Origin of the sequence: Enterobacter asburiae (assembly GCF_001521715.1) — a bacterium.
GTDB lineage: Bacteria > Pseudomonadota > Gammaproteobacteria > Enterobacterales > Enterobacteriaceae > Enterobacter > Enterobacter asburiae.
Genome location: NZ_CP011863.1, coordinates 4175563 through 4229991 on the forward strand (window position 1 = coordinate 4175563; position 54429 = coordinate 4229991).

Consider the following 54429-nt stretch of genomic DNA (forward strand, 5'->3'; position numbering starts at 1 on the left):
AGAGGGCAACGTTCGGGTGAACATTACTCTCGATAAAGATCAGCAGATTGGCCATGCCGTCGTTGAGGCCTTTCAGTGCGAACTGACCCGCAGAATACGATCCCTGTTTCCGTCATCGCGGGTGAATGTGAAAATCGGATCGGTGACGGGGGTCGAGCTCCAGGGGCTTGAAAAAGAAGCCGATCGCGAGGCGCTGGACGCTATCCTCCGGGAAGTCTGGGAAGACGAGAGCTGGCGCTAGCCCCGGCGTCATCGCCCGTACCAACACCCTCATTCCTGTTTTGCGCTTCCGTTGAATCACGCTTCGCCTCTCGCGGACGATCTGTTGTGCCCGCGATTGTCCATCCGTCAGCGATAGCGAAAAGCCTTCTGGCCCGGGAAACTCTAGGGTACCTGGAAACCGGATGTTGGGAGCGTCTGATGAAAATCTATGCAATGCAGGGGGACACGCTTGATGCCGTTTGCGCCCGCTTTTATGGGCGCACGGCTGGCGTCGTTGAAGCCGTTCTGAAGGCCAATCCTGGCCTCGCGGAGTTAGGCGTTATCTTGCCTCACGGCACGCCGGTAGAGATGCCGGAGGTGAATAGCGCCCCCACAAAAGAATCCGTAAACCTATGGGACTGAGCCTGGAGAAAATCACCACGTTTATCGCCTACTGGCTGGCCGTGGCGCTGGCCTGGTTCGGGGCGATGTCTCCTGAAAAAGTCGCGCTGTACGTGGGGAGTCTGTGCGCCATTTTTACCGCGCTGACGAATTACTGGTTTAAGCGAAAAACCTGGCGCTATCTCCAGTCTCTTGGCCTCGATAAGAAGAGCATTCGTGAACTCAATCATTAAGCGTTGCAGCGTCGCCGGCGTGCTGGCCCTGGCGGTGCTGATGCCTGACTTTCGATTACTGAAAACGTCCCCGGAGGGGCTGGCGTTGATTGCCGATCTCGAAGGATGTCGCCTTTCGCCCTACCGGTGTAGCGCCGGCGTATGGACGTCCGGCATTGGGCACACGGCAAACGTTGTGCCGACGCGGGACATTACCGAGCGTGAGGCTGCGGTAAACCTGGTCGCTGATGTGCTCAACGTTGAGCGGCGTCTGGCGGCGTGTGCGCCGGTAGAGATGCCGCCCCGGGTCTACGACGCGCTGGTGAGTTTTACCTTTAATGTCGGCGCAGGCGCCGCCTGCCGTTCGACGCTGGTGTCCTTTATCAAACGTAAACAGTGGCCGCAGGCATGCGGGCAGCTTACCCGCTGGGTGTACGTCAACGGCGTCAAAAATGCCGGTCTGGAAAACCGTCGCGTCCGCGAGAAGGCCTGGTGCATGAAGGGGCTGCCGTGAGAACGCTCATGCTGGCGCTGGCCGGGCTGCTGGCCATCGCGCTGTGGCTTCGTCATGACAACCTGAACCTGTCCCGTTCCTTAGCCACGGCCAACCGGGTCGCCAGCGTGCAAAAAACGGCCCTCGCCACGCTTAACCAGCAGCTGTCCCTGTCGCAGCGGATGGCCAGGGCAAATGAAAATGCCCAGGTCAGGCTCCGTGAGGAGCTTGTCACCGCGGGCGAGGAGAGGGCAAGACGGGAAGCGACTATCGGGAGATTACTCAATGAAAATGAAGCGTTACGCCGCTGGTATACCGCTCAGCTGCCTGATGCTGTCCGCAGGCTGCACACCCGCACCGCCTGCGCCTCCGCAGCCCATTGTTTACAACGCCTGCCCGAAGGTGAGCCGCTGCCCGATGCCGGGAAGCGAACCCGCCACTAACGGCGATCTCAGCGCGGATATTCGCAGGCTGGAATACGCCCTTATCGCCTGCGCGCTGCAGGTTGAAACCATCAAACACTGTCAGGATAAACTCGATGCACAAACTCAAGAGCCTGCGTCAGGCATTAATTGACGCGATCCCCCAACTCAATGCCAACCCGGAGCGCCTGCAGATGTCGGTCGGAGGCGGCAATATTGACGCCCGCCAGGCCTCCTCGCTCTCCTTTGAAAAGCAGTATGCGCTGAACGCGAAGGTTAGCGGCTTCACCGGCGACAGCGAGGGATTTTTCGTCCCGGTGCTGGCCTGGCTTCGGGAAAACCAGCCGGATATTTTTACCCTCGATGAAGGACGCAAAAACGGTTACACCTTCGCGATCGTCTTAAACGATGACGATACGATGGATATCACCATCAGCGTGCAATTAACCGAGCGAATTCTTGTTTCCCAGGATCAGGGCGCTCTGCACGCGACGTATTCCCCCGAGCCGCCGCTGCCGGAGCCCGTCACGCGGCCGAAGGCGCTGTACGTCAACGGCGAGCTGGTCAGCCAGTGGGAGGACTGATTTCCCCGCGCTGAAGGCCGCCTGGCGCCTGCTGTCTGGACCGCTTGTTGTATCATCCCGCAGAAAACCCCGTCTCGTTGCTGCCGTTCCTCCTGAACGGCATTCTCTTCTCATGAATACATTAACTTCCATGAACGGCATCGCTCGCGCGATCCGCAATCTTATTCGTATCGGTGTTGTGACCGATGTTGACCTCAACAGAGGGCTTTGTCGTGTCCAGACCGGCGGGATGAAAACCACCTGGCTGAACTGGCTAACCTGTCGTGCGGGACGTTCGCGCGTCTGGTGGGCTCCTTCCGAGGGAGAGCAGGTGCTGCTGCTGGCCATCGGCGGCGAGCTTGATACCGCCTTTGTGCTGCCCGGCATTTTCTCTGACGACCATCCGGCGCCGTCCGGGTCACCTGACGCGTTCCACGCCTCGTTCCCTGACGGCGCGGTGATCGAGTACGAACCCGGGCGCGGGGCGCTGACGGTTGCAGGCATTAAAACGGCCGATATTACCGCCTCTGAATCGCTGACCGCCACCGTGCCGGAGGTGAGGGTGACGTCAACGTCCCGCATCACGCTGGATACGCCTGAAGTGGTGTGTACCAACAAGTTAATTACTGCCTCTCTTGAAGTGCAGAAGGGCGGCGTGATGGCCGGAAATATTGAGCATTCCGGCGGTAAATTCACCTCAAACGGGGTGCAGGTGGATAACCACACGCACGGCAGTGTGCAAAGCGGCGGAAGCTGGACTAAGGGGACACAATGACTGTGCGTTACAGGGGGATGAACAGGCAGACCGGACTGAGCATTTCAGAGGTTGAACACATCCGGCAAAGCGTGCGCGACATTCTGGTTACGCCGATTGGCTCGCGGGTCATGCGGCGGGATTACGGCTCGCTGCTGGCGACGATGATCGACAGGCCTCAGAGTCCGGCGCTGCGTCTGCAAATCATGGCCGCCTGTTATTCGCGCCATCCAGAAATGGGAGCCGCGGATAAGCCTGACGGCCATCACTTTCGAGCGTTCGGAGAACGACGGGACGTTGTATGTCGATATCACCGGCACGCGCCCGACCTTCCGGGCAATCCTTATCTATCACCCATTTCACTGAGTTAAACGCTATGGCTATTGTTGATCTGAGCCAGCTCGCCGCGCCTGATGTCGTGGAGGAGGTGGATTATGAAACGCTGTTGGCAGAACGAAAGGCCACCTTTGTCTCCCTCTACCCGGAAGAGGAGCGAGGCGATTGCACGGACGCTGACGCTGGAATCCGAGCCGATTGTGAAGCTGCTACAGGAGAATGCCTACCGGGAAGTCATCTGGCGCCAGCGGGTTAATGAGGCTGCGCTGGCCGTGACGCTGGCCTATTCTTCCGGTCACGATCTGGACGTTATTGCGGCAAACAATAATACCGAACGCCTGACCATCACCCCGGGCGATGACACTACCATTCCGCCAACGGCTGCCGTCATGGAGTCTGACGCTGACCTGCGACTGCGCGCGCAGCAGGCATTTGAGGGATTGAGCGTCGCGGGGCCGGTTGGAGCCTATGAATATCATGGTCGAAGTGCCGACGGACGGGTCGCTGACGTTTCGGTTGAAAGCCCTCAGCCCGCACATGTGACGATTTCGGTGTTATCCCGTGAGGGTGATGGTACCGCTCGTCCTGAACTACTGGCGGTTGTTGAAAAAGCGCTTAATGCTGAAACCGTCCGCCCCGTAGGCGATCGTGTAACGGTCCAGTCGGCAGAAATTGTACCTTACCAGATAAACGCGACGCTCTACGTTTATCCCGGACCAGAGTCTGACCATCAGGCAAGCAGCGGAGCAGAAGCTGCAGAATTATTCAGCGCACAGCATCGCCTTGGACGCGATATCCGTCTGTCGGCCATCTATGCAGCACTTCACGTTGAGGCGTGCAGCGCGTTGAGCTGGAATCTCCCACTCTGCATTGTACTGAGTAAGTCGCAGGCCTCGAACTGTACTCGTATCAGATAGCGATCGGGGTTCGGATGAGTGAAAGGCTATTACCCGTTGGGATCACCGCTGGAAGTCGCCGCTGCCGCAGCGCTCTCGAATATTGAACGAGTGCCGGTACCGCTACGCACCTTATGGAACCCCAGCGCGTGCCCGGTGAATTTACTTCCCTACCTGGCATGGGCGCTGTCGGTAGACCGTTGGGATGAGGCGTGGCCGGAGAGCACAAAGCGCAGCGTCATTATGTCCTCGTTTTTCGTCCATCAGCACAAAGGAAACCATCAGCGCATTGCGTCGTGTGGTGGAACCGCTTGGTTTCTTGATTGAGGTGCGCGAGTGGTGCAGCTCGGTGAGGAGCCAGGCACGTTCCGTCTGGTTGTCGGTGTGCTTGATAACGGCATCACTGACGAAATGTATCAGGAGCTTGAACGGCTCATTGAGGATGCCAAACCGGCAAGTAGACACATGACCGGGCTGGCTATCAGCCTGAGCTCAACGGGAGAGTTTTATGTTGGCGCAGGATGCTATCACGGCGATGCGCTGGCTGTTTACCCCTATACCACCGAGGAACTTATTGTCGGTGGTGATTATTACCCGGCCTCGGCCATCCATTTGATTGATAACCTGAGAGTGAACGCATGACCGCAAAATATTTTGCCATACTGACGAATCAGGGCGCGGCGCGGCTAGCTAACGCGACGGCACTTGGTACGCAACTCAACCTGACGCAAATGGCGGTAGGCGACGCCAACGGAACGTTGCCAACCCCCGATCCGGCGCAGACGAAGCTCGTTAACCAAAAACGCATAGCGCCGCTGAACCTGCTCGCTGTTGACCCAAATAATACCAGCCAGATCATCGCTGAACAGATTATTCCCGAGAATGAGGGCGGTTTCTGGATCCGAGAGATCGGTCTCTATGACGACGACGGCATTCTGATCGCCGTGGCTAACTGCCCGGAGACATACAAGCCTCAGCTGCAGGAAGGCAGCGGTCGCACGCAGACCATCCGCATGATTCTGATTGTGTCGAGCACATCGTCAATTTCCCTGAAAATTGATCCCTCAGTTGTGCTGGCAACGCGTCAGTACGTTGACGATAAAGTTATCGAGGTTAAAGGCTACGCTGATGATCAGATGAAAAAGCATATTGCTGCTGATAATCCGCATAAACAGTACCCATTAATCGCCAATGCGTTAAAAGAAATTGCCGATGCGGGGTTGAGCGCTGAGGTTCTCAAAAACCTTGGTTTGGGAGCAGCTAAATACGTAACCAGTAGAGGAAGTAACGCAAATGGAGCCTGGGTAATATGGTCGGATGGAGCCATTGAGGTAATGGGGCATGGTGTAATCCTTGATAACGGCCTGGCAACGGTTAATTACCCAATCGCGCTACCAGGTATAAGCCGCTATATCAGCATTGCCGAACGCCTTTCTGCCGATCCTGGAACCGGGCCCAACTATGCTCATTCATCAATGATCATTGATGCCTTAACAACAAATGTTGGTTTCAAAGCTCGCTGCACAATGTCCGCAACGGGCGCCCCATCAAATAATGGTTTTTCGTGGAGAGTTTATTATGCGCCTGTTTAATCCGAATACTATGACAGAGGTTATACCCGGCTTTCATGATACTGCCGGGGTGATTGAGCTGCCTGCTGATAACTGGTTTTTCAGGACTTCAGAAATACCGAAAGGGATGCGCCTTGATGTAAATGACAAAGGTGAACCCGTTCTTTTAGAAATTAAAAATGAAATGACAGAAAAGGGTGAGGTTGACGCCATCTGATTGATACAAAACGTCGGTTTAGGAGAAGGGTCAGCCTTGCCGGTGGGCGTTCCCATACCCTGGCCGTCAGCAACCCTCCCGGCCGGGTATTTGAAATGTAACGGAGCACAATTTTCATTAGCACAGTATCCGAAGCTGGCTATTGCTTATCCCTCCGGCACGCTTCCTGATTTACGCGGCGTCTTTATTCGTGGCTGGGATGATGGGAGAGGCATTGATAGTGGGCGTACAATTTTGTCATATGCCGCCGATAAGCTGCGGAAACACACCCACGCGTTATTGTTTGGTAATGGTGACGGGTCGCAAACTCCCGCTATACATGAATTTTATCGCAAGAGTTCATCAACAACCTATTTTGCCTATTCGGGAAGTAGTGGCGTGTATTTAACAGAAGAGGGGCAAAATGAAACAGCGCCTTGCAACGTCGCATTCAATTACATCGTGAGGGCTGCATAATGTCTAAGGCGGAATTAAACAGCGATCATATTGCCGTAGTGGCCGGTGATATTACTGTATTTAACTATGACGGAATGACGCGCGAATATATTTCATCATCAGTAGAGTTTTTGCACGTAGGCGTAGGTATTCCGGCTAATTCGTGTGTAGATGCGCCTGGCAAAATAAAAGACGGCTTTACCGTTTGCAGAACCAACGATAACAAAACCTGGGAAGACGTTGCCGATCATCGCGGCGAGACAGTATACAGCACGCGGACCGGGGAGAAAATTACCATCACAGCACCGGGTGATTATCCGCAGGACACCACGGCACAGGCTCCATCTACGCCATATGATCAATGGGATGGCAGCCAGTGGTTAACGGACCCGACAGCGCGGCACGCTGCGGACGTGATGGCAGCAGAACAGACGAAAGCTGTGTTATTGGCGGAGGCGACGGCAATCATTGCACCACTGGCAGATGCTCAGGCTGGAGGCTACATTGAAGATGCTGACGTGCCACGCCTGACCGAATGGCAGCGATACCGATACAAGCTGACTAAAGTCGATACCAGCATCGCGCCTGACGTTACTTTTCCACCGAAGCCGGAGGTGTAGGCCATACGGGTTTTGTTGTATCAACACGCATCAGCAAGACCCGGTATTTTTTCCATTCAGACAGTGCAGTAGTTTCTTTATCTGTTGCCATGCCTAAATCAACAGCATCCTGAAGCGGCGCGATAATCGCCGCTGCCTCCGTCAATAACGCCGCTTTCCGAAACTCCGTAGCGAAAATTTGTTCTTCTTGAGATGGTGGCGGTGCATCTATCCAGCATGGTTTGCCATTAACATCTGGGGCGCGAGTCTTGCCTTCTGGCGGTGTACCGCTATATATCGTGAAAATATCTTCGTCTACATCAGCGCCATTTTCAGGCCATACATTCGCTCGCTTATAATCATCAATTAATGCCCAGGGATAAAAAGAATTCGTATCTCCAGAATATCTGTATTTCATTATCAATACCCCACCGCTATATATGAGAGGTTGAATCCACCGGCACCACTCATCCATGCCTGAAACCCTGTTCTGGTTTGAGTTCCTACGACGACTCCATAAGACATTGACGTCCCCTGAGCCGCACCACCTGACGTGACGTCAGACCACGTAAGATTGACTACGGCCCCTGAGGCAAATGCAACCGGAAATGTAGCGCTTGATAGATTTGAACCAATGCCAAATCCCAGCGATCCTTTTTGAATAATTAGCCCACCTACAGTCTTGACCCAGTTAGAGCCATAACCCTGATAGCTCATATCTGGTATCTGGTTCGCGCCCGTGCCAATGTCCCGTTTTGCCGCTTCTTTTAAACCAAGGTTTTCGAAAATGCGTGTTTATCCATTAAATGGCATGATTTCCGGATTTGACGGAGAGAAATACCATGCTTATTGGATACATACGCGTGTCAACAAATGAACAAAACACCGCCTTACAGCGTGACGCGCTGCAGCGTTCAGGATGTGAGCTGATTTTTGAAGATAAAATCAGCGGTAAATCGACAAACAGACCGGGACTTAATCGTGCCCTCAGACAACTTAATGCGGGAGATACTCTCGTTGTATGGAAACTCGATCGTCTCGGGCGCAGTATGCGCCACCTTGTTTCAATGACCGAGGAACTACGCCAGCGAAGTATTAATTTCCGCAGTTTGACTGATAGCATTGATACCTCAACGCCAATGGGGCGTTTCTTCTTCCATATCATGGGGGCGCTTGCTGAAATGGAGCGTGAACTCATTGTCGAGAGGACGTGCGCCGGGCTAGCCGCAGCGCGGGAACAGGGACGAATTGGTGGCAGACGCCCTAAATTGACGCAGGATGAATGGGCTCAGGCTGGCAGGCTGATTGCTGCCGGGGAATCCCGACAGCGCGTTGCGTTAATTTTTGATGTGGGTATTTCCACGCTTTATAAAAAATTCCCCGCCACGATAGTCGGACAATCGTTGTGCCAGCGGCCGCTGGACAGGGATGGTTAGCTCATAGCAAGCCCAGCCGCGACAATATCACTCACCAACTAACCAAGGAGTTAAACGGATGAGTGATTTTCACCACGGCGTGGAAGTTATCGAAATCAACGATGGCACCCGCACCATTTCCACCGTCTCGACGGCAATCATCGGCATGGTCTGTACGGCCAGCGATGCTGACGACAAGACATTTCCTTTAAACGAGCCCGTGCTCATTACCAACGTGCAAAACGCGATTGCGAAAGCCGGCAAGGCGGGGACGCTGTCCGCTTCTCTGCAGGCGATCGCCGACCAGTGCAAACCGGTTGTCGTGGTCGTTCGCGTAGCCGAAGGTACCGCTGAAACCCCGGAAGAGGCGCGCAAGCAGACCGTTTCCAACATCATCGGTACCACAGATGAAAACGGTAAATATACCGGCCTGAAGGCGCTTCTCACGGCGAAAACGGTAACCGGCGTTAAGCCGCGTATTCTCGGCGTGCCGGGGCTGGACTCTCAGGAAGTGGCGACCGCACTGGCCGCCATGTGCCAGAGCCTGCGCGCGTTCGGCTATGTCAGCGCGTGGGGATGTAAAACCATTTCTGAGGCGATTAACTACCGCAAAAACTTCAGCCAGCGCGAGCTGATGGTTATTCATCCTGATTTTCTGGCATGGGATACCACCACGAACGCAACGACGACGGCCTGGGCTACCGCCCGTGCGCTTGGCCTGCGCGCCAAAATCGACCAGACAATTGGCTGGCATAAAACCCTGTCAAACGTTGGCGTCAGCGGCGTTACCGGCGTAAGCGCCTCTGTCTCCTGGGATCTGCAGGAACAGGCTACCGATGCGAACCTGCTCAACCAGGCTGGCGTCACCACGCTGATTCGCAACGACGGCTTCAAATTCTGGGGTAACCGAACCTGTTCAGACGATCCGTTATTCGTCTTTGAAAACTACACCCGTACCGCACAGGTGCTGGCCGATACCATGGCGGAAGCGCACGCGTGGGCGATGGATAAACCCATCACGCCAACGCTTATCCGCGACATCGTTTCCGGTATTAACGCCAAGTTCCGCGAGCTGAAAACCAACGGCTATATCGTTGACGGCTCCTGCTGGTATGACCCTGAGTCGAACGATGCAACCACCCTGAAAGCGGGGAAACTGTATATCGATTACGACTACACCCCTGTCCCGCCGCTGGAAAATCTGACCCTGCGCCAGCGCATCACCGATACCTATCTGGCAGACCTGTCAGATTCGGTTAACAGCTAAGGAGCTGAAGCATGGCGTTACCACGCAAACTTAAATACCTGAATATGTTCAACGATGGCCTGAGCTATATGGGCGTTGTTGAGTCTGTGACCCTACCGAAGCTTACCCGCAAGCTGGAGAAGTATCGCGGCGGCGGTATGCCGGGCTCGGTCTCTGTCGACCTCGGCCTGGACGATGATGCCCTGGCGCTGGAGTGGACCGTTGGCGGTCTGCCGGACGCCGCGCTGTGGGCGCAGTATGCCTCTCCGGGCGCGGACAGCGTGCCGCTGCGCTTTACCGGCTCTTATCAGCGCGATGATACCGGCGAAATCTCCGCCGTCGAAATCGTCATGCGCGGCCGTCATAAAGAGTTTGATGGCGGTGAAAACAAGCAGGGCGAGAGCGGCACCACCAAGATGTCCACCGAGTGCGCTTACTACCAGCTGACCATTGATGGCAAAGAGATCATCGAAATCGACATCACCAACATGGTGCTCAAAGTCGATGGCGTCGATCGCCTGGCAGAACACCGTAAGGCCATCGGCCTGTAACCCCTTAACCGGCCGGGATTACCGGCCGGTGAATTAACTTTCAGAAGAGTAACGAAATGGAAAATATCAACGAGACCGCCATGAACGAAAGTGAAAACCCACATATCGTCACGCTTGATAGCCCCGTTCAGCGCGGTGAGCAAAAAATTGAAAAGGTGACGGTTTCTAAACCCAATGCGGGGACACTGCGCGGCGTATCGCTGGCGTCGCTGGCACAATCTGACGTTGATGCGCTGATTAAGGTGCTGCCGCGAATGACCTCGCCGGCGCTGACCGAGCATGAGGTTGCGCGCCTGGACGCCTGCGATCTGCTCTCTTTTGCAGGTAAGGTGATCGGTTTTTTGTCACCGGCTTCGGCTCGCTGAAATTTCCCGAAAATGTGTCGGTCGACGATCTGATGGCGGATATCGCGGTGATTTTTCACTGGCCGCCGTCAGAACTGTACTCCCTGAGCGTGACCGAACTCCTCTTATGGCGCGAAAAAGCGCTGCAGCGAAGCGGAAACCACCATGAGTAATAATGTCAGTCTTCAGGAGCTGCTTAAGGCAGTCGACCGGGCAACCCGACCGCTTAACGCTCTCCAGAACGCCAGCCTCACTCTCGCGAGCGATATCCGCGATGCGCAGACGGCGCTGGGGGCGCTCGATGAGCAGGCGGGGCGCATTAACGGCTTCAGAAAAGCAAATGCCCGGCTCGCCACGACGGAGCAGTCGCTTGCTCAGGCGAAACAGCAGGCCGCGGCGCTGGCGGTGCAGTTTAAAAACACGCAAAACCCCAGCCAGGCGCAGGCTGATGCGCTGACTACAGCCCGAAAATCGGCGGCCGACCTTAAGCTTGAGTACAACAGCTTACGCTACTCGTTACAGCGTCAGCGCGCTGAACTCGCTCAGGCGGGAGTCAACACGCGCACGCTCTCGTCTGATGAGCGTCGTTTACGAACTCACATCAGCGAAAAAACGCAGCAGCTTAACCGACAGCGGGATGCGCTGGCCCGCGTCAATCAGCAGCAGGAGCGGCTGAGTACCGTTCAGAATCGCTACGAGTCAGGCAAACGCGTTACCGCGCGGGTGAGTCAGCTTGCGAATGCGGGCGTGGGCATGGCAAAAGCGGGATTTGACCAGACGTCCCGGTTTATGGCGCCTGGCATCAGCTTTGAAAAGCAGATGTCGGCCATTCAGGCAAACCTTGGCCTGGCGAAGGGGGATTCCCGGCTTGAGGCGATTCGCCAGCAGGCGCGGGAGGTCAGCGCCAGGACCGGAGTACCTGCAGATACGGTCCTCCGGGCACAAACCGAACTGACTCGTTCAGGCTATGACGCCGATGGGCTGCTTGCGGCCACCGCGCCAACGGTCAACCTCAGCCTGGCGGGGAGTGTCGACGCGGCTAAAGCGGCCGATATGATCGCCAGCACGCAGGCCGCGTACAGCCTGGCCGATGCGGACGCGGGACGCATCGCAGATGTGCTTACGCGCGGTTTTACCTCTTCGAATACCAGCCTCGCTGAGATGGTGGCGGCCGTCACCGCCGCTGCGCCCGCTGCGGATGCCGCCGGTATGGGGCTTGAAGAGACCACCGCGCTGCTTGGCGTTCTGGCGGAAAAAGGGATGAAAGGCGCCGCCGCGGGGGACGCGCTCAGCGCGATGTTGCGCCATGTTCAGACTCCGGATGCCATAAAAGCCGCGGGGACGCTGGCTTCCGCTGCGGGTGATGGATCGCTTGATGAAAAACGCCAGCAGTTGCAGGGGGCAAAGGGCAGTACCGCGCTCGCGGCTTCCGTGCAGACCGATAATCTTGACGGCGATATCAACCGATTCCAGGCCGCGTGGAGCGGGTTGAAGATTGATGTGTTTGATAAAGCGGATGGCGCTCTGCGCAACCTGATAACAACCGCAACCGGCTGGCTTGGCACGGCCTCCCTTTGGGTAAATGCCAACCCTGAGCTGACGCAGACCCTCGCCAGCATCGTTGTCGGCGCACAGGCGTTTGCTGGCGTACTGGGTGGCGTAGGCACGGTTATCGGCCCGGTTCTGACGGGCGTCAATATGGTTATTACCGCGGCCGGGATGTTGGGAACGGTATTCAGCGTGGTGGGCGGCGCCATCATGACGGTGCTGGGTGCCCTTAGCTGGCCGGTGATCGCCCTTGGCGCGGCGATTGCTGCCGGCGCCTTACTGATTTTTAAATACTGGGAGCCCATCAGCGCCTTCTTTGGTGGGGTGATGGAAGGGCTTTCGACGGCTTTCGCACCGCTGGGTGCGCTGTTCTCACCGGTGATGGCGGTGTTTGACTCTATCTCGGAGAAGCTGGGCGGTATCTGGCAATGGTTCACCGACTTGATTACGCCGATCAAGGCGACGCAGGAAACGCTGGATGGCTGTAAAAACGCTGGCGTGATTTTTGGTCAGGCGCTGGGCGATGCGTTAATGGCACCGCTCGATCTCTTTAATAGCCTGAGCGGCAAGGCCAGCTGGCTGCTGGAGAAGCTCGGTATTATCAAAAACGAGTCGGGCGATCTCGACGCCGCTGCGGCAAAAGCAGAAGCGGCATCCTCACCGGCGGGCAGCGCTTATATTCCGGGCGCGGGGATCTCTGGCGGCAGACTGGGGTATCAGCCGACCATCGCTACTGGAGGACGCTCTTACGTCGATCAGAGTAAAAGCGAATATAACATCACGCTGCAGGGGGGCACGGCCTCCGGAACGGATCTGACGCGTCAAATCCGGGAGACGATAGATAATATTGAACAGGATAAAGCGAGACGGCAGCAATCCAGCTTTATGTATAGTTGAGGAGAGAGAAAATGTTAATGGTGCTGGGTCTGTTTGTCTTTGAACGACGAACCTTACCGTATCAGTCAATGATATTCACAAAAGACTACCGCTGGGCATCCAGCGCTCGCATCGGGAAACCCAAAGCCTGGCAGTACCTTGGCGAAGGTGAGACATCCTTTAGCCTCTCCGGCTTACTTTACCCGGAACTCACGGGAGGGCGGCTTTCCCTCAAGGCGGTTGAGCTGATGGCAAATGAGGGGCGGGCATGGCCGTTGATAGACGGTACCGGCATCATTCACGGCATGTTTATCATTGATAAAGTCACGCACACGCATTCGGATTTTTACAGTGACGGTATCGCTCGAAAAATTGAGTTTACCCTGTCGCTAAAACGCGTGGACGAATCGCTGATGACGACGTTTGGCGACCTGCGAACGCAGGCCTCAGAGCTGGTGGAAAGCGCACGGAATAGCATTGGAGGGCTGGTGGGATGATCACCGAAATGAATATCCGGGCGGGTGGAAAAATCGCCCCTGATTTTATGCTTAAGCTTGACGATCGTGATATCACGCAAAATTTCAGCCATCGTCTTATCAGCCTGACCATGACCGACAAACGGGGGCTGGAAGCCGATCAGCTGGATATTCTGCTGGATGATTCCGACGGGCTGCTGGACTTGCCTGCCCGGGGGGCAAGGCTGTCCTTATGGCTGGGATGGGAGGGAACCCCGCTCGAGGAGAAAGGGGACTTTACGATTGATGCGATTCATTTCCGGGGCGCGCCGGACACGCTGACCATCCAGGGATTCAGCGCAGATTTTCGTGGAAAGCTAAACGTGCGGCGCGAACAGTCGTGGCATGACACGACGATTGGCGCGATAGTCGATACCATCGCTCAGCGTAACCAGTTGACCGCCAGCGTCGCGTCGGGGCTTGCATCCATCGCCATCTCTCATATTGACCAGTCTCAGGAGACAGACGCGGCCTTCCTCTCCCGCCTTGCTGAACGTAATGGAGCATTTGTTTCAATCAAAGCCGGGAAGATTATCTTTATGAAAGCGGGCCAGGCCGTGACGGCCAGCGGCACTCCGCTTTCCTTAATGATGATTGAACGTGGGGATGGCGATAAGCACCTTTTTTCCATAACTGACCGTGAAAATTATTCCGGCGTAACGGCCAAATGGCTGCAAACGCGTGACCCCAAACAACAAAATACTCAATTGAGTATTAATCGTCAGTCCGGAGGGCAGCAGACAGAAGCACTGCAGCACCCGGATGCCGCCGCACCGGTAGCGGGAGCAGCAGGCAAGGAGCAGAAACCGCAAGAGAGGCTGGTGGGATCGGCGGAGAACGTATTTGAGCTCACCACTGTTTATGCCTCTGAAGAGCAGGCGCTCAGGGCTGCAGAGGCGAAGTGGCGCGCGCTTCAGCGGGGAACCGTAGAGTTTTCCATCCAGCTTGCCCTGGGACGCGCCGATCTGTTCCCCGAAACGCCGGTGCTGGTAAACGGTTTTAAACGCGTCATCGACGAGCAGGCGTGGATCATCAGCGAGGTGGTGCATACCCTCAACGATAGCGGATTTACCACGCAGCTTAAGCTTGAGCTGAACGTCAGCGACGAAAAATTTACTGTTGATAGTGAGTAATGTAGTTGCTATTGGTTTTGTTTTGGGTATTATTGATTCACAAAATGTGAATCAAGTGGAGGGGTACATGTTTCATTGTCCTAAGTGCAAGCACTCTGCGCATGCGCGTACCAGTCGCTATCTAAGTGAAAATACCAAAGAGCGCTATCACCAGTGCACCAATGTGGACTGCAGCTGTACGTTCGTGACGATGGAGTCCGTGGAGCGCCTGATCGCGACCCCGGGCGCCTCTGAGCGTGTCCGAACGGCTTCGCTGAACCACGGTTAGCGGCTGCGTCACCGGCTCAAAAAACCAATAAAAAAGCCACTCAATAGAGTGGCTTAATCATATGATTCTAAAACTAAAATTTGGTGGCCCCTGCTGGACTTGAACCAGCGACCAAGCGATTATGAGTCGCCTGCTCTAACCACTGAGCTAAGGGGCCGTGGCGGTGAATTATAAAGTAACTCCCCGCAGCAATCCAGCCATTCACACCTGCCTGCTGTTTTTATAAACAACGCATAATCAATCCTTTATACTTCCCTGACGATGTATCGAGCGGGAGTAAAGATGATCAACGATATTCTGGCCCCTGGCCTGCGGGTGGTGTTCTGCGGAATCAACCCGGGTAAGTCCTCGGCGCACACCGGTTTTCACTTTGCCCATCCGGGTAATCGCTTCTGGAAGGTGATCTACCAGGCCGGGTTTACCGACAGGCTACTCAAGCCCGAAGAGGAACAGCATCTGCTGGACACGCGCTGCGGGATCACCATGCTGGTCGAGCGGCCTACGGTACAGGCGAGCGAGGTCAACCTGCATGAACTGCGCAGCGGCGGACGGGAGCTGATCAAGAAGATAGAGGATTATCAGCCGGCCGCGCTGGCGATCCTCGGCAAGCAGGCCTACGAGCAGGCATTTAGCCAGCGTGGAACGCAGTGGGGCAAGCAGAGCATCATGATTGGCGTTACGCAGGTGTGGGTGCTGCCGAACCCGAGCGGGCTCAACAGGGCGACGCTGGATAAGCTGGTTGAGGCGTATCGGGAGCTGGATGAGGCGCTTATGGTGCGGGGGCTGTAATCCTCTGCGGCCTGATGCCCTTACTCTGACCCTCTCCCACAGGGAGAGGGTATAAATAAAAAAAAGCTCCCGATTGGGAGCTTTTTCACTGTCAGGACCGATTAATCGTCCAGGAAGCTACGCAGCACTTCAGAGCGGCTTGGATGACGCAGCTTGCGCAGCGCCTTCGCTTCGATCTGACGGATACGTTCGCGGGTAACGTCGAACTGTTTACCCACTTCTTCCAGCGTGTGGTCGGTGTTCATATCAATACCGAAACGCATGCGCAGGACTTTTGCTTCACGGGCGGTCAGGCCAGCCAGAACGTCGTGCGTCGCAGCGCGCAGGCTCTCGGTGGTGGCAGAGTCCAGCGGCAGCTCGAGGGTGGTATCCTCGATGAAATCACCCAGATGCGAATCTTCATCATCACCGATTGGTGTTTCCATGGAGATTGGCTCTTTGGCGATCTTCAGCACTTTACGGATCTTGTCTTCTGGCATCAGCATGCGCTCGGCCAGCTCTTCCGGCGTCGGCTCGCGGCCCATCTCCTGCAGCATCTGGCGGGAGATACGGTTGAGCTTGTTGATGGTCTCAATCATATGCACCGGAATACGGATGGTGCGCGCCTGATCCGCGATAGAGCGGGTGATAGCCTGACGGATCCACCAGGTTGCGTAGGTGGAGAACTTGTAACCACGACGGTATTCAAACTTATCTACCGCTTTCATCAGACCAATGTTGCCTTCCTGAATCAGATCCAGGAACTGCAGACCACGGTTGGTGTATTTCTTGGCGATAGAGATAACCAGACGCAAGTTCGCTTCAACCATCTCTTTCTTCGCACGGCGGGCTTTCGCTTCACCGATGGACATACGACGGTTGATGTCTTTAACCTGCTCGATGGTCAGGCCGGTCTCTTCTTCAATCTGATGCAGTTTCTGCAGGCCGCGATGCACATCGTCCTTCACGTCGTGCAGTTTTTCAGACCACGGCTTGTTCATCGCGATAGCCGCGTTGAACCAGGTCTCGCTGGTTTCGTTGCCGGTGAAGAGGGTGATGAAGTTCTTCTTCGGCATTTTGCACTGCTCAACGCACAGCTTCATGATGATGCGTTCCTGGGTACGTACGCGATCCATCATCACGCGCATGCTGTTCACCAGGTAGTCGAACTGTTTTGGCACCAGGCGGAACTGTTTGAATACTTCAGACAGCTTCAGGATCTCTTCCTGTGCGGCTGCATGGCTGCGGCCTTTCGCTTTGATGGTGTCACGCGTCACTTCGTACTGGGTACGCAGCTCGGCAAACTTCTCACGCGCCAGCTCCGGGTCGATGCTGTTGTCATCGTCCGCGGTGTCGTCGTCGCTCTCTTCCTCATCTTCGTCTTCGTCATCATCCATCTCTTCCTGAGACAGTTCAGAACCGACGTGAGTGGCGGTAGGCGCCATATCTTCTTCGGCGTTCGGGTCGACAAAACCGGTGATCAGGTCAGACAGGCGCGCTTCTTCCGCTTCAACGCGATCGTACTGCTCCAGCAGATAGGTGATCGCTTCCGGGTACTCGGCGACAGAGCACTGAACCTGGTTGATCCCGTCTTCGATGCGTTTTGCGATGTCAATTTCGCCTTCGCGGGTCAACAGTTCAACGGTACCCATTTCGCGCATGTACATGCGGACCGGGTCAGTGGTACGCCCGATTTCAGATTCCACGCTGGACAGTACCTGTGCAGCAGCTTCTTCCGCATCTTCGTCAGTGTTGTTGGAGGTTTCAGCCAGCAACAGATCATCGGCATCCGGTGCTTCTTCCATCACCTGAATGCCCATGTCATTGATCATTTGGATGATATCTTCGATTTGATCTGAATCGACGATATCTTCCGGCAGATGGTCATTGACCTCGGCATAGGTCAGATAGCCTTGCTCCTTACCACGTTGGACAAGAAGTTTCAGCTGTGACTGCGGGTTTTGCTCCATAAGACGGTATCCACACTTAATTCGTTTGATTGGTGTCGGCGATGGGGCTGCCAACCTTTAAAGCGAGGGCGTACTTATATTTTTGCCGCTGCCTCTCAGTGCGGCTGCCGGGGGCTTCCCGATCGATATTCGGCACTTAAGCCGTTAAATTTTTTATTTCTTCGCCAGTTCCTGGTTAATCATCCAGAGCTCCCGGCGTTCTTCGCTGCTTAAACCGTGTGTGCGCTCGCGAGCTATCAACTCTTCCTGGCGCAGCTCAAGCATCGAATCAAACATATGGTTGAGTGAGTCGGTGAACGTTTTTTCTGCAATGTCCTTATCTGCTATATCGTCCCACATCGACAATTTTTCAAGGGTAGCGGCCTCTTTTGTGCCGCGATAATGCTCTAAAAGTTGTCCGGTGGTCAGACCTGGCTGAGACAAACACGTGTTGACCAGTTCTGAAAATAAGCCAAGCCCGGGCAATTTTTCGTGGTTTAAACCCGCCAGCGACGGCACCTGCGGTGCGAGCTCGGGGTTTTGGACCAGCAACCCTATCAGTATACGCATGGTTGTGCGTTTTAGCTGAGGCGCGGGGCGAACCGCACCGTTTTCAGCCTGTTTTGGCATTAAACGTTCAAGCTGGCTGTCATCCAGAATGCCGAGCTTGTTGCCTAACTCCTGACGCAGATAGATGCGCAGCGTTTCGCCGGGCACCTGGCTGATTAACGGCAGCGCCAGCGTACTGAGCTGCGCGCGCCCGTCAGGAGTACTCAAATCGACCTGCGGCATCAGGCTGTTAAACAAAAACGTGGAGAGCGGCTGAGCCTGCTCCATCCGCGCTTCAAACGCCGCTTTGCCCTCTTTACGCACCAGCGTATCCGGGTCTTCGCCGTCGGGCAGAAACATAAAGCGTAGCTGACGCCCGTCGGTCATATACGGCAGCGCGGTTTCCAGCGCACGCCAGGCGGCGTCGCGTCCTGCGCGGTCACCGTCGTAACAGCAGATGACGTTGTTGGTCACCCGGAACAGCAGTTGAATATGATCGGCGGTGGTGGACGTCCCTAACGACGCAACCGCGTAGTTGATGTCGTACTGCGCCAGTGCCACGACGTCCATATAGCCTTCGACGACCAGAAGACGCGGAGGTTCCGCATTATTCTGCTGCGCCTCATAAAGGCCGTACAGCTGGCGGCCCTTATGGAAAATATCGGTTTCCGGGGAGTTGAGGTATTTCGGCAGGGCATCACCCAGCACGCGACCACCAAAACCAATTACCCGGCCACGCTTGTCGCGGATCGGGAACATTACCCGTTCGCGGAAGCGGTCGTAGCTTCGTCCCTGGTCGTTGGTGACCAGCATGCCTGCATCGATGAGAGACTTACGATCTTCGCTATTGCCGCCAAAACGCTTTAACACGTTGTCCCAGCCGGGCGGGGCGTAACCAATAGCGAAACGCGCAATGACATCGTCGCTCAGTCCGCGCTTGTTCAGATACTGACGCGCAGGCTCAGCCGCAGATTGCTTAAGAGACTGTTGGTAAAACGAATTCAGGCCATCCATCAGTTGATACAGCGTTTGCCGTTGATGGCGCTCGATCTGACTTGGCCCACTGCCTGCTTCATACGGCACTTCAAGGTTATGCATCGCCGCCAGCTCTTCGACGGTTTCAACGAACTCGAGCTTGTCGTAGTTCATCAAAAAATCGACGGCATTACCGTGTGCGCCACAGCCGAAGCAATGGTAGAACTGCTTTTCACCGTTTACGGTGAAGGAGGGGGTTTTTTCGTTATGGAACGGGCAGCACGCATGGTAGTTCTTGCCCTGCTTTTTTAGCTTTACCCGCGCGTCGATGAGATCGACGATGTCGGTTCTGGCAAGCAGGTCATTGATGAAAACGCGTGGGATTCTTCCGGCCATATGCCCCAAAATTTTAAGCGACTTATAAACGAAAACAAGCCGCGCATTCCTTCCGGAAGCACGGCCTTACGACTATTACTCTGTCTGTCAATTGAGGGCTGAGGCCCTCAACCAATTAGTACAGACGAGTACGGCGTGCGTTTTCGCGAGCCAGTTTCTTCGCGTGACGTTTCACAGCGGAAGCTTTAGCGCGCTTACGTTCGGTCGTTGGTTTTTCATAAAACTCACGACGACGAACTTCAGCCAGAACACCTGCTTTCTCGCATGAACGTTTGAAGCGACGCAGTGCTACGTCGAACGGCTCGTTTTCACGTACTTTAATTACCGGCATGTAACTCTCACCTTTAATAAATTCGGTTTGCCGCTGGCATCAACGCCAGCTTATTTCAAAATGGTGCGGAATTTTACTGCAAATGCTGCTGCTTTGTAAAGCACCGATGCGATTTTGAAAGGGACTTTAATAAGGGTGAGGAGTATACACGAGCCTTCTTCCTGGGGCGAACAAAGTTTTACATCAACCCGCCCAGGCTCTACACTGCGCGGTATTGAAACGAGGTAAAACAAGTCATGCGTGTACTGGGTATTGAAACATCCTGCGATGAAACCGGCATCGCCATTTACGACGACGAAAAAGGGCTTCTGGCCAACCAGCTGTATAGTCAGGTGAAATTGCACGCTGACTACGGCGGCGTCGTACCTGAACTGGCCTCTCGTGACCACGTGCGTAAAACGGTTCCCCTGATTCAGGCGGCGCTGAAAGAAGCGGGGTTAACGGCAAAAGAGATTGATGCAGTGGCGTATACCGCAGGCCCGGGCCTGGTCGGCGCGCTGCTGGTTGGCGCAACGGTTGGCCGTTCGCTGGCGTTTGCGTGGGATGTGCCGGCGATCCCGGTTCACCATATGGAAGGGCACCTTCTGGCACCGATGCTGGAAGAGAATCCGCCTGAATTCCCGTTTGTGGCGCTGCTGGTCTCCGGCGGCCATACGCAGCTGATTAGCGTAACGGGCATTGGCAAGTATGAGCTGCTGGGCGAGTCGATCGACGATGCCGCCGGTGAAGCCTTCGACAAAACCGCCAAGCTGCTGGGTCTGGATTACCCGGGCGGCCCGATGCTGTCTAAAATGGCGTCGCAGGGAACGGAAGGGCGCTTTGTCTTCCCGCGTCCGATGACCGACCGTCCGGGGCTGGATTTCAGCTTCTCCGGGCTGAAAACCTTCGCGGCGAATACGATTCGCAATAACGATGACAGCGAACAGACCCGCGCCGATATCGCCCGTGCGTTCGAAGATGCGGTGGTGGACACCCTGATGATCAAGTGCAAGCGCGCGCTGGATCAGACCGGCTTTAAGCGTCTGGTGATGGCGGGCGGCGTCAGCGCTAACCGCACGCTGCGCGCGAAGCTCGCCGAGATGATGCAAAAGCGTCGCGGGGAAGTGTTCTATGCCCGTCCGGAATTTTGTACCGATAACGGCGCGATGATCGCTTACGCCGGAATGGTGCGCCTGAACGCGGGCGCTACGTCCGACCTGAGCGTGTCCGTGCGTCCGCGCTGGCCGCTGGCGGAACTGCCGGAGGCGTAATCCCTCACCCTAACCCTCTCCCAAAGGGAGAGGGGATCGTTTGATTACACCCTCAACATCCCTTTCTCTTCCAGAAACGCAATAATTGTCGCTAACCCGTCACCCGCCTTCAGGTTGGTAAACGTCCACGGACGCTCGCCGCGCATGCGGTTGGTATCGCGCTCCATCACCTCCAGCGACGCACCGACGTACGGCGCGAGGTCGGTTTTATTGATCACCAGAAAATCGGATTTGGTGATCCCCGGCCCGCCCTTGCGCGGAATTTTTTCCCCTTCGGCCACGTCGATCACGTAGATGGTCAGATCCGCCAGCTCGGGCTGAACGTCGCGCTCAGGTTATCGCCGCCGCTTTCAACGAAGATCAGATCCAGATTGCCGAACTTTTCGCTTAGCGCCTCTACCGCCGCCAGGTTCATCGACGCATCTTCACGAATGGCGGTATGCGGGCAGCCTCCCGTCTCTACGCCCACGATGCGCTCCGGCTCCAGCGCGCCAGCCTCGGTCAGGATGCGCTGATCCTCTTTGGTGTAGATATCGTTGGTCACCACCGCAAGATGGTAGGTATCGCGCATCGCCTTGCAGAGCGCTTCCAGCAGCGCGGTTTTGCCCGACCCTACCGGGCCGCCTACGCCCACGCGCAGGGGATGTTTGTAATCAGCCATGTTGACTCCTCAGGAACGGAATAGTCGTGAATATTGGGTTTCGTGGCGCGCGGAGGCGATGGCGGACAGCGGCGTTGCTGCCCCCAGCGCGTCGTCGCTACGCAAAAATGCCTGTTCAAGCCCGGCGGCGTAGTGGTCGCTCAGGTCGATAATCAGCTGCTGCGCGGCCTGTTGCCCAAACGGCACCAGCTTGACGCCCGCCATCACCGCGCTCTCCATCCAGCTGTAGCCGAGGCTCAGCGCCAGCTCGCGCGCGCTAATGCCCCAGCGCACGCCGAGCCAGGCCATGCCGCAGAGCTGGCTTTGCATAAACAGCGGCAGCCATTCGGGCGGACAGTCAGGTTCCCAGCTCTTAATCAGCCGCGTAAACGCCGCCCCACGGTTGCGCTCCTCTTCGCGCAGCTCGCGCGTTTCCCGGCAGGCGAGAAGGTATGCAGTCCAGCGTTTTGCATTTGTAAGAGAGCTTTGCTCACAGGCCTGATAAAGACGGATAAACAGCGGCAGGTCGACGCAGAAAAAGCTCTGCTCCATCTGGTGGATTTGCCAGCGTTTGAACGCGTCGGCATCGGTGACCCAGCCAGCCTCAACGGCCCACTCCAGCCCCTGCGACCAGGTAAACGACCCGACCGGCAGGCTGCTGCTGGAGAGCTGCATCAGACGCAGCCTCTGGCGGGCGTGCTCCATCAGCTCATCAGCGCCAGCAGGGCAGAGACGATCAGCCCGCCGCCGAAGGTTTTACGCAGGCCGTCGTGACGGCGCAGCAGCAGCCCCGCGGCAAAGCTGGCGCACAGCACCGTGGCGCTGGCGAGCATAAAGCCGCTGGTGAAGAGCCAGAAGCTGTGGCCGGACATCTCCACGCCGTGCGCCCAGCCGTGGAACATCGCCAGGGCAGGTACCGCCAGCAGCAGACGGTTTTCAGTTTTAAACATCATCACGCCGGATACCGCCAGCGAGGCGATAATCAGCATCTCCATACCGCTGAAGCTGCCGAGCAGGCTGCCCGCAATGGCGCCGACAAGCATCATCCCGAGGGTGGCAAACGGCAGCAGGAGTTTGCGGCCGCTCAGCGCCGAGAGCACGCCCGCACCGGTGAGCATCAGCAGGTGATCGAGCCCGGTCAGCGGGTGGAGAAAACCGGCCTGAAAGCTGTCGGTGCCGTGGCCGGGATGCGCGAGCGCGGGAACGGAAAAAGCCAGCAGTAACAGCGGTAAATACTTGCGCATGATGGATCCTTAATGTGAATGAGCGTGAGAATGGCTGTGGCTGTGGGCATCGCTGGTGTAAGCGCCCGCTTCCGGTTCAAACGGCAGGCTGGCGTAGGCCACTTCCAGCCCGAACTGGCGCAGCATGTCGTCGAGAACGTGGTCGTGGTGATAGCGCAGCTCGCCGGGCATGATTTGCAGCGGCACGTGGCGGTTGCCCAGGTGATAGCAGGCGCGGGCGAGCAGGAACGGATCGGCGCAGCGCACCACGGAAACTGACTCCGGGGCGGCGATCACTTCGATGACCTCGCTGCCGTCGTCGGTAGTCAGCAGGTCGCCCCCGCGCAGCAGCAGGCCGCGCGGCAGCATCAGCCCTGCTTCGCGGCCGTCGTTCAGCGATACGCGGGCGCGGCTTTTCACCCGCACGTCAATCGGCAGCGTGACGCTGGCGGTAATCGGATGCGCATGGTCCAGGCGTTGGGTTAAATAGATCATCATCACTCCTCAAAACAGGAAATAGCGTTGCGCCATCGGCAGAACGTCAGCCGGTTCGCTGGTTATCAGTTCACCGTCGACGCGCACCTCGTAGGTTTGCGAATCGACGGTGATATTTGGCTGCAGGCCGTTGTGGATCATGTCCGCCTTTTTCACCGTTCGGCAGCCTTTCACCACCGCGGTGGCGCTCTGCAGGTTGAGCTGCTGCGGGATGCCGTTCGCACTGGCGGCCTGCGAGATAAACGTCAGCCGGGTGGCGTGGCGCGCGGCGCCCAGCGCGCCAAACATCGGGCGATAATGCACCGGCTGCGGCGTGGGGATCGAGGCGTTGATATCGCCCATCGGCGCGCAGGCGATCATTCCGCCCTTGACGATGGTGGCAGGCTTCACGCCGAAGAACGCCGGGGACCAGACCACCAGATCCGCCAGCTTGCCCGCCTCAATCGAACCGACTTCGTGGGCGATGCCGTGCGTGAGCGCCGGGTTGATGGTGTATTTAGCGACGTAGCGCTTTACGCGGAAGTTGTCGTTCTCGCCGGTCTCTTCCGGCAGCGCGCCGCGCTGGACCTTCATGCGGTGCGCGACCTGCCAGGTGCGGATAATCACTTCCCCGACGCGGCCCATGGCCTGCGAATCTGACGAGGTGAGCGAGAACGCGCCGATGTCGTGCAGCACGTCTTCCGCGGCGATGGTCTCCCGGCGAATGCGGGATTCGGCAAACGCCACGTCCTCGGCGATATCCGGATCGAGGTGATGGCACACCATCAGCATGTCGAGATGCTCGTCGATGGTGTTTACCGTGTAGGGCAAGGTCGGATTGGTGGAAGAGGGCAGAATATTCGGGTGCGCGCAGGCGGTGATGATATCCGGCGCGTGGCCGCCGCCCGCGCCTTCGGTGTGGAAGGTGTGGATGGTGCGCCCGGCGATAGCCGCCAGCGTGTCTTCGACAAAACCGGACTCGTTCAGCGTGTCGCTGTGCAGCGCCACCTGAATATCCATCTCGTCTGCCACCTCCAGCGAGCAGTTGATCGCCGCAGGCGTCGCTCCCCAGTCTTCGTGGATCTTCAGCCCGATGGCGCCCGCGGCAATCTGCTCGCGCAGGGCGTCCGGGTTGGAGCCGTTACCCTTGCCGAGCAGGCCGATATTCACCGGCAGCGTATCGGCAGCCTGCAGCATGCGGGCGATATACCACGGCCCCGGCGTACAGGTGGTGGCGTTGGTGCCCGCCGCCGGTCCGGTGCCGCCGCCGATCATGGTGGTGACGCCGGAGACCAGCGCCTCTTCCGCCTGCTGCGGGCAGATCCAGTGGATGTGGGTGTCGATCCCGCCAGCGGTGACGATCTTCCCCTCGGCGGCAATCACCTCCGTTGCCGCGCCAATCGGGATCGTCACGCCGGGCTGAATGTCCGGATTTCCGGCTTTGCCAACGGCGAAGATCCGCCCGTTCTTGACGCCAATATCGGCTTTTACGATCCCCCAGTGATCGACGATCAGCGCGTTGGTGAGAACCAGATCCACGCAGCCGTCAGCGGTCATCTGCCCCTGGCCCATACCGTCGCGGATCACCTTTCCGCCGCCGAATTTGACCTCTTCGCCGTAGACCGTGAGATCGTCTTCCACTTCGATCCACAGCTCGCTGTCGGCTAGCCGCACTTTATCTCCGGTGGTGGGGCCGAACATATCGGCATACGCCTGGCGTGAAATATCAGCCATGTTTCACCTCGCCCATTACCTCACCGCGAAAACCGAAAATGCGCTGCGCCCCCGTGACCTGAACCAGCGTCACTTCCCGCTTCTGGCCGGGCTCGAAGCGCACGGCGGTGCCCGCCGGGATGTTCAGTCGGAAGCCTTTGGTGGCTTCCCGATCGAACTTCAGCGCCGGGTTGACCTCGTAAAAGTGATAGTGCGATCCGACCTGGATCGGCCTGTCGCCGTGATTTTCGACAACCACGCGTTGGGTTTCACGCCCGACGTTGAGGGCAATCGTTCCGGGCTGGATCTGGTATTCACCTGGGATCATCACGCGCTCCTTAGACGATCGGGTTGTGGACGGTGACGAGCTTCGATCCGTCCGGGAAGGTGGCTTCGACCTGAATATCCGGGATCATCTCCGGGACGCCCTCCATGACCTGGTCGCGCCTCAGGACGTGGCGGCCCGCTTCCATCAGCGAGGCGACGGTTTCGCCATCGCGCGCGCCTTCCATAATGAAGGCGCTGATCAGCGCGACCGATTCCGGGTAATTGAGCTTTACCCCGCGCGCAAGGCGGCGTTCGGCAACCAGCGCGGCGGTGAACAGCAACAGCTTGTCTTTTTCTCTGGGGGTCAGTTCCATAACGTTTCTCTTATGTCTGCCAGATACGCGGCGAACAGGCGGGTTTGGTGGTGAGAAGCGGGCGAAGCGACTGCCAGATATCGCGCATCACCCGCTGGCAAATCAGGTTGTCGTCGGAGAGAAAACGCACCGACAGCAGATCGTCAGTGAGCGTTGCACCCGCATAATTTTCCAGCGGCGCGAGCCGTTCGCGAACCGTGTCGAGATGTTCTTCTTTGGCCGGATAGAACAGCAGCGTGCCGAGCCACGGACGTCCGGCGACGGGCGTGAGATCGCCGTCGCTAAGATGCTGACGCTCAATCAGGCGCGGCTCGTCATCTACCCACACCTCCAGGCGGCTCTCCAGCGCGCCGTGGCTGAAGGTCTCACCGATCACCGGGCGCCCCAGGCAGTACAGCTCCCACGCCAGCAGCGTGCTGGAGGCCTTCAGGTGAAAAACGGAGCGCAGCGCGGCATTCGCGCCGGGGAAGATAATGGTGTCCTGCGGCAGCCACTCCAGCGTGGAATTTTCATCAAGATAAAAATGCTGGCTCAGACGAGCCTGCGGGCCGCTGCTGCGATAGAACTTGCTGGCGCCGGGCATGGTGATAAGCACATGGCTTTTGGCGTCCAGCCGAACAGAAATGTCCAGCGTATCGCCGCCCACAATCCCGCCGGGCGGGTGCAGAAGGTAAAGATGGCAGGTTTCGCCTTCGGGGTAAAACGGACGCTGAACGGTAAGCGGCCCGACGTGGTGGGCGGAGTGCAGGAGGGTTTTCTCAGGGGTGTGACAAAACTGCAGGGCAAGCGATGCCTGCCAGCCTTTATACGTATTATCAGTGACCTGAGCTGCTAACATGCTGCATCCATTTCCACACCATCGGGATACGTTTCAGTATGCCCTGGCGGAAATGAAGCCTGTCATATGAGTCGCTTATGGATGGCCAGGCAGGAGAAATAAAAAAGCACGGCCGGGGCCGTGCTCTGTATAAGCAATGACGAGGCTATTTCAGGTGTTCATGCAACGCTGCACCTGCCTGCTCAAGGGCAACTTTAACCGTTGGCTCCTGGCTCAGCGGGTTAAGCAGGCCGTAGTCGTGGATCATGCCGTTATAGCGCGTGACGGTCACCGGGACGCCAGCCGCATCCAGTTTACGCCCGAATGCTTCACCTTCATCCCGCAGAACGTCCAGCTCAGCCGTCTGGATCAGCGTCTCGGGGAAGCCTTTCAACTGCGCGGTGCTGGCGCGAAGCGGAGAGGCAAGGATATTGTTCCGATCGGCAGCGCTGGTGGTGTAGTTATCCCAGAACCATTTCATCATGTTTTTCGACAGGAAATAGCCATTTTCGAACTGGTTATACGAGGCAGTATCAAAGTTCGCATCGGTAACTGGCCAGAGCATGACGTTGTAGCGAATCTTTGGCCCATTGAACTGTTTGGCCTGCAGCGCCACCGAAGCCACCATATTGCCGCCCACGCTGTTACCCACCAGACCCAGACGGCTACCGTCAACGCCAATTTCCTGACCGTGCTCGGCGACCCATTTTGTCGCTTCATAGGCCTGATTAATTGCCACCGGGAAATGGGCCTCAGGTGACGGGGTGTAATCGACGTAAACCGCAGCGGCACCCGAAGCGCGAACGAGGTCGCGGATTAAACGTTCGTGGGTAGGGAAGTCACCCAGCACCCAACCGCCGCCGTGAAAGAACATAAAGGCGGGGAGCGTGCCGCTGGCGTTTTCAGGTTTCACTATTTTCAGTTTTATCGCCTGGCCATTTACCTGGATCGTTTTTTCAGAAACCTGAGCGGGCGGCAGTTTTGCGCCTTGCTGCGCGCCAATCAGTACCTGGCGGGCCTCCTGCGGGGTCATCTGTTCCATTGGCTTACCCTTGCCGGAATTCAAAACATTAAGAAACGCCTGTACGCCTGCGGTCGGGGTAGGGGTATTGGCGGTTTGAGCGGATGCCGCGGCTGACGCGAAGACGGAAGAAATCAGGATGGCGGTTAGTGTTTTCATGGTAGTGCCTCTTTAAGCGTATTTGATCGGATGAGATAACTAGATAGTGCGCTACTTAGTTGTTGGTATAATACTTGCGCGCAAGATACTTTTAGTCAAACATTATTTATAATTTTTTTAGGCAACCGATTCGGAGTTGATAGAAAAATGAAAGAAAACAAAACGCTAGACGATTTACTTTGCTTCTCGCTGTACTCGGTCACCAATGCGTTCGTTCGCCAGTATCGCCCCTTACTGCAAGAGATGGATCTGACCTATCCGCAATTCGTTGTTTTGATGGCGCTTTATGAGAAAGACGACATTCCACTTCGCGATCTCAGCGATAAGACGTTTTTTGATTCGGGCACATTGACCCCGCTTGTACAAAAGCTTGAGGCAAAAGGATTCCTCAACCGTATCGCGGTTGTGGGTGATGAAAGGATGAAAAATGTTGTACTGACCGACAAGGCCAAAGACCTGAAGAAACGGGTGATGGCATTGCCGGATCAGATTCGCTGCAGCATGCGGATGAATGACGATGAGCTTGAGACGCTAAAAAAACTCTCCCGAACGCTGCTCGACGATTTGTAATAACCCTTCGGTGGGTTGAACCCACCGAAGTAATGTGTCGTTACCGATAGTCCTCCGCATCCACATCATACCCCGACGGCTCCCAGCGGATTGCCAGCAGCGACGCCAGGCCGATAAACGGCGCCAGCGCAATCACCCAGAACACGGCGGTATCCAGCGAGGCGACCAGCAGCGGGAACAGAAACAGCGACAGCGTGGAACTGCTGCGCATCAGCGTCTGGTTGAGGCCCACGCCCACGCCGCGCAGGGAGGTCGGGTAGCTCAGAGAGGCGAACGTCATGGTATGCGCGCCCGGGCCAAAGCCCTGGCCGAACAGGAAAAGCGCCAGCATGGCTACGGCAAGCACGCCTTCAGAGGCACCTTCCGGTCGGCCAATCAGCGCCAGGCCAAGCAATGCGACAAGCTGGCAGGCATAACCCGCCAGCGACATCCGCCAGGCGCCGAAGCGCGGCACGTAGCGTACAGCCAGCAGCCCGCCGACGAAGGCAAACAGCAGGTTAAGCGCCAGAGAAATGAGAATGGTGGTGAGCATCGACTGGACAAAGAAGCTGGAGATGATCACCGGCAGACCAAACGCCACGGCGTTATAGGCGAAGGAAGATACGACGGACAGCAGCGTGGCGAGCGTCGTGCGGCGCAAATAGATGCCGCGAAACAGGTTCAGATAGTTTGACCATTTCGCTTTATTCACGACAGGGGCTGGCTGGCCGAGCGCGTCCTGCGGCACGTGGGCATTGATGTTATACGACTGGCGTAAAATTGACGCAGCCTCTTTCAGGTTGCCCTGATTCGCCGCCCAGACCGGAGATTCGCTCATATAGCGGCTGCGGATGGCGATAATCACCAGCGCGGGCACCGCGCCAAAGCCGAGAATCAAACGCCACAGCCAGTCGCTGTGGCTCTCCGGCAGCACGGCGTAGAAGAAAAGCACCAGCAGGTAGGAGATGCTGATAGCGGCATACCAGGTGGGGCACCACATCGCGACGCTGGAAGCCTTATTTCCGGGCCCTTTTAGCCTGGCGAACTCGCTTAAAAACGCCATCGCCACGGGAAGGTCGATCCCAACCCCCAGCCCCATCACAAAGCGGGCGCCCGCGAGCACATATTCGTTCGGGGCCAGCGCACAGGCTATCGCTGCCACCACGAAGAACACCATATCAGCCATAAAAACGCGGTAGCGCCCGATTTTATCCGTGAGGTAACCGCCGAGCAGCGCCCCGACAATGGCACCAAAGGTAATCGCCGAGGCCACCATGCCGGTACCGGCGGGCGTCAGGTTAAATTCGCGGGTGATGTCTTTAATGCCAAACGCCAGCGCGCCCAGATCGTAGGCATCGAGGAAAATGCCGCCCAAAGCGATTCCGACCACGATACGGGCGTTTGTCCGGCCCTGAGAACCGTCATTAACGAGGCGTGATACATCCGAAGCGCTGCGCACCCACTGGATGTCGCCATCAGGGGGAATACCTGTCGTTGAAAGGGGAGTTGATTCTGTGATTTCAGCCATTTTCTTCTTGTGTGGTTGTATTGTGTCCCTAACAGTTACCACAGGCAGAAGGTGACCAAAATCACATTTGGCTATAAGGCATAACTAACCCTTCGGAGCGTCTTTTTTCTTTCTCTTGAGCTTCGTCCAGATTTTGGTCTCCTGACGACGCCACAGGCGCTGAATATTGTCGTGATGACGCAGCAGGATAAGACAGGAGAGCATCGACACCGGGAAGGTGAACTGGGGTTTGAACCACCAGACGTAGAACGGGGCGATCAGCGCGCTGACGATAGCGCCCAGCGACGAATAGCCGCTCAGAAGAATGGTCAGAAGCCAGGTCCCGGCCATTACGCCGGTGAGATCCCAGCCGATAGGCGCAATGGCGCCAAAGGCGGTCGCAACGCCTTTTCCGCCTTTAAAGCCGAAGAATACGGGCCAGATGTGGCCGACGCAGGCGGCAATAGCAATGAGCCCCAGCCAGAACGGCGTGACGCCCAGCGCATAAGCGCCCCAGACGGGCAGCATCCCTTTCAGAACATCAAAAATCAAAACCGCTACGGCTGCTCCCTTGCCGCCAATTCGTAGTACGTTGGTCGCCCCCGGATTCCCGGAACCATTTTCACGCGGGTCAGGTAACCCGGCAATGCGGCAGACCAGAATGGCGCTGGAGATTGAGCCGCAAAGATAGGCGAGGAGGATCATTCCAGGCGCGATTGCACTCATAACGCTGTTCCGTTTTGAAAATGTATCTGTATTCTCAACATCTGTGGATAATACGCATAATTCGCCGGAAGTGGTATCCGGTTTAGCCAAAAAGCAGGCAGGTCGTGATGGATATTGTATTTATAGAGCAACTTTCGGTAATCACCACAATTGGTGTTTACGACTGGGAACAGACCATCGAGCAGAAACTGGTGTTCGATATCGAAATGGGATGGGATAACCGCAAATCGGCAAAAAGCGATGACGTGAACGACTGTCTGAGCTATGCCGATATCAGTGAAACGGTCATCGCCCACGTTGAAGGGCAGCGTTTTGCGCTGGTCGAACGGGTGGCGGAAGAAGTCGCAGAATTGCTGCTGAAAAAATTCAACTCACCGTGGGTGCGCATCAAGCTGAGCAAGCCGGGAGCGGTGGCGCGCGCCGCCAATGTTGGCGTCATTATTGAGCGTGGCACAAATCTGAAAGGCAAGAATTAACGTCATAATTGCTAAACCATTTTAGGTTATACCGGTCTCAGGACTGTATCTTATCGGTTGTCCATATGGGGCACCGTTTTTTTATATCTTTTTAGGGGTTTATAGATGAGCGATATGCACTCGCTGCTGGTGGCGGCAATACTGGGTGTGGTCGAAGGATTGACGGAGTTTTTGCCGGTCTCCAGTACGGGCCATATGATTATCGTTGGCCATCTGCTGGGCTTTGAAGGCGATACCGCAAAAACGTTTGAAGTGGTGATCCAGCTGGGGTCTATTCTGGCGGTGGTCGTGATGTTCTGGCGTCGCCTGTTTGGCCTGATCGGCATCCATTTTGGACGTCCGCCTCAGCACGAGGGGGCCGGTAAAGGTCGTCTGTCACTGATCCATATTCTGCTCGGGATGATCCCTGCGGTGGTGCTGGGTCTGGTGTTCCACGACGCCATCAAATCGCTGTTTAATCCGATTAACGTGATGTACGCGCTGGTGGTGGGAGGCTTACTGCTGATCGCCGCGGAAGTGCTGAAGCCAAAAACGCCGCGCGCGGAAGGTCTGGACGATATGACGTATCGTCAGGCGTTTATCATTGGTTGCTTCCAGTGTCTGGCGCTGTGGCCGGGCTTCTCGCGTTCAGGTGCTACCATCTCCGGTGGGATGCTGATGGGCGTAAGCCGTTACGCCGCATCAGAGTTCTCGTTCCTGCTGGCGGTGCCGATGATGATGGGCGCCACCGTGCTCGACGTCTATAAGAGCTATCACTTCCTGACGGCTGGCGACATTCCGATGTTCGCCGTCGGCTTCATCACCGCGTTTATCGTGGCGCTGATTGCCATCAAAACCTTCCTGCAGTTGATTAAGCGTATCTCGTTTATTCCGTTCGCGATCTATCGCTTTATCGTGGCGGCTGCGGTGTACGTGGTCTTCTTCTGACCGATGGCCCTCAGTCTTTCGGCTGAGGGCAATGTTTTTCCTTCCAGTCCGACACCGCCTGAATTCGCCGTTTCGTGAGCTCTTCGCGAATTTCCGGTCCTTTGAATCCCGCTTCGACAACGTCCTTCGTGGGCACCGCTTTCGCTACGTCCCAGGCTTTACGCAGTAAACGTCCCTGCGGGTAATCGCACGCTTCAAAACCGGTACGACCGCGCACGTCAGCTTCGCTGGTCAGCGCGATTTGCTCCACGCGCTGGGGTTTGCGCCAGGCGTCGATATTATCGAAAAGCTTAACGATGGTAGCCGGTTTCAGGATGGGGAAGGTGTGGATCAGATCGTGGAACTCGGCCACCAGTTTCGCCAGATCGCGGATCTCGTTCGGCACGCGCAGACGCTGGCACAGCCCCTCGACCAGCTTCACCCCTGCCGGGCCGTGCCCGTGGTGGCGAGGCCAGAATTCTTTTGGCGTTAAGCCTTTGCCGAGATCGTGGCACAGGGTGGAAAAGCGCACGTCCACGTCAGGGCTGAGCATGGCGGCCATGCTCAGGGTCATCAGCGTGTGTACGCCGGTATCAATTTCCGGGTGCCATTTTGCCGGGGCAGGTACGCCAAACAGCGCGTCTATTTCCGGGAACAGTACCTTCAGCGCGCCGCAGTCGCGCAGGACCTGGAAAAAGACCTGCGGGTTGCGCGTGGTGAGGGCATTTTCCGTCTCTTTCCAGACGCGCTCTGGCGTCAGGTGTTCAAGCTCGCCCGCCTCGGTCATGGTGGTCATCAGCGCCATTGTCTCATCGGCAATACGGAAGCTGAGATGGGCGTAACGCGCGGCAAAGCGCGCCACGCGGAGTACGCGGAGCGGATCTTCAGAAAACGCCGGGGAAACGTGACGTAAAAGACGGTTGCGCAGATCGTCCTGACCGCCATAGGCGTCTACGATCTGCCCGTCTTCGTCCTGCGCCAGCGCGTTGATGGTGAGATCGCGACGCAGGAGATCTTGCTCCAGCGTGACGTCCGGCGTGGCATAGCAGGTGAAGCCCGTATAGCCCGAGCCCGATTTCCGCTCGGTACGCGCCAGGGCATACTCTTCACGGCTTTTCGGGTGCAGGAACACGGGAAAATCGCGGCCTACCTGCTGGTAGCCCGCGTCGAGCATCTCTTCAGGGGTGGCGCCAACCACCACCCAGTCTTTATCTTTGACCGGCAGACCTAACAACGCATCACGTACCGCACCACCGACCAGATAACTCTTCACGCCCAACTCTCCCGTTTTCTCTTTTCCAGAATGATACGTAAGTCTGGCAGAGAAGACGAATTAGTTCATCCAGCGGTCTTTACGCTTGCGGCGTGGGATCAGATGCGGCAGCACCAGACCCAGTACCAGACCCACGCCCAGCACGCCGCCGCCATACATAAACCACTGCATGATGATGGTGCGCTGTTTGTCGTCGAGCTGCAGATTAGCGGCATTCACCTTCTTCTGCGCGACAATCAGCTCGTTTTTCAGTTTCTGGTTCTCTTCTTTCAGACCGTTAATCACACCGTCGCTTTGCGCCACTTTCTGCTGCATTTCAGCGGTGCGCTGGTTCCAGGTGCCGTCGATGTTGTTCAGCTTATCGGTCAGAGTCTTCACCTGGTTTTCCAGATCGGGAACGCGCGTGCGCAGGCTTGGCACGGTGCTCAGCTCTTTCAGCGGGATCCAGGAAGTACGACCGGTACTGTCGCGAACCTGGCCATAGTTGGTGTCCGCGTTGGTCTGTAACAGGGTGACTTCCTCGCCGGCATTCACCGTGCCCACGAGGCGATAATTATCTCCGGGGCCACTGCGTACCCAGGTGTTCAGTTCGTCAGAAACGTAACGCTTCTCTTCAGCGTGCACTGCGGTTGCGGCGCTAAAAGCGAGTAAAGTAAGTCCAATCAGGCGTAATTTAAGCATCATTAGTCGTTATTTTCATAAATAGTGGAACGATAGTAGTGGCAACAGTGTCTCTACGCAAAGCATTCGTCAGCAATCAGAATCATCTGTGTCACGACTCTACAGATTTACGCCCGACAAATTGCTCATTGCATGGCAATTTGGCGCAAAATACTATGTACTGACAAACAAATGGCGAGGAAGTTCGCCTTCATTGACGCGTCTGTGACGCCCGCAAAAGTACAAGGCTATGGCACAAGAAATCGAATTAAAGTTTATCGTCGAAAAAGACAGCGTTGACGCACTCCGCCAGCATCTGCATACGCTTTCCGGCGAACACCATGCACCGGTACAACTGCTTAATATCTATTACGAAACGCCAGACAACTGGCTGCGTCGCCACGATATGGGGCTGCGCATCCGCGGCGCGAGCGGGCGCTACGAGATGACGATGAAAATTGCCGGCCGCGTGGTCGGCGGTTTACATCAGCGCCCGGAATACAATATCGACATCAGCAAGCCAGAACTTGAGCTGGAACGTTTCCCGGCGGAAGTCTGGCCGGATGGCGAGCTGCCTTCCACGCTGGCGGAACAGGTGCAGCCGCTGTTCAGCACCGATTTCTGGCGCGAGAAATGGCTGGTGACGGAAGGCAAAAGCCGCATCGAAATCGCCCTCGATCTGGGGGACGTGAAGGCGGGTGAGTTCCAGGAACCGATTTGCGAACTCGAGCTTGAGCTGCTGGAAGGGGACGCGAATGACGTGCTGAAGCTGGCGCGTAAGCTGGTGAACCAGTCCGGACTGCGTCAGGGAAGCCTGAGTAAAGCCGCGCGGGGTTACCATCTGGCCGCCGGAAATGCGCCGCGCGTGCTGAAAGAGACGACCATCCTGCACGTTGCGCCGAAAGCCAGCGTTGAACAGGGTCTGGAAGCCGCGCTGGAGCTGGCGCTTTCTCAGTGGCAATACCATGAAGAGCTGTGGGTGCGAAATGTGAAAAACGCGAAATCCCACGTGCTGGCGGCGATTGCCCTGGTGCGCCATACCCTGACGCTGTTCGGCGGTATTGTTCCTCGCAAAGCGAGCGCTCACTTACGTGACCTGCTGACGCAAACCGAAACGCTGATGCTCTCCGACGTATCGGCGCAAACGGCGATCTACAGCCCGCAAGCCGCGACGGCAAAACTGGCGCTGACCGAGTTCCTGGTGACGCGCGGCTGGCGCGCCTTCCTGGATGCGAAAGCCGAGACCAAAATCGCGGAAAACTTTAAGCGTTTCGCGGATATTCATCTTTCCCGTCATGCCGCCGAGCTGAAGAGTACCTTTGCGTATCCGCTCGGCGATCAGTATGGCGATCAGCTTCCTCGTCTGTCGCGCAACATCGACAGCATGCTGCTGCTTTCCGGCGCTTATGACGGCGTTAAAACCCAGGCCTGGCTGGAGAACTGGCAGGGGCTGAAGCACGCCATTGAAACCCGCCAGCATATTGAGATTGAGCATTTCCGTAACGAGGCCATTTCGCAGGAGCCGTTCTGGCTGCACAGCGGAAAACGTTAACTCTGGCAAGGAACCCCTATAATGCCGCTTTCTTCACCGTTACAGCAGCAGTGGCAGACCGTTTGCGAACGTCTGCCTGAGTCATTACCGGCGTCATCGTTAAGCGAGCAGGCGAAGAGCGTGCTCGCCTTCAGTGATTTTGTGCAGGAAAGTATCAGCGCCAACCCGGACTGGCTGGCAGAGCTTGAGAACGCGCCGCCGCAGGCGGACGAGTGGCGGCATTACGCCGGCTGGCTGCAGACTGCGCTTGAAGACGTTGCGGATGAAGCGACGCTGATGCGCGTCCTGCGCCAGTTCCGCCGTCGGGTGATGGTGCGCATTGCCTGGGCTCAGGCGCTGGAGCTGGTGAGCGAAGAGAGCACGCTGCAGCAGCTAAGCGAGCTGGCGCAAACGCTGATTGTCGCCGCGCGCGACTGGCTCTACGCCGCCTGCTGTAAAGAGTGGGGCACGCCGTGCAGCGAGGAAGGGGTTCCTCAGCCGCTGCTGATTCTGGGGATGGGCAAGCTGGGCGGCTGCGAGCTGAACTTCTCCTCCGACATTGACCTGATTTTTGCCTGGCCCGAGAACGGCTCCACGCGCGGCGGCCGTCGCGAGCTGGACAACGCCCAGTTCTTTACCCGCCTCGGCCAGCGTCTGATTAAGGCGCTGGATCAGCCGACGCAGGACGGTTTTGTTTACCGCGTGGACATGCGCCTGCGCCCGTTTGGCGACAGCGGCCCGCTGGTGCTGAGCTTTGCCGCGCTGGAAGATTACTACCAGGAGCAGGGGCGCGACTGGGAGCGCTATGCGATGGTTAAAGCGCGGATCATGGGCGATAGCGACGACGCCTACGCCAACGAGCTGCGCGCCATGCTGCGCCCGTTCGTATTCCGTCGCTATATCGACTTCAGCGTGATCCAGTCCCTGCGTAATATGAAAGGGATGATCGCCCGTGAGGTGCGCCGTCGTGGTCTGAAGGACAACATCAAGCTCGGCGCGGGCGGCATCCGCGAAATCGAATTTATCGTTCAGGTCTTCCAGCTTATTCGCGGTGGCCGTGAGCCGTCCCTGCAGTCCCGCTCGCTGCTGCCGACCCTGAGCGTCATCGAGCAGCTGCACCTGCTGCCGGACGGCGACGCGCAAACCCTGCGCGAGGCCTATTTGTTCCTGCGCCGTCTGGAAAACCTGCTGCAAAGCATCAACGACGAACAGACCCAGACCCTGCCTGGCGATGACCTTAACCGGGCGCGCCTGGCCTGGGGCATGCGCGTGGACGACTGGACGGCGTTAACCGAACGGCTGGATGCCCATATGGCAGGCGTGCGCCGCATCTTTAACGAGCTGATCGGTGATGACGAAAGTGAATCACCGGACGATGCGCTTTCCGAGCACTGGCGCGAGCTGTGGCAGGACGCGCTCCAGGAAGATGACACCACGCCGGTGCTGACGCACTTAACCGACGACGCGCGCCATCGCGTGGTGGCGCTGATCGCTGATTTCCGTCTTGAGCTGAACAAACGCGCCATCGGCCCGCGCGGTCGTCAGGTGCTGGATCACCTGATGCCGCACCTGCTGAGCGAGGTCTGCTCGCGGGCGGACGCGCCGGTGCCGCTGTCGCGCATGATGCCGCTGCTGAGCGGGATCATCACGCGTACCACCTATCTGGAACTTTTAAGCGAGTTTCCTGGGGCGCTGAAGCACCTGATTACGCTCTGCGCCGCGTCGCCGATGGTGGCCAACAAGCTCGCGCGTTACCCGCTGCTGCTGGATGAGCTGCTCGACCCGAACACGCTGTATCAGCCCACGGCGACGGATGCCTACCGGGACGAGCTGCGTCAGTATCTGCTGCGCGTGCCGGAAGAGGATGAAGAGCAACAGCTGGAGGCGCTGCGTCAGTTTAAGCAGGCGCAGATGCTGCGCGTGGCGGCGGCGGACATCGCCGGAACGCTGCCGGTGATGAAAGTGAGCGATCACTTAACCTGGCTGGCAGAGGCAATCATTGACGCGGTGGTCCATCAGGCGTGGGTGCAGATGGTGGCGCGCTACGGCCAGCCGAAACACCTGGCCGAACGTGAAGGACGCGGATTCGCGGTCGTGGGGTACGGCAAGCTTGGCGGCTGGGAGCTGGGCTATAGCTCCGATCTGGATTTAATCTTCCTGCACGACTGCCCGGTTGACGTGATGACCGACGGCGAGCGTGAAATTGACGGGCGTCAGTTCTACCTGCGCCTGGCGCAGCGCATCATGCACCTGTTCAGCACGCGCACCTCGTCGGGCATTTTGTATGAAGTGGATGCCCGTCTGCGTCCGTCCGGCGCGGCGGGCATGCTGGTGACCTCAACGGAATCCTTCGCCGATTACCAGAAGAATGAAGCCTGGACGTGGGAGCATCAGGCGCTGGTGCGCGCTCGCGTGGTGTACGGCGATCCGCAGCTCAAAACGCAGTTTGACGTCATCCGCAGGGAGGTTATGACCACCTTGCGTGATGGCAGCACGCTGCAAACGGAAGTGCGCGAAATGCGCGAGAAAATGCGCGCGCATCTCGGTAATAAACATCGCGATCGCTTTGATATTAAAGCCGACGAGGGCGGGATTACCGATATTGAGTTCATTACCCAGTATCTGGTGCTGCTGCACGCCCACGACAAGCCGAAGCTGACGCGCTGGTCCGATAACGTGCGCATTCTGGAGCTGCTGGCGCAAAATGACATCATGGACGAGCAGGAGGCGCAGGCTTTAACCCGCGCCTACACGACGCTTCGCGATGAGCTTCATCACCTGGCGCTGCAGGAGGAACCGGGGCACGTGGCGCTGGACAGTTTTGCTCATGAACGTGCTCAGGTAACGGCCAGCTGGCAGAAGTGGCTGGTGGAACCGTGCGTAACAAATCAAGTGTGATATTATCGCGCGCAAATTGTGAATCTTTCTGGAGTCAGGAATGAAAGTAACACTGCCAGAGTTTGAACGTGCTGGGGTAATGGTTGTTGGGGATGTGATGCTGGATCGCTACTGGTATGGGCCTACCAGCCGCATCTCTCCGGAAGCACCGGTACCGGTGGTTAAGGTCGACACCATTGAAGAGCGTCCCGGCGGCGCGGCAAACGTGGCGATGAACATTGCCTCTCTGGGCGCGCAGTCGCGTCTGGTGGGCCTGACCGGCATTGACGATGCGGCGCGCGCGCTGAGCAAGTCGCTGGCGGACGTGAACGTGAAGTGCGACTTCGTCTCTGTTCCGACCCACCCGACCATCACCAAGCTGCGCGTGCTGTCGCGCAACCAGCAGCTGATCCGCCTCGACTTTGAAGAAGGGTTCGAAGGCGTTGATCCTGAGCCGCTGCACGAGCGTATCAACCAGGCGCTGGGCAATATCGGCGCGCTGGTGCTGTCCGACTACGCCAAAGGCGCGCTGGCGAGCGTGAAGACGATGATTCAGCTGGCGCGTAAAGCCAACGTCCCGGTGCTGATCGACCCGAAAGGGACCGATTTTGAGCGCTATCGCGGCGCAACCCTGCTGACGCCAAACCTCTCCGAGTTTGAAGCGGTGGCGGGCAAGTGCAAAACCGAGGAAGAGCTGGTTGAGCGCGGCATGAAGATCATTGCTGATTTCGAGCTGTCTGCTTTGCTCGTCACCCGCTCCGAGCAGGGGATGACGCTGCTGCAGCCGGGCAAAGCGCCGCTGCATATGCCAACCCAGGCGCAGGAAGTGTACGACGTGACCGGTGCCGGTGATACGGTGATCGGCGTGCTGGCGGCGACGCTGGCAGCAGGAAACTCGCTGGAAGAGGCGTGCTACTTCGCTAACGCCGCGGCGGGCGTGGTCGTCGGTAAGCTCGGTACCTCAACCGTTTCGCCAATCGAGCTGGAAAACGCGGTACGCGGTCGTGCGGATACCGGTTTTGGCGTTATGACCGAAGACGAGCTGAAGGTGGCCGTCGCCGCCGCGCGTAAGCGTGGTGAAAAAGTGGTGATGACCAACGGCGTGTTCGACATTCTGCACGCGGGCCACGTTTCGTATCTGGCGAATGCGCGCAAGCTGGGCGATCGCCTGATTGTGGCGGTTAATAGCGATGCGTCGACGAAGCGCCTGAAGGGTGAAACGCGCCCGGTGAACCCGCTCGAACAGCGCATGATTGTGCTCGGCGCGCTGGAAGCCGTGGACTGGGTGGTGTCGTTTGAAGAAGATACCCCGCAGCGTCTGATTGCCGGCATTCTGCCGGACCTGCTGGTTAAAGGTGGGGATTACAAGCCGGAGCAGATCGCGGGTAGCGAAGAGGTCTGGGCGAACGGCGGCGAGGTGATGGTGCTCAACTTTGAGGACGGGTGCTCAACCACCAACATCATCAAGAAGATCCAGAAGGACAGTCAGTAAAAAAACGGGCCAGTTGGCCCGTTTTTTTCTCCCTCTCCCTGTGGGAGAGGGCTGGGGTGAGGGCATCAGGCCGCACTTATTCCTGGTCGTCCACCGGTGGAATAGCCGGTGCCGGCTTCACTTCTTCCGGCGCATTTCGGTTTTCCAGCTCGGTCAGACGCTGTTCCAGCAGCGCCAGCTTCTCGCGGGTGCGCAGCAGAACCTGGGTCTGCACGTCAAACTCTTCGCGGCTGACTAAATCAAGGCGAACCAACTGCGCCTGCAGCGTCTGGCGGATTTTCTTTTCTACGTCATCACCAAATTCACGAATGCCTTTTGGCATAGATTCATGAACCTGACGCGCGATCTGCTCAATTTTTTTCGGGTCAATCATTGGCGTTTCCCTTGATGGAAAAGTGTTAGTGTCCATTGTAGCGCGTCATGCCCGGGGTAAACAAAATTGTTTGATGCTTATGCATTGCCCAGGATAATCAATAGCGTTATAGTTATCTCGCTTATTCTCAGGGCGGGGCGAAATTCCCCACCGGCGGTAAATCAGCGTGACGCTGAAAGCCCGCGAGCGCTTTGGGTGAATACTCAAAGGTCAGCAGATCCGGTGTAATTCCGGGGCCGACGGTTAGAGTCCGGATGGGAGAGAGTAACGATCAAGTCGGGCATGGTCCCGCTCACGTTATCTTTTTGCCGCTTATACGGCGCTCCTAAGACTGCCCTGATTCTGGTAACCATAATGTTAATGAGGTTTTTTTACCATGAATCAGACGCTACTTTCCTCTTTTGGCACTTCAACTCAACGTGTTGAACATGCACTGGATGCACTGCGCGAAGGCCGCGGTGTGATGGTGCTTGACGATGAAAACCGTGAAAACGAAGGCGATATGATTTTCGCCGCCGAAAACATGACCGTTGAACAGATGGCGCTGACCATCCGTCACGGCAGCGGCATCGTATGCCTGTGTATTAATGAAGATCGTCGTAAGCAACTCGATCTGCCGATGATGGTCGAAAACAACACCAGCGCCTTTGGTACCGGTTTTACCGTGACCATTGAAGCGGCGCATGGTGTGACCACCGGTGTGTCTGCGGCTGACCGTCTGACCACCGTACGTGCAGCAATTGCTGATGGTGCGAAGCCATCCGATCTGCACCGTCCAGGCCACGTCTTCCCACTGCGTGCGCAGGCGGGCGGCGTGTTGACCCGCGGCGGCCACACCGAAGCGACGATCGACCTGGTGACGCTGGCTGGCTTCAAACCTGCTGGCGTGCTGTGCGAACTGACCAATGATGACGGCACCATGGCGCGCGCGCCGGAGTGCATCACCTTTGCCCGCCTGCACAACATGCCGGTGGTAACGATTGAAGATCTGGTTGAGTATCGCCAGGCGCACGAGCGCAAAGCCAGCTGATAATAAAAACGCCGGGAAGTCCCGGCGTTTTTTACCCGATTCCTGCGGTCTGCAGGAGAACCAGACTTAATCCCATCACCGACATTCCGCACAGCACGCCATAGCTGGGGTTGTTGTTAGGATCGATCTCCTTCGCCAGCGGCATCAGTTCATCCACCGAAAGCGCAACCATGATCCCGGCTACCGCGGCCATAATCTCTGCCATCACTACCGGAGAGACCAGGCTACCAAGGATCAGCCAGGCCAGTACGCCGCCAAGGATTTCGGCCATCCCGGAAATGCCCGCCCAGAACACCGCGGTGCGTTTCGATCCCGTTGCGGCATACACGGGGCCGGCGACGGCCAGTCCTTCAGGAATATTGTGTAAGGCGACCGCCAGCGCGATGCCAAAGCCCATCTCAAGATTGCTGCTGGCCGTCACGTAGGTAGCGACCCCTTCCGGGAAGTTGTGCAGGCTGATGCCAAGCGTTAACAGCACGGCGGTACGCTTGATATTGCGCGGCATGGGCGTCACGTTTTTCTGCATTAAATCCTGCGGATGCGCGTGCGGCAGCATCCGATCGAGGGCAAAGTATCCCAGCAGGCCAAAGACAAACATGCCGTAGCCCAGCAGCGGAGACATGCCTTCTGTGCCCAACGCGGCAGGCAGCATCTCCATCAGGGAGATGAGCAGCATGATCCCGGCAGCAAAGCCCAGTGAGAAGGCCAGTACGCGGTTAGAGGGCTTTTGGCCGAGCACGCCGAGGATCGCACCGATGAATGTCGCGGCACCTGCCAATATGGTCAGGATCAGGGGGACTGACATGCATTGCTCCTTATGATAATGATTCTCATTAATATAAATGATTCATTTCTGGCAAAGCGAGGGTTAAAACCTGGCTTTACACATTCCTTACATTCAAATTTCCTGATGATGATCTTCACGCTTATCTGCGTTCATCTTTGCCGGATTGCGCGTAATGTAGCACCATTAAATTGACACCTTCTGTAAGGATATCACCATGACTTCTTCCCGTATGCCAGCCCTGTTTTTAGGCCACGGTAGCCCTATGAACGTTCTGGAAGACAACGTCTATACCCGCGCCTGGCGTCATCTGGGCGAGACGTTGCCGCGTCCGAAAGCGATCGTGGTGGTATCTGCGCACTGGTTTACCCGTGGGACAGGCGTGACCGCCATGGAAGCGCCAAAAACTATTCATGATTTCGGCGGCTTCCCGCAGGCCCTGTACGACACGCATTATCCGGCCCCCGGCTCGCCTGAGCTGGCTCAAAAGCTGGTAGAGTTGCTGGCACCCGTCTCTGTGACGCTGGATAAAGAAGCCTGGGGCTTTGACCATGGCTCCTGGGGCGTGCTGATTAAAATGTATCCTGACGCGGATATCCCGATGGTGCAGTTGAGCATCGACAGCACTAAACCGGCGGCCTGGCATCTGGAGATGGGGCGTAAGCTGGCAACCCTGCGCGATGAAGGCATCATGCTGGTGGCGAGCGGCAACGTGGTGCATAACCTGCGTACCGCACGCTGGCACGGTGAGAACACGCCGTACCCGTGGGCAACCTCTTTTAACGACTACGTCAAAGCCAACCTGACCTGGCAAGGCCCGGCTGAGGAGCATCCGCTGGTGAACTATCTGGATCACGAAGGCGGTTCACTCTCTAACCCGACGCCGGAACACTTCCTGCCGCTGCTGTACGTGCTTGGCGCGTGGGATGGTCAGGAACCGGTGACGATCCCGGTCGACGGTATCGAGATGGGGAGTTTGAGTATGCTGTCGGTGCAGGTGGGATAATAAAAGCAAAACGGCAACCTCAGGTTGCCGTTTTTAGTGTTTGCACCCTCTCCCTGTGGGAAAGGGGCGGGGTGAGGGCATCAGGCTGCGGCCTATTCGACAAAAATGTGCGGATAAAACCGTGACAGATCCTGCGTGATCAGCGCGCGATCTTCGCGAATGCCAATCCCGGCCGGTTGATCGTTGATGAGCCAGCTGCCAATCAGGGTATAGCTGTCGCCAAACTTCGGCAGCTGATAGAACTCCTGGACGATCATCCCTTCTTCGCCGTATGGCCCTTCAACCGCTTCCAGCGTCTTGCCGTTTTCGATAATCGAGACGTTTGCGCCTTCGCGGGAGAAGATCGGCTTAACGACGTATTTCTCCATTTGCGGGTAATCATCTTCCGCAAAATAGGCTGGCAGCAGGTTCGGGTGGTTCGGGAACATCTCCCAGAGCATCGGCAGCAGGGCTTTGTTAGAGATAATGCTCTTCCAGGCCGGCTCCAGCCAGCGCACGCCAGCATCTTCCAGCTTGGTGGAAAACATCTCGCGCAGCATGTATTCCCACGGGTAGAGCTTGAACAGGTTGCTGATCACCTGGTCCTGCATATCCGTAAACTGACCTTTTTCACCCAGGCCGATATCCTCGATATAGAGGAACTCGGTCGCCACTTCCGCTTCGGCGGCGCAGTCCTGCAGATACTGAACCGTGCCACGGTCTTCTTCCGTGTCGCGGCAGCAGGCGAGATGGAGCAGGTTAAAGCCATGCTGTTCGCGCAGCTCGGCAAAACGCTCAATCAGCTTTTCCTGCAGGCTGTTAAACTGGTCGCTGCCTTCCGGCAGGTTTCCGGCATTGGCCTGGTCTTCCAGCCAGATCCACTGGAAGAACGCCGCTTCGTACAGAGAGGTTGGCGTATCGGCGTTGTTTTCCAGAAGCTTCGGTTCACCTTTGCCGTCCCACGCCAGATCGAGGCGAGAGTAAAGCGAAGGTTGATTCGTTTTCCACGACTGGCGCACAAAGCCCCAGGTGTGCTTCGGAATGCGGAACTTTGCCATAAGCTCGTCGCTGTCGATGACCTTTTCCACGACCTTCAGGCACATCTGGTGCAGCTCGGCCGTCACCTCTTCCAGTTTTTCCACCTGAGCCAGCGTGAGCTTGTAATAGGCGTCTTCACACCAGTACGGCTCGCCGTACATGGTGTGGAAGTTAAAACCGTACTCGGTGGCTTTTTCGCGCCAGTCCGGGCGCTCGGTGATACTGACTCGTTCCATGATCAGCCGCCCATTGAGCGAGTAGAGGAGGTGCCGGTCGCACTGCGCTGCATGCTGGTCTGCTTCGCCACAGATTCACCAAACCCGCCGCGGGTGATGGTGCTGGTGGTCGCTGGCTTCGGCGCCATCGCCGTTTTCGGAACGTTCACTGTGCGGCCTGGGGTCGCTGCGCCGTAGCCTTTGCCGCTGGCATCGGTATATTGACCGTAAGCCGGGCTGGCCGGGTTTTTCGAGCTAAACAGCGGCTGCTGCTGGTAGCCCGCACCGCCGCCCATCAGGCGACCCATCATGTAGCCTGCCATCAGCGGCATCCAGAAGCTGCCGCTGGACTGCGCCTGCGCCTGATTTTCAGGAGCGGTGCCTGCCTGAGCCGGTGCCTGCTGGCACTGACCTTCACCAAACTCCGCCACGCAGTCTTCGCGTGAGGCATATTTCGGTGCAGTACGTTCCGCTTCTTTCAGCGCGCTCGTATAAGCCGTTTTACATTCGGCGGCTTTGCCGGTTGCGGCGGAGCAGTCGTCTGCGTTTTGATACAGCGAAACCGTTTCGTCATTTTTCTCACAGCCTGCCAGCATAAAGACAGCCGTGACCGCCAGCGCAACAGGGGTGAGGTGACGCGCGTTCCAGCTCTTGCGGAACGAAGCGTGATTTATAGATTTTGTCCGTTTCATCTTTGTCTTCCAGGACCCAGTGGTAATAACGCTCAGGATAGAGGATGAGTGGTTGAAAATGAAGCGAAGAGGGGCGGAATCAGGGGGATCTTTACGTTGGCTTACGTTCGGATGTGATTCAGATGCGCCCTCTCCCTGTGGGAGAGGGGCGGGGTGAGGGCATCAGGCCGCGGTGGGCCTGATGACACTCTTAGTTACGGAACGGATTATTGCCTTTGCTGGCAGGCGCGGTGGTACGCGCGGCGGCCGGCTGTGCCGCAGGGGTGTTGCTGTTAGCGTTGAAGTTATCAACCGCGGCAACCTGCTCCGGGTTCTCCGGTGCAACGCTGTCCGGTGAAGTGGATACCGGCTTGCCCAGCGCGCTGTTCAGCATCTGCAGATCTTGCTCGTTCAGCGTACCCAGAGCCTGTTTGATGTTCAGCTGGTTAATCAGGTACTGGTAACGCGCGCTCGAGAGCTGCTGTTTCGCGTTGTACAGCGTGGTGGTCGCGTCGAGCACGTCAACGATAGTACGTGTACCGACCGAGTAGCCCGCTTCCATCGCATCCAGAGAGCTTTGCGCAGACACAACGGCCTGTTTATAGGCGTTGATGCTGCTGATCGAGGCGTTCACGTTGTTGAAGGAGGAACGCACGGTCTGCACCACGTTGCGGTGGGCGCTTTCCAGCTGCTCGCTCGCGCCAACAAAGTTGTACTGCGCCTGTTTCACCTGAGAGTTGACCTGACCGCCCTGGTACAGCGGCAGGGAGAAGCTCAGCCCTACTTTGTTCTGACCCATATTGCTGTCGTCATACTGGGACGTATTGGTTTTAGAGCCGCTGTAGGTCGTATCAGAGACGCCGGTAGACGCGCTCAGGCTCAGGGTTGGCAGATGGCCGTCCTGCGCCTGACGAATTTGCTCGCGGGCCAGGTCCTGGCTCAGACGCGCCTGCAGCAAACTCAGGTTGCGGTTTTCCGCCTCTTTCAGCAGGGCGTTAACGGCCTGCGGTTTATCCGTTTTAAAGCTGTCCACGTTCAGCGACGCCAGCTCAGGATAGTAATTCCCGGTGACCTGACGCAGGGATTCCAGCGCGTTGTCGAGGTTGTTACGCGCGGTCACTTCGTTAGCCAGCACGGTGTCGTACTGTGAACGGGCGTTCTGCACGTCGGTGATCGCGACCAGGCCCACGTTGAAGCGCTGGGTGGTTTGATCTAACTGGCGGTAAATCGCCTGTTTCTGCGCTTCGGTGTAGGAGAGTGCGTCAATCGCGCTCAGCACGTTGAAGTACGCCGTGGCGGTGTTCAGGATCAGCGTCTGCTGGTCGGTCTGATAGGTCACATCCTGGATACCCGCACTCTTTTCCTGCAGGGTCAGGGCGCGCCATTTGGACATATCAAACAGCGTCTGTGTCAATTGCAGTGAGGCGCTAGTAGCATTGGAATTTACGCCGTTAGCGTCGCGGAAACCGTTGCTGTAGGTATAATCTGCACCTAAACCTAACTGTGGCAGCAAGGGGCTACGCGCTTCGTTAATCTTTTCAAACGCAGCATCACGATCGGCCGCTGATTTACGTAAATCAGGGTTGCCCAGACGTGCCTGCTGGTAGACCTGTAACAGGTTTTCCGCCTGGCTCATTGCACTGAAGCCCGTCAGGCTCAGGCCGATAAGGATGGGGAGCAATTTCTTCATTTGCATTCCTTGTTGTGAAGCAGTATTAGCGCTGATCTAATTAAAAAATAATTGCCGATTCTAACAGAATCTTCCATACCAAAAGGTTGGCGTAACGTGCCATCTGGCGGTAATTTGCACCAATCTACCATATAGCCTTACAAACGGCAGCCAAACAGCCTTGAAATTCACAATTTCATCACCATTGCTACCAGGACTCGACTCATGCAAAAACCAGAAAAGTTGCCCGTGACATTCGCCAAAAACGATGTAGAAATTATTGCACGAGAAACGCTTTATAGCGGTTTTTTTTCAATGGATCTTTACCGTTTCAGGCATCGCCTGTTTAACGGGGAAATGAGCGGCGAAATCAGACGCGAAATTTTTGAGCGCGGTCATGCGGCAGTCTTGCTACCCTTTGACCCAGTGCGTGACGAAGTTGTGCTGGTGGAGCAGATCCGCATCGCCGCTTATGACGTCAGTGAGAGCCCGTGGCTGCTGGAGATGGTAGCCGGGATGATCGAAGAAGGTGAGACGGTTGAAGACGTCGCCCGGCGCGAGGCGCTGGAAGAGGCCGGACTGGTGGTGGGTCGCACCAAGCCGGTGCTGAGCTATCTGGCAAGCCCGGGCGGTACCAGCGAGCGCTTGTCCATTATGGTGGGCGAAGTGGACGCCACGACGGCGGAAGGGATCCACGGTCTGGCAGATGAAAACGAAGATATTCGGGTTCATGTGGTGAGCCGGGAACAGGCTTATCAGTGGGTAGAAGAGGGGAAAATCGACAACGCAGCGTCTGTCATCGCCCTGCAATGGCTGCAGCTGCATTATCAGACATTACGAAACGAGTGGAAAAAATGAAGCGCTATACGCCTGACTTCCCAGAAATGATGCGCCTGTGCGAAACCAATTTCGCACAGCTGCGCCGCCTGCTGCCGCGAAACGACGCACCCGGCGAAACGGTAAGCTATCAGGTGAGCAACGCGCAGTATCGGTTAACGATAACAGAATCAACGCGCTACACTACGCTGGTGGAGATTGAGCAAACGGCACCCAGCATTAGCTACTGGAGCCTGCCGTCGATGACGGTGCGCCTCTATCACGACGCGATGGTCGCTGAAGTGTGTTCAAGCCAGCAGATCTTTCGCTTCAAGGCGCGGTATGATTACCCGAATAAAAAGTTGCATCAACGCGACGAAAAGCATCAAATTAACCAGTTTTTAGCCGACTGGCTAAGATATTGTTTAGCACATGGAGCAATGGCGATTCCGGTTTGTTAGCGTCATAAACCTACCTAAGGACACCATTTGGAAAGCCTGTTGAACCTGACTGTTGCTGGTGGGGCGCCAGTCAGGATATTACAAATCACCGATACCCACCTTTTTGCCGAAAAGCATGAGACGCTACTGGGAGTAAACACCTGGGAGAGTTATCAGGCGGTGCTTAGCGCCATTCACGCTGAAAACCGTGCATGCGATCTGATTGTCGCAACGGGCGATCTGGCGCAGGATCAGTCCTCCGCGGCCTACCAGCATTTTGCTGAAGGCATCGCGAGCTTTAGCGTGCCTTGCGTCTGGCTGCCGGGAAACCATGACTTCCAGCCTGCCATGTTCAGTTCTCTTCAGGATGCGGGGATTTCTCCGGCGAAATGTGTTTTTGCGGGTGAACAGTGGCAGATCCTGCTGCTGGACAGCCAGGTATTTGGCGTCCCGCACGGTGAGTTAAGCGAGTTTCAGCTCGACTGGCTTGAGACCAAACTGGCTGCTGAACCTGAACGCCACACGCTGCTGTTGCTTCATCATCATCCTCTGCCGGCGGGCTGCAGCTGGCTCGATCAGCACAGTCTGCGCAACTCCGCGGCGCTGGATCGCGTGCTGGCGAAGTTCCCGCGGGTGAAAAATCTGCTGTGTGGGCATATTCATCAGGAACAGGATCTCGACTGGAACGGACGCCGCATGCTGGCGACACCGTCGACCTGCGTTCAGTTTAAGCCGCACTGCGCCAACTTTACCCTGGACACCATCGCGCCGGGCTGGCGCTGGCTGGAACTGCATGCCGACGGCACGCTGACTACGGAAGTCTGCCGTTTGACCGGTGCAAAATTCCGCCCGGATACCGCTTCAGAAGGCTATTGATGTCTACGCTCCTTTACCTGCACGGATTCAACAGCTCGCCGCGCTCCGCAAAAGCGACACAGTTTCGCCAGTGGCTGAGCGAGCATCACCCCGACGTTGAGATGATTATCCCGCAGCTGCCGCCTTACCCGGCAGAGGCCGCGGAGATGCTGGAATCTATCGTGCTTGCGCACGGCGGCGAAACCTTCGGTGTGGTCGGTTCATCCCTGGGCGGGTATTACGCTACCTGGCTCTCACAATGCTTCATGCTGCCCGCCGTTGTGGTTAATCCGGCGGTTCGGCCATTTGAGCTGCTGAGGGACTTTCTTGGCGAAAACGAGAACCCCTACACCGGCCAGCAATATGTGCTAGAGTCACGCCATATTTACGATCTCAAAGTTATGCAGGTCGACCCGCTTGAGGCGCCGGATCTCATCTGGCTGCTGCAACAGACGGGTGATGAAGTGCTGGATTACCGCCAGGCAGTGGCGTATTACGCCTCCTGCCGCCAGACTATAGAAGAGGGCGGAAACCATGCTTTCACGGGCTTTGAGAATCATTTCACCCAGATTGTCGATTTTCTTGGACTGCACAGCCACTGACAATCAATGCGAATTGCTAGTTTAAATCATGACGCAAACCTATAACGCTGATGCCATTGAGGTCCTCACCGGGCTTGAGCCGGTTCGCCGCCGCCCGGGGATGTACACCGATACGACGCGCCCAAACCATCTGGGCCAGGAAGTTATTGATAACAGTGTGGACGAAGCGCTGGCGGGCCATGCCAAACGCGTCGACGTTATCCTGCACGCCGATCAGTCGCTGGAAGTCATCGACGACGGGCGCGGCATGCCGGTGGATATCCACCCGGAAGAGGGCGTGCCTGCCGTTGAGCTGATCCTCTGTCGTCTGCACGCGGGCGGTAAGTTCTCAAACAAGAACTACCAGTTCTCCGGTGGTCTGCACGGCGTGGGCATTTCCGTCGTGAACGCCTTGTCCAAACGCGTGGAAGTGAACGTCCGTCGCGACGGCCAGGTCTATAACATCGCGTTTGAAAACGGCGATAAGGTGCAGGATCTGCAGGTTGTCGGCACGTGCGGTAAACGCAATACTGGCACCAGCGTCCACTTCTGGCCTGACGAAAGCTTCTTCGACAGCCCGCGCTTTTCCGTTTCTCGCCTGACGCACCTGCTAAAAGCCAAAGCGGTGCTGTGTCCGGGCGTGGAAATCACCTTTACCGATCACGTTAACAATACCGCACAAACCTGGTGCTACGCCGACGGTCTGAACGACTACCTGTGCGAAGCGGTAAACGGCCTGCCAACGCTGCCGGAAAAACCGTTTGTCGGTAACTTTAGCGGCGATACCGAAGCCGTGGACTGGGCGCTGCTGTGGCTACCGGAAGGCGGCGAGCTGCTGACCGAAAGCTACGTTAACCTGATCCCAACCATGCTTGGCGGTACCCACGTCAACGGCCTGCGTCAGGGGCTGCTGGACGCGATGCGCGAGTTCTGCGAATACCGCAATATCCTGCCGCGCGGCGTGAAGCTGTCGGCGGAAGATATCTGGGATCGCTGCGCCTACGTGCTCTCCGTGAAGATGCAGGATCCGCAGTTTGCCGGTCAGACCAAAGAGCGCCTGTCGTCACGTCAGTGCGCGGCGTTCGTCTCCGGCGTGGTGAAAGATGCGTTTACCCTGTGGCTGAACCAGAACGTTCAGGCGGCAGAGATGCTGGCCGAAATGGCCATTTCCAGCGCCCAGCGTCGTCTGCGCGCCGCGAAGAAGGTGGTGCGTAAAAAGCTGACCAGCGGCCCTGCGCTGCCGGGCAAGCTGGCGGACTGTACCGCGCAGGATCTCAACCGTACCGAGCTGTTCCTCGTGGAAGGGGACTCGGCGGGCGGATCGGCCAAGCAGGCGCGCGATCGTGAATATCAGGCGATCATGCCGCTCAAGGGTAAGATCCTGAATACCTGGGAGGTCTCTTCTGATGAAGTGCTGGCCTCGCAGGAAGTGCACGATATCTCGGTCGCGATCGGCATCGATCCGGACAGCGACGATCTGAGCCAGCTGCGCTACGGCAAGATCTGTATCCTCGCGGATGCGGACTCCGACGGTCTGCACATCGCCACGCTGCTGTGCGCGCTGTTCGTGAAGCATTTCAAAACGCTGGTGAAAAACGGTCACGTCCACGTGGCGCTGCCGCCGCTGTACCGTATCGACCTCGGCAAAGAGGTTTACTACGCGCTGACGGAAGAAGAGAAAGCGGGCGTGCTGGAACAGCTGAAGCGCAAGAAGGGCAAACCGAACGTGCAGCGCTTTAAAGGGCTGGGCGAGATGAACCCGATGCAGCTTCGCGAAACGACGCTGGATCCGAACACGCGCCGTCTGGTGCAGCTGACGATCAGCGACGAAGACGAACAGCAAACCAACGCCATGATGGATATGCTCCTTGCCAAGAAACGTTCGGAAGACCGACGTAACTGGCTGCAGGAGAAAGGCGATATGGCGGATATCGAGGCCTGATGCCCTCACCCTAACCCTCTCCCACAGGGAGAGGGAATGGATCGTAGGCCCGGTAAGCGCTAGCGCCACCGGGCTTTTTTACGTCAAAACTCCATCTTCACCGTAAACTGCACTTCGCGCGGATCGCCGATTTGGTTGCCCAGGTTGTTGGTCGCAATGGACGACGTGTAGTAGGTCTTATCAAACAGGTTTTTCACGTTCACCTGCAGCGTCACCGGATACTGTAGCTTCATCTTGTACGCCGCAAACGCATCCGCCACGAAATAGCCCGGCAGATAATAATCCGCACCGTTGGTTGCGGAACGACGGCTTACGCCGTGCCCGCCGCCGCCCAGCGTCAGCGTATTCCCGGCAATCGCATTGTGAATATCGTAGGTCAGGAACAGGGAGCCGGTATGGCGCGGCACGTTCGGCAGCGGTTTGCCCGCATAGTCCGGGTCTTCCAGCACCTTCGCGTCGGTATAGCCGTAGCTGGCGATAATGTTGGTGTTCTCGGTCAATGACCCGGCAAGATCCACTTCCACGCCCTGCGAGCGCACGCGGCCCGCGGTTTTGGCGACGGTTTCATCACCAATGCTTTCGGTGTAAAGCACGTTGCGCTTGTGGATATCAAACAGCGCAATATTGGCGGTAATGCCGTCGAACAGGTCAAACTTAGCGCCTATTTCATACGCGTTTGACGTTTCCGGCGGCAGGTCGCCAATGTAGCTCGCAATGGACGACTGCGGCATAAACGTCTGGGAATAGTTGGCAAAAAGCGAGACCGCCGGGGTGAGCTTATAAACAAGACCCAGCTTTGGCGTCCATTGGTCGTCACGGCTGTCGGTGTTCACGTTAAACGGACGTCCTTTCCCCGCGTACTGGGTGTAATACTGATAGCGCATTCCGGCGACGGCGATCCACTTATCGGTCAGGTACAGCGCGTCCTGCGCGTAGGCGGAGTAGCTCTCCTGCTTGATGGTTTGATCGCTGTCGGATGCCGAGACGGTGGTGCACTTGCCGAGGCTGCCGTAGCTCGGGTTGTAAATATTGAAATCCTTAACGTTCTTACAGCGGATCATGTCCGTACGCAGCAGATCGTAATTCTCATACGACACGCCGGTCAGGATCTCATTGTAAAAGCCCGCGATGTCCACGTTCCCCTGCAGATCCGCGCGCGTAGTGTGCATACGCTGGGTCGAGCCCTGGGTAGCATCCACGCGGCGGGTCAGGTTGCCGGTTTTTGAATCATAGGCCATCACGCGGGCTTGGTTATCGCTGTATTTATCCTGGCTGTAGCTGTAGTCGAACTTCGCGGTCCAATGGCTGTTGAGGCGATACTCCGCGTTGAGCTGAGCGAGATCGGACTGGCCGTCGGTCACGTTAAACGGTTCGTCGAAGCGGGTTTTGCGATCGACGTCGACGGCTTTTTTAGTGTTGAGATCGAAAATAGTTCCGCGATCGAACGGCGTTTTATAGTCGCGATGCGAATAGAGCACGGTCACGGTGGCATCGTCGCCGAACCAGGTGAGCGACGGAGCGATAAAGGTGCTGCGTTCGGTGCCGAAATTACGCCAGTAATCCTCGTCCTGATATTCGCCCGTCAGGCGATACGCCAGGCGCGTGCCGTCAATCGGGCCGGTAACATCGATCTGTCCGGTGCCGCCGCCAAAGCTGGAAGAGGTAGCGGAAAGGGAACCGCCGAAGGTTTTCTCCGGGCGTTTGGTGACGACGTTAATCAGGCCGCCCGGATCGAGAATGCCATAGAGCGTGGAGGCCGGGCCTTTCAGCACCTCCACGCGCTCGGTTGCGGCATTAAAGCTGCGCGGCAGCACGGTGCGCAGGCCGTTGGTCATGATCGAGCCGTCGCGGTTCGCGCCAAACCCGCGGCGCACGAAGGCATCCTGCGTACCGCCCAGGGTGTTGGTCTGCACCACGTTGCTGACGTTATAGAGCGCTTCATCCAGCGTGGTGGCATGCTGATCTTCCAGCACTTTGTCGCTGACGGTATTGACCACCTGCGGGATGTCCAGCATCGGCATGTTGGTTAACGTCGCGGTGGAGGTATTCAACGGCTGATAGCCATTCGTTGCCTCCGCCGTCGTATTTGGATCGGCGGTGACGGTAAGCGTTTCGCCGTCTGTAGCCGCGGTGTTATCTGCTGCCTGCACCAGCGGCGCCATAAACAGCAGTGAAAAGAGCGCGCGCTCTTTTACCCCAGAGAGTGAAGGTGTGAACGTAGCCATTACATCTGTTATCCCGAAATATCCCGCGAATGACGTTTCGCGGAAAAATATGTGAGTCATTGCCCTTTACGGTCTGTCCGTTAGCCACGGCGAGCATCGGACATGTAATTGAGAATCATTCAACCATGCGGGAATGTAGTAGTAAATGGAAAAAAGAAAAAAACGGCTACAGCGTAAAACCGGGAGTATAAGCGCAGCGGGATAATGATTAACTTATTGAATTAAATGATTTTGAAAGTCATTTCTTGTTCATTTCCCCTCAGGCTTATCCCTGGTTTTATCAGGGTGTTTCTTCTCTTGACTACTACATGGCGCAGCGTCAAACTCTCAAAAGAGAATGATTTTTATTTATATTTGTTGCGCTTTTTATTACGTTGGCATCCACGTGGCACACAACACAAAAAAACCGGGACTGGTTCTGGAGAACCTCTCTGCGGGCTATCAGAAAAAAATCATCGTTGATGATATCTCCCTTGCCATCCCTCAGCAGAAAATGACGGTGCTGGTAGGGGCGAACGGCTGCGGAAAATCCACGCTGCTGAGCACCATTGCGCGTTTGCTTCAGCCGCTTGGCGGCGCGGCAATTCTCGACGGCAAGGCGATCCACGAGCAGCCGACCAAAGCCGTCGCCCGCAAGCTGGGTATCCTGCCGCAGTCTCCGCTGCTCCCGGAAGGCTTGACCGTCTTTGAGCTGGTCTCGCGCGGGCGTTTTCCCTGGCAGAACTTTATGCGCCAGTGGAGCGACGAGGACGAGCTGGCGGTGGAAGAGGCCCTGCGCCTGACCGGCACGGCGGAGTTTGCTCATATTCCGGTGGAAAGCTTGTCCGGCGGCCAGCGTCAGCGCTGCTGGATCGCCATGGCGCTGGCGCAGCAAACGCCGTATATCCTGCTTGACGAGCCCACGA

60 protein-coding genes, 1 tRNA gene, 4 pseudogenes and 1 riboswitch (2 of these 66 cut by a window edge) are annotated in these 54429 nt (G+C 57.0%); of the genes and pseudogenes, 40 read left to right on the top strand and 25 right to left on the bottom strand.

Going from position 1 to position 54429, the window contains the following annotated elements; translation table 11 throughout:
* The 15 genes and pseudogenes from ACJ69_RS25045 to ACJ69_RS20285 all read left to right on the top strand — a co-directional run.
* Positions 1-241 carry the 3' portion of a DinI-like family protein gene (locus tag ACJ69_RS25045; protein WP_029741403.1) on the top strand. It extends 200 nt beyond the left edge of the window, so 241 of the gene's 441 nt are visible here — the last part of the coding sequence; its start codon lies off the left edge, out of view; the stop codon is at positions 239-241.
* Between the two features lie 179 nt (positions 242-420).
* Positions 421-624 (top strand): tail protein X, encoded by a 204-nt coding sequence (locus ACJ69_RS20230; protein WP_023309248.1) that lies wholly within the window; start codon positions 421-423, stop codon positions 622-624.
* A complete protein-coding gene (locus ACJ69_RS20235; protein ID WP_029741404.1) occupies positions 615-836 on the top strand; it encodes a phage holin family protein in 222 nt (73 codons plus the stop codon). Before ACJ69_RS20230 ends, ACJ69_RS20235 begins: the two co-directional genes overlap by 10 nt.
* On the top strand, positions 820-1329 hold the full coding sequence (locus tag ACJ69_RS20240) for a lysozyme (RefSeq protein WP_048981243.1): 510 nt from the start codon (positions 820-822) through the stop codon (positions 1327-1329). Before ACJ69_RS20235 ends, ACJ69_RS20240 begins: the two co-directional genes overlap by 17 nt.
* Positions 1330-1337: 8 nt before the next feature.
* A complete protein-coding gene (gene lysB, locus ACJ69_RS20245; RefSeq protein WP_282102316.1) occupies positions 1338-1751 on the top strand; it encodes an Rz-like lysis system protein LysB in 414 nt (137 codons plus the stop codon).
* Entirely contained in the window at positions 1639-1884 is a 246-nt protein-coding gene (lysC, locus tag ACJ69_RS25785) for an Rz1-like lysis system protein LysC (RefSeq protein WP_153252511.1), read from the top strand. Before lysB ends, lysC begins: the two co-directional genes overlap by 113 nt.
* On the top strand, positions 1847-2314 hold the full coding sequence (locus ACJ69_RS20250; protein ID WP_047646381.1) for a phage tail protein: 468 nt from the start codon (positions 1847-1849) through the stop codon (positions 2312-2314). Before lysC ends, ACJ69_RS20250 begins: the two co-directional genes overlap by 38 nt.
* 112 nt (positions 2315-2426) lie before the next feature.
* Positions 2427-3068 (top strand): phage baseplate assembly protein V, encoded by a 642-nt coding sequence (locus ACJ69_RS20255; protein WP_054830240.1) that lies wholly within the window; start codon positions 2427-2429, stop codon positions 3066-3068.
* Positions 3065-3371: pseudogene (locus ACJ69_RS20260) on the top strand (GPW/gp25 family protein); the annotation flags it as partial. The gene ACJ69_RS20255 and the pseudogene ACJ69_RS20260, both read left to right, overlap by 4 nt.
* Positions 3372-3423: 52 nt before the next feature.
* Positions 3424-4300: pseudogene (locus tag ACJ69_RS20265) on the top strand (baseplate J/gp47 family protein).
* Between the two features lie 14 nt (positions 4301-4314).
* Positions 4315-4921, top strand: a pseudogene (locus ACJ69_RS20270) (phage tail protein I).
* Positions 4918-5871, top strand: a complete 954-nt coding sequence (locus ACJ69_RS20275; protein ID WP_081051451.1) for a phage tail protein — start codon at positions 4918-4920, stop codon at positions 5869-5871. Before ACJ69_RS20270 ends, ACJ69_RS20275 begins: the two are co-directional and overlap by 4 nt.
* On the top strand, positions 5858-6067 hold the full coding sequence (locus tag ACJ69_RS20280) for a hypothetical protein (RefSeq protein WP_054830421.1): 210 nt from the start codon (positions 5858-5860) through the stop codon (positions 6065-6067). The genes ACJ69_RS20275 and ACJ69_RS20280 overlap by 14 nt, the downstream gene beginning before the upstream one ends.
* 90 nt (positions 6068-6157) lie before the next feature.
* Positions 6158-6523: a phage tail protein gene (locus ACJ69_RS24595; protein ID WP_233424634.1), complete on the top strand. Its 366-nt coding sequence runs from the start codon at positions 6158-6160 to the stop codon at positions 6521-6523.
* Entirely contained in the window at positions 6523-7122 is a 600-nt protein-coding gene (locus ACJ69_RS20285) for a tail fiber assembly protein (protein WP_054830420.1), read from the top strand. Before ACJ69_RS24595 ends, ACJ69_RS20285 begins: the two co-directional genes overlap by 1 nt.
* On the opposite strand, the gene ACJ69_RS20290 is transcribed toward ACJ69_RS20285, so the two are convergent.
* Positions 7094-7519, bottom strand: a complete 426-nt coding sequence (locus ACJ69_RS20290) for a tail fiber assembly protein (protein WP_059347857.1) — start codon at positions 7517-7519, stop codon at positions 7094-7096. The two genes, ACJ69_RS20285 and ACJ69_RS20290, sit on opposite strands and share 29 nt — an antisense overlap.
* 2 nt (positions 7520-7521) lie before the next feature.
* A complete protein-coding gene (locus tag ACJ69_RS26055; protein ID WP_428845528.1) occupies positions 7522-7818 on the bottom strand; it encodes a gp53-like domain-containing protein in 297 nt (98 codons plus the stop codon).
* A 125-nt stretch (positions 7819-7943) separates the two neighbouring features.
* Here ACJ69_RS26055 and ACJ69_RS20295 point away from each other — a divergent pair, with 125 nt between their 5' ends.
* From ACJ69_RS20295 to ACJ69_RS20335, 9 genes are all read left to right on the top strand, one after another.
* Complete coding sequence (locus ACJ69_RS20295) at positions 7944-8537, top strand: recombinase family protein (RefSeq protein WP_029741762.1); 594 nt, start codon at positions 7944-7946, stop codon at positions 8535-8537.
* Between the two features lie 58 nt (positions 8538-8595).
* Complete coding sequence (locus tag ACJ69_RS20300; protein ID WP_059347623.1) at positions 8596-9783, top strand: phage tail sheath protein; 1188 nt, start codon at positions 8596-8598, stop codon at positions 9781-9783.
* Positions 9784-9794: 11 nt separating this feature from the next.
* A complete protein-coding gene (locus tag ACJ69_RS20305; RefSeq protein ID WP_054830273.1) occupies positions 9795-10313 on the top strand; it encodes a phage major tail tube protein in 519 nt (172 codons plus the stop codon).
* 56 nt (positions 10314-10369) lie between these two features.
* Complete coding sequence (locus ACJ69_RS20310) at positions 10370-10678, top strand: phage tail assembly protein (protein WP_029741760.1); 309 nt, start codon at positions 10370-10372, stop codon at positions 10676-10678.
* A gap of 32 nt (positions 10679-10710) precedes the next feature.
* Positions 10711-10830 (top strand): GpE family phage tail protein, encoded by a 120-nt coding sequence (locus ACJ69_RS20315; RefSeq protein ID WP_023616176.1) that lies wholly within the window; start codon positions 10711-10713, stop codon positions 10828-10830.
* Positions 10823-13102 carry a phage tail tape measure protein gene (locus ACJ69_RS20320; protein ID WP_059347625.1) on the top strand — a complete coding sequence of 760 codons (2280 nt, stop codon included), beginning with the start codon at positions 10823-10825 and terminating at the stop codon, positions 13100-13102. The genes ACJ69_RS20315 and ACJ69_RS20320 overlap by 8 nt, the downstream gene beginning before the upstream one ends.
* 11 nt (positions 13103-13113) lie before the next feature.
* The gene (locus ACJ69_RS20325; protein ID WP_059347627.1) at positions 13114-13578 is read left to right on the top strand and encodes a phage tail protein; all 465 of its coding nucleotides are present in this window, start codon (positions 13114-13116) and stop codon (positions 13576-13578) included.
* The gene (locus tag ACJ69_RS20330) at positions 13575-14729 is read left to right on the top strand and encodes a phage late control D family protein (protein WP_047646373.1); all 1155 of its coding nucleotides are present in this window, start codon (positions 13575-13577) and stop codon (positions 14727-14729) included. The genes ACJ69_RS20325 and ACJ69_RS20330 overlap by 4 nt, the downstream gene beginning before the upstream one ends.
* Positions 14730-14796: 67 nt before the next feature.
* Complete coding sequence (locus ACJ69_RS20335) at positions 14797-14997, top strand: ogr/Delta-like zinc finger family protein (protein WP_029741756.1); 201 nt, start codon at positions 14797-14799, stop codon at positions 14995-14997.
* Positions 14998-15078: 81 nt separating this feature from the next.
* Here ACJ69_RS20335 and ACJ69_RS20340 read toward each other — a convergent pair.
* Positions 15079-15154, bottom strand: a tRNA-Ile gene (locus ACJ69_RS20340).
* Between the two features lie 125 nt (positions 15155-15279).
* Here ACJ69_RS20340 and mug point away from each other — a divergent pair.
* On the top strand, positions 15280-15786 hold the full coding sequence (gene mug / locus ACJ69_RS20345; protein WP_029741755.1) for a G/U mismatch-specific DNA glycosylase: 507 nt from the start codon (positions 15280-15282) through the stop codon (positions 15784-15786).
* Positions 15787-15887: 101 nt separating this feature from the next.
* Here the strand turns inward: mug and rpoD are convergent, their stop codons facing one another.
* The 3 genes from rpoD to rpsU form a co-directional block, all read right to left on the bottom strand.
* Complete coding sequence (gene rpoD / locus ACJ69_RS20350; RefSeq protein ID WP_023309228.1) at positions 15888-17735, bottom strand: RNA polymerase sigma factor RpoD; 1848 nt, start codon at positions 17733-17735, stop codon at positions 15888-15890.
* Positions 17736-17888: 153 nt separating this feature from the next.
* Positions 17889-19634: a DNA primase gene (gene dnaG / locus ACJ69_RS20355; RefSeq protein WP_029741754.1), complete on the bottom strand. Its 1746-nt coding sequence runs from the start codon at positions 19632-19634 to the stop codon at positions 17889-17891.
* A gap of 115 nt (positions 19635-19749) precedes the next feature.
* Positions 19750-19965: a 30S ribosomal protein S21 gene (gene rpsU / locus ACJ69_RS20360; RefSeq protein WP_001144069.1), complete on the bottom strand. Its 216-nt coding sequence runs from the start codon at positions 19963-19965 to the stop codon at positions 19750-19752.
* Between the two features lie 236 nt (positions 19966-20201).
* Between rpsU and tsaD the strand changes: the two genes are divergently transcribed.
* Positions 20202-21215, top strand: coding sequence for a tRNA (adenosine(37)-N6)-threonylcarbamoyltransferase complex transferase subunit TsaD (gene tsaD, locus ACJ69_RS20365; RefSeq protein WP_032650276.1), 1014 nt, complete (start codon positions 20202-20204; stop codon positions 21213-21215).
* 44 nt (positions 21216-21259) lie between these two features.
* Here the strand turns inward: tsaD and ureG are convergent.
* From ureG to ACJ69_RS20410, 9 genes and pseudogenes are all read right to left on the bottom strand, one after another.
* A pseudogene (gene ureG, locus ACJ69_RS20370) lies at positions 21260-21876 on the bottom strand (urease accessory protein UreG).
* A 9-nt stretch (positions 21877-21885) separates the two neighbouring features.
* Positions 21886-22560: an urease accessory protein UreF gene (locus ACJ69_RS20375; RefSeq protein ID WP_059347629.1), complete on the bottom strand. Its 675-nt coding sequence runs from the start codon at positions 22558-22560 to the stop codon at positions 21886-21888.
* The gene (locus ACJ69_RS20380) at positions 22560-23099 is read right to left on the bottom strand and encodes a HupE/UreJ family protein (protein WP_059347631.1); all 540 of its coding nucleotides are present in this window, start codon (positions 23097-23099) and stop codon (positions 22560-22562) included. The genes ACJ69_RS20375 and ACJ69_RS20380 overlap by 1 nt, the downstream gene beginning before the upstream one ends.
* A 9-nt stretch (positions 23100-23108) precedes the next feature.
* Positions 23109-23573 carry an urease accessory protein UreE gene (ureE, locus tag ACJ69_RS20385; protein WP_047646368.1) on the bottom strand — a complete coding sequence of 155 codons (465 nt, stop codon included), beginning with the start codon at positions 23571-23573 and terminating at the stop codon, positions 23109-23111.
* A 9-nt stretch (positions 23574-23582) separates the two neighbouring features.
* The gene (ureC, locus tag ACJ69_RS20390) at positions 23583-25286 is read right to left on the bottom strand and encodes an urease subunit alpha (protein ID WP_059347633.1); all 1704 of its coding nucleotides are present in this window, start codon (positions 25284-25286) and stop codon (positions 23583-23585) included.
* The gene (locus tag ACJ69_RS20395; RefSeq protein ID WP_045404057.1) at positions 25279-25593 is read right to left on the bottom strand and encodes an urease subunit beta; all 315 of its coding nucleotides are present in this window, start codon (positions 25591-25593) and stop codon (positions 25279-25281) included. Before ACJ69_RS20395 ends, ureC begins: the two co-directional genes overlap by 8 nt.
* A gap of 10 nt (positions 25594-25603) precedes the next feature.
* Entirely contained in the window at positions 25604-25906 is a 303-nt protein-coding gene (locus tag ACJ69_RS20400) for an urease subunit gamma (protein WP_006811999.1), read from the bottom strand.
* Positions 25907-25916: 10 nt separating this feature from the next.
* Positions 25917-26744 carry an urease accessory protein UreD gene (locus ACJ69_RS20405; protein ID WP_054830099.1) on the bottom strand — a complete coding sequence of 276 codons (828 nt, stop codon included), beginning with the start codon at positions 26742-26744 and terminating at the stop codon, positions 25917-25919.
* 145 nt (positions 26745-26889) lie between these two features.
* A complete protein-coding gene (locus tag ACJ69_RS20410; RefSeq protein WP_059347636.1) occupies positions 26890-27903 on the bottom strand; it encodes an alpha/beta hydrolase in 1014 nt (337 codons plus the stop codon).
* A gap of 147 nt (positions 27904-28050) precedes the next feature.
* On the opposite strand from ACJ69_RS20410, the gene ACJ69_RS20415 reads away from it, so the two are divergent.
* Positions 28051-28473, top strand: coding sequence for a MarR family winged helix-turn-helix transcriptional regulator (locus ACJ69_RS20415; RefSeq protein ID WP_029740685.1), 423 nt, complete (start codon positions 28051-28053; stop codon positions 28471-28473).
* A 40-nt stretch (positions 28474-28513) separates the two neighbouring features.
* On the opposite strand, the gene ACJ69_RS20420 is transcribed toward ACJ69_RS20415, so the two are convergent.
* On the bottom strand, positions 28514-29980 hold the full coding sequence (locus ACJ69_RS20420; RefSeq protein ID WP_059347637.1) for an MFS transporter: 1467 nt from the start codon (positions 29978-29980) through the stop codon (positions 28514-28516).
* 84 nt (positions 29981-30064) lie between these two features.
* Complete coding sequence (gene plsY / locus ACJ69_RS20425; RefSeq protein WP_023309216.1) at positions 30065-30685, bottom strand: glycerol-3-phosphate 1-O-acyltransferase PlsY; 621 nt, start codon at positions 30683-30685, stop codon at positions 30065-30067.
* Positions 30686-30792: 107 nt separating this feature from the next.
* Between plsY and folB the strand changes: the two genes are divergently transcribed.
* Together folB and bacA are read left to right on the top strand one after the other, a co-directional pair.
* Positions 30793-31161, top strand: a complete 369-nt coding sequence (gene folB, locus ACJ69_RS20430) for a bifunctional dihydroneopterin aldolase/7,8-dihydroneopterin epimerase (protein WP_023333447.1) — start codon at positions 30793-30795, stop codon at positions 31159-31161.
* A 105-nt stretch (positions 31162-31266) separates the two neighbouring features.
* Entirely contained in the window at positions 31267-32088 is an 822-nt protein-coding gene (bacA, locus tag ACJ69_RS20435) for an undecaprenyl-diphosphate phosphatase (RefSeq protein ID WP_029740687.1), read from the top strand.
* A gap of 10 nt (positions 32089-32098) precedes the next feature.
* On the opposite strand, the gene ACJ69_RS20440 is transcribed toward bacA, so the two are convergent.
* Positions 32099-33340: a multifunctional CCA addition/repair protein gene (locus ACJ69_RS20440; protein WP_059347858.1), complete on the bottom strand. Its 1242-nt coding sequence runs from the start codon at positions 33338-33340 to the stop codon at positions 32099-32101.
* A 60-nt stretch (positions 33341-33400) separates the two neighbouring features.
* On the bottom strand, positions 33401-34021 hold the full coding sequence (locus tag ACJ69_RS20445) for a TIGR04211 family SH3 domain-containing protein (protein WP_054830100.1): 621 nt from the start codon (positions 34019-34021) through the stop codon (positions 33401-33403).
* Positions 34022-34250: 229 nt separating this feature from the next.
* Here ACJ69_RS20445 and ACJ69_RS20450 point away from each other — a divergent pair, with 229 nt between their 5' ends.
* The 3 genes from ACJ69_RS20450 to hldE are packed head-to-tail and all read left to right on the top strand — an operon-like array spanning position 34251 to position 39900.
* Complete coding sequence (locus tag ACJ69_RS20450; RefSeq protein WP_059347640.1) at positions 34251-35552, top strand: CYTH domain-containing protein; 1302 nt, start codon at positions 34251-34253, stop codon at positions 35550-35552.
* A gap of 21 nt (positions 35553-35573) precedes the next feature.
* Positions 35574-38429, top strand: coding sequence for a bifunctional [glutamate--ammonia ligase]-adenylyl-L-tyrosine phosphorylase/[glutamate--ammonia-ligase] adenylyltransferase (gene glnE / locus ACJ69_RS20455; RefSeq protein WP_059347643.1), 2856 nt, complete (start codon positions 35574-35576; stop codon positions 38427-38429).
* Between the two features lie 40 nt (positions 38430-38469).
* Entirely contained in the window at positions 38470-39900 is a 1431-nt protein-coding gene (hldE, locus tag ACJ69_RS20460) for a bifunctional D-glycero-beta-D-manno-heptose-7-phosphate kinase/D-glycero-beta-D-manno-heptose 1-phosphate adenylyltransferase HldE (RefSeq protein WP_029740691.1), read from the top strand.
* Between the two features lie 76 nt (positions 39901-39976).
* Here hldE and ubiK read toward each other — a convergent pair whose 3' ends face one another.
* The gene (ubiK, locus tag ACJ69_RS20465; RefSeq protein WP_014071796.1) at positions 39977-40273 is read right to left on the bottom strand and encodes a ubiquinone biosynthesis accessory factor UbiK; all 297 of its coding nucleotides are present in this window, start codon (positions 40271-40273) and stop codon (positions 39977-39979) included.
* Between the two features lie 119 nt (positions 40274-40392).
* Positions 40393-40543: riboswitch (FMN riboswitch) on the top strand.
* Positions 40544-40649: 106 nt separating this feature from the next.
* Here ubiK and ribB point away from each other — a divergent pair.
* Positions 40650-41303, top strand: coding sequence for a 3,4-dihydroxy-2-butanone-4-phosphate synthase (gene ribB / locus ACJ69_RS20470; protein ID WP_023309208.1), 654 nt, complete (start codon positions 40650-40652; stop codon positions 41301-41303).
* Between the two features lie 31 nt (positions 41304-41334).
* Here the strand turns inward: ribB and zupT are convergent, their stop codons facing one another.
* Complete coding sequence (zupT, locus tag ACJ69_RS20475) at positions 41335-42108, bottom strand: zinc transporter ZupT (protein ID WP_059347645.1); 774 nt, start codon at positions 42106-42108, stop codon at positions 41335-41337.
* Positions 42109-42304: 196 nt separating this feature from the next.
* On the opposite strand from zupT, the gene ygiD reads away from it, so the two are divergent.
* Positions 42305-43093 (top strand): 4,5-DOPA-extradiol-dioxygenase, encoded by a 789-nt coding sequence (ygiD, locus tag ACJ69_RS20480; RefSeq protein ID WP_047646362.1) that lies wholly within the window; start codon positions 42305-42307, stop codon positions 43091-43093.
* 92 nt (positions 43094-43185) lie between these two features.
* Here the strand turns inward: ygiD and ACJ69_RS20485 are convergent, their stop codons facing one another.
* The 3 genes from ACJ69_RS20485 to tolC all read right to left on the bottom strand — a co-directional run bounded on the left by ACJ69_RS20485 (position 43186) and on the right by tolC (position 46686).
* Complete coding sequence (locus ACJ69_RS20485; RefSeq protein ID WP_029740694.1) at positions 43186-44346, bottom strand: glutathionylspermidine synthase family protein; 1161 nt, start codon at positions 44344-44346, stop codon at positions 43186-43188.
* Positions 44347-44348: 2 nt separating this feature from the next.
* Positions 44349-45017 carry a DUF1190 family protein gene (locus tag ACJ69_RS20490; RefSeq protein WP_029740695.1) on the bottom strand — a complete coding sequence of 223 codons (669 nt, stop codon included), beginning with the start codon at positions 45015-45017 and terminating at the stop codon, positions 44349-44351.
* 190 nt (positions 45018-45207) lie between these two features.
* Positions 45208-46686, bottom strand: a complete 1479-nt coding sequence (tolC, locus tag ACJ69_RS20495; protein ID WP_029740696.1) for an outer membrane channel protein TolC — start codon at positions 46684-46686, stop codon at positions 45208-45210.
* 204 nt (positions 46687-46890) lie between these two features.
* Here tolC and nudF point away from each other — a divergent pair, with 204 nt between their 5' ends.
* The 5 genes from nudF to parE are packed head-to-tail and all read left to right on the top strand — an operon-like array spanning position 46891 to position 51299.
* Positions 46891-47523, top strand: coding sequence for an ADP-ribose diphosphatase (nudF, locus tag ACJ69_RS20500; RefSeq protein WP_008502974.1), 633 nt, complete (start codon positions 46891-46893; stop codon positions 47521-47523).
* A complete protein-coding gene (locus tag ACJ69_RS20505) occupies positions 47520-47942 on the top strand; it encodes a DUF1249 family protein (protein WP_003862516.1) in 423 nt (140 codons plus the stop codon). Before nudF ends, ACJ69_RS20505 begins: the two co-directional genes overlap by 4 nt.
* 27 nt (positions 47943-47969) lie before the next feature.
* The gene (gene cpdA / locus ACJ69_RS20510) at positions 47970-48797 is read left to right on the top strand and encodes a 3',5'-cyclic-AMP phosphodiesterase (RefSeq protein ID WP_029740697.1); all 828 of its coding nucleotides are present in this window, start codon (positions 47970-47972) and stop codon (positions 48795-48797) included.
* The gene (gene yqiA, locus ACJ69_RS20515) at positions 48797-49378 is read left to right on the top strand and encodes an esterase YqiA (protein WP_008502976.1); all 582 of its coding nucleotides are present in this window, start codon (positions 48797-48799) and stop codon (positions 49376-49378) included. Before cpdA ends, yqiA begins: the two co-directional genes overlap by 1 nt.
* A 28-nt stretch (positions 49379-49406) precedes the next feature.
* Complete coding sequence (gene parE / locus ACJ69_RS20520; protein ID WP_029740698.1) at positions 49407-51299, top strand: DNA topoisomerase IV subunit B; 1893 nt, start codon at positions 49407-49409, stop codon at positions 51297-51299.
* An 83-nt stretch (positions 51300-51382) separates the two neighbouring features.
* On the opposite strand, the gene ACJ69_RS20525 is transcribed toward parE, so the two are convergent.
* Entirely contained in the window at positions 51383-53524 is a 2142-nt protein-coding gene (locus tag ACJ69_RS20525) for a TonB-dependent siderophore receptor (protein ID WP_059347647.1), read from the bottom strand.
* Positions 53525-53909: 385 nt separating this feature from the next.
* Here ACJ69_RS20525 and ACJ69_RS20530 point away from each other — a divergent pair, with 385 nt between their 5' ends.
* Positions 53910-54429, top strand: partial view of an ABC transporter ATP-binding protein gene (locus ACJ69_RS20530; protein ID WP_059347859.1) — the 5' portion only. 293 nt of this gene lie beyond the right edge of the window; only the first 520 of its 813 coding nucleotides appear in the window; it begins with the start codon at positions 53910-53912; its stop codon lies beyond the right edge, outside the window.

Bases quoted from the DNA above. Each gene is read 5' to 3' on its own strand.
- ACJ69_RS20280 (WP_054830421.1), top strand. From the start codon at position 5,858: ATGCGCCTGTTTAATCCGAATACTATGACAGAGGTTATACCCGGCTTT.
- zupT (WP_059347645.1), bottom strand. From the start codon at position 42,108: ATGTCAGTCCCCCTGATCCTGACCATATTGGCAGGTGCCGCGACATTC.
- ACJ69_RS20310 (WP_029741760.1), top strand. From the start codon at position 10,370: ATGGAAAATATCAACGAGACCGCCATGAACGAAAGTGAAAACCCACAT.
- tsaD (WP_032650276.1), top strand. From the start codon at position 20,202: ATGCGTGTACTGGGTATTGAAACATCCTGCGATGAAACCGGCATCGCC.
- parE (WP_029740698.1), top strand. From the start codon at position 49,407: ATGACGCAAACCTATAACGCTGATGCCATTGAGGTCCTCACCGGGCTT.
- tolC (WP_029740696.1), bottom strand. From the start codon at position 46,686: ATGAAGAAATTGCTCCCCATCCTTATCGGCCTGAGCCTGACGGGCTTC.
- rpoD (WP_023309228.1), bottom strand. From the start codon at position 17,735: ATGGAGCAAAACCCGCAGTCACAGCTGAAACTTCTTGTCCAACGTGGT.
- ACJ69_RS20375 (WP_059347629.1), bottom strand. From the start codon at position 22,560: ATGGAGCACGCCCGCCAGAGGCTGCGTCTGATGCAGCTCTCCAGCAGC.
- mug (WP_029741755.1), top strand. From the start codon at position 15,280: ATGATCAACGATATTCTGGCCCCTGGCCTGCGGGTGGTGTTCTGCGGA.
- ACJ69_RS20255 (WP_054830240.1), top strand. From the start codon at position 2,427: ATGAATACATTAACTTCCATGAACGGCATCGCTCGCGCGATCCGCAAT.
- ACJ69_RS20450 (WP_059347640.1), top strand. From the start codon at position 34,251: ATGGCACAAGAAATCGAATTAAAGTTTATCGTCGAAAAAGACAGCGTT.
- ACJ69_RS20415 (WP_029740685.1), top strand. From the start codon at position 28,051: ATGAAAGAAAACAAAACGCTAGACGATTTACTTTGCTTCTCGCTGTAC.
- ribB (WP_023309208.1), top strand. From the start codon at position 40,650: ATGAATCAGACGCTACTTTCCTCTTTTGGCACTTCAACTCAACGTGTT.
- ACJ69_RS20420 (WP_059347637.1), bottom strand. From the start codon at position 29,980: ATGGCTGAAATCACAGAATCAACTCCCCTTTCAACGACAGGTATTCCC.
- glnE (WP_059347643.1), top strand. From the start codon at position 35,574: ATGCCGCTTTCTTCACCGTTACAGCAGCAGTGGCAGACCGTTTGCGAA.
- ACJ69_RS20330 (WP_047646373.1), top strand. From the start codon at position 13,575: ATGATCACCGAAATGAATATCCGGGCGGGTGGAAAAATCGCCCCTGAT.
- ACJ69_RS20490 (WP_029740695.1), bottom strand. From the start codon at position 45,017: ATGAAACGGACAAAATCTATAAATCACGCTTCGTTCCGCAAGAGCTGG.
- yqiA (WP_008502976.1), top strand. From the start codon at position 48,797: ATGTCTACGCTCCTTTACCTGCACGGATTCAACAGCTCGCCGCGCTCC.
- plsY (WP_023309216.1), bottom strand. From the start codon at position 30,685: ATGAGTGCAATCGCGCCTGGAATGATCCTCCTCGCCTATCTTTGCGGC.
- ygiD (WP_047646362.1), top strand. From the start codon at position 42,305: ATGACTTCTTCCCGTATGCCAGCCCTGTTTTTAGGCCACGGTAGCCCT.
- ACJ69_RS20305 (WP_054830273.1), top strand. From the start codon at position 9,795: ATGGCGTTACCACGCAAACTTAAATACCTGAATATGTTCAACGATGGC.
- ACJ69_RS20380 (WP_059347631.1), bottom strand. From the start codon at position 23,099: ATGCGCAAGTATTTACCGCTGTTACTGCTGGCTTTTTCCGTTCCCGCG.
- ACJ69_RS20275 (WP_081051451.1), top strand. From the start codon at position 4,918: ATGACCGCAAAATATTTTGCCATACTGACGAATCAGGGCGCGGCGCGG.
- ACJ69_RS20290 (WP_059347857.1), bottom strand. From the start codon at position 7,519: ATGAAATACAGATATTCTGGAGATACGAATTCTTTTTATCCCTGGGCA.
- ubiK (WP_014071796.1), bottom strand. From the start codon at position 40,273: ATGATTGACCCGAAAAAAATTGAGCAGATCGCGCGTCAGGTTCATGAA.
- folB (WP_023333447.1), top strand. From the start codon at position 30,793: ATGGATATTGTATTTATAGAGCAACTTTCGGTAATCACCACAATTGGT.
- lysB (WP_282102316.1), top strand. From the start codon at position 1,338: ATGCTGGCGCTGGCCGGGCTGCTGGCCATCGCGCTGTGGCTTCGTCAT.
- ACJ69_RS20405 (WP_054830099.1), bottom strand. From the start codon at position 26,744: ATGTTAGCAGCTCAGGTCACTGATAATACGTATAAAGGCTGGCAGGCA.
- ACJ69_RS20325 (WP_059347627.1), top strand. From the start codon at position 13,114: ATGTTAATGGTGCTGGGTCTGTTTGTCTTTGAACGACGAACCTTACCG.
- ACJ69_RS20400 (WP_006811999.1), bottom strand. From the start codon at position 25,906: ATGGAACTGACCCCCAGAGAAAAAGACAAGCTGTTGCTGTTCACCGCC.
- nudF (WP_008502974.1), top strand. From the start codon at position 46,891: ATGCAAAAACCAGAAAAGTTGCCCGTGACATTCGCCAAAAACGATGTA.
- ACJ69_RS20445 (WP_054830100.1), bottom strand. From the start codon at position 34,021: ATGCTTAAATTACGCCTGATTGGACTTACTTTACTCGCTTTTAGCGCC.
- ureC (WP_059347633.1), bottom strand. From the start codon at position 25,286: ATGGCTGATATTTCACGCCAGGCGTATGCCGATATGTTCGGCCCCACC.
- ACJ69_RS20235 (WP_029741404.1), top strand. From the start codon at position 615: ATGGGACTGAGCCTGGAGAAAATCACCACGTTTATCGCCTACTGGCTG.
- ACJ69_RS20230 (WP_023309248.1), top strand. From the start codon at position 421: ATGAAAATCTATGCAATGCAGGGGGACACGCTTGATGCCGTTTGCGCC.
- ACJ69_RS26055 (WP_428845528.1), bottom strand. From the start codon at position 7,818: ATGAGCTATCAGGGTTATGGCTCTAACTGGGTCAAGACTGTAGGTGGG.
- ACJ69_RS20285 (WP_054830420.1), top strand. From the start codon at position 6,523: ATGTCTAAGGCGGAATTAAACAGCGATCATATTGCCGTAGTGGCCGGT.
- ACJ69_RS20525 (WP_059347647.1), bottom strand. From the start codon at position 53,524: ATGGCTACGTTCACACCTTCACTCTCTGGGGTAAAAGAGCGCGCGCTC.
- ACJ69_RS20250 (WP_047646381.1), top strand. From the start codon at position 1,847: ATGCACAAACTCAAGAGCCTGCGTCAGGCATTAATTGACGCGATCCCC.
- ACJ69_RS20320 (WP_059347625.1), top strand. From the start codon at position 10,823: ATGAGTAATAATGTCAGTCTTCAGGAGCTGCTTAAGGCAGTCGACCGG.
- ACJ69_RS20410 (WP_059347636.1), bottom strand. From the start codon at position 27,903: ATGAAAACACTAACCGCCATCCTGATTTCTTCCGTCTTCGCGTCAGCC.
- ACJ69_RS20335 (WP_029741756.1), top strand. From the start codon at position 14,797: ATGTTTCATTGTCCTAAGTGCAAGCACTCTGCGCATGCGCGTACCAGT.
- lysC (WP_153252511.1), top strand. From the start codon at position 1,639: ATGCTGTCCGCAGGCTGCACACCCGCACCGCCTGCGCCTCCGCAGCCC.
- ACJ69_RS20505 (WP_003862516.1), top strand. From the start codon at position 47,520: ATGAAGCGCTATACGCCTGACTTCCCAGAAATGATGCGCCTGTGCGAA.
- ACJ69_RS20485 (WP_029740694.1), bottom strand. From the start codon at position 44,346: ATGGAACGAGTCAGTATCACCGAGCGCCCGGACTGGCGCGAAAAAGCC.
- hldE (WP_029740691.1), top strand. From the start codon at position 38,470: ATGAAAGTAACACTGCCAGAGTTTGAACGTGCTGGGGTAATGGTTGTT.
- ACJ69_RS20295 (WP_029741762.1), top strand. From the start codon at position 7,944: ATGCTTATTGGATACATACGCGTGTCAACAAATGAACAAAACACCGCC.
- bacA (WP_029740687.1), top strand. From the start codon at position 31,267: ATGAGCGATATGCACTCGCTGCTGGTGGCGGCAATACTGGGTGTGGTC.
- rpsU (WP_001144069.1), bottom strand. From the start codon at position 19,965: ATGCCGGTAATTAAAGTACGTGAAAACGAGCCGTTCGACGTAGCACTG.
- dnaG (WP_029741754.1), bottom strand. From the start codon at position 19,634: ATGGCCGGAAGAATCCCACGCGTTTTCATCAATGACCTGCTTGCCAGA.
- ACJ69_RS20395 (WP_045404057.1), bottom strand. From the start codon at position 25,593: ATGATCCCAGGTGAATACCAGATCCAGCCCGGAACGATTGCCCTCAAC.
- ACJ69_RS20315 (WP_023616176.1), top strand. From the start codon at position 10,711: ATGGCGGATATCGCGGTGATTTTTCACTGGCCGCCGTCAGAACTGTAC.
- ACJ69_RS20300 (WP_059347623.1), top strand. From the start codon at position 8,596: ATGAGTGATTTTCACCACGGCGTGGAAGTTATCGAAATCAACGATGGC.
- ureE (WP_047646368.1), bottom strand. From the start codon at position 23,573: ATGATCTATTTAACCCAACGCCTGGACCATGCGCATCCGATTACCGCC.